This window comes from Tepidimonas taiwanensis (genome assembly GCF_020162115.1).
GTDB lineage: Bacteria > Pseudomonadota > Gammaproteobacteria > Burkholderiales > Burkholderiaceae_C > Tepidimonas > Tepidimonas taiwanensis.
Genome location: NZ_CP083911.1, coordinates 1,970,588 through 2,026,867, shown reverse-complemented (window position 1 = coordinate 2,026,867; position 56,280 = coordinate 1,970,588). Strand labels below are relative to the sequence as shown.

At 69.6% G+C, this 56,280-nt stretch carries 48 protein-coding genes, 2 tRNA genes and 1 pseudogene (2 of these 51 only partly in view); 10 read left to right on the top strand and 41 right to left on the bottom strand.

What is annotated here, in order from left to right:
- From LCC91_RS09550 to pilB, 7 genes are all read right to left on the bottom strand, one after another.
- A protein-coding gene (locus tag LCC91_RS09550) for a hypothetical protein (RefSeq protein WP_224440910.1) crosses the window boundary here: on the bottom strand, positions 1 to 549 show its 5' portion. 129 nt of this gene lie to the left of the window's left edge; 549 of the gene's 678 nt are visible here — the first part of the coding sequence; it begins with the start codon at positions 547 to 549; its stop codon lies beyond the left edge, outside the window.
- Between the two features lie 641 nt (positions 550 to 1,190).
- Positions 1,191 to 1,266, bottom strand: a tRNA-Lys gene (locus LCC91_RS09545).
- Positions 1,267 to 1,272: 6 nt separating this feature from the next.
- Positions 1,273 to 1,348 (bottom strand) — tRNA-Ala (locus tag LCC91_RS09540).
- Positions 1,349 to 1,417: 69 nt separating this feature from the next.
- Positions 1,418 to 3,055 carry a response regulator gene (locus LCC91_RS09535; RefSeq protein ID WP_058616336.1) on the bottom strand — a complete coding sequence of 546 codons (1,638 nt, stop codon included), beginning with the start codon at positions 3,053 to 3,055 and terminating at the stop codon, positions 1,418 to 1,420.
- Positions 3,056 to 3,061: 6 nt separating this feature from the next.
- A complete protein-coding gene (locus tag LCC91_RS09530; RefSeq protein WP_043703845.1) occupies positions 3,062 to 4,714 on the bottom strand; it encodes a tetratricopeptide repeat protein in 1,653 nt (550 codons plus the stop codon).
- A gap of 131 nt (positions 4,715 to 4,845) precedes the next feature.
- A complete protein-coding gene (locus tag LCC91_RS09525; protein WP_043703848.1) occupies positions 4,846 to 6,063 on the bottom strand; it encodes a type II secretion system F family protein in 1,218 nt (405 codons plus the stop codon).
- A gap of 44 nt (positions 6,064 to 6,107) precedes the next feature.
- On the bottom strand, positions 6,108 to 7,835 hold the full coding sequence (gene pilB / locus LCC91_RS09520; protein ID WP_043703851.1) for a type IV-A pilus assembly ATPase PilB: 1,728 nt from the start codon (positions 7,833 to 7,835) through the stop codon (positions 6,108 to 6,110).
- Between the two features lie 109 nt (positions 7,836 to 7,944).
- Here pilB and accB point away from each other — a divergent pair, with 109 nt between their 5' ends.
- From accB to LCC91_RS09500, 4 genes are read left to right on the top strand one after another with little or no spacing between them, the layout of a single operon-like run.
- The gene (gene accB / locus LCC91_RS09515) at positions 7,945 to 8,415 is read left to right on the top strand and encodes an acetyl-CoA carboxylase biotin carboxyl carrier protein (RefSeq protein ID WP_043703854.1); all 471 of its coding nucleotides are present in this window, start codon (positions 7,945 to 7,947) and stop codon (positions 8,413 to 8,415) included.
- Positions 8,416 to 8,425: 10 nt separating this feature from the next.
- Positions 8,426 to 9,778, top strand: coding sequence for an acetyl-CoA carboxylase biotin carboxylase subunit (gene accC / locus LCC91_RS09510; protein WP_043703856.1), 1,353 nt, complete (start codon positions 8,426 to 8,428; stop codon positions 9,776 to 9,778).
- On the top strand, positions 9,765 to 10,685 hold the full coding sequence (gene prmA, locus LCC91_RS09505; protein ID WP_052231818.1) for a 50S ribosomal protein L11 methyltransferase: 921 nt from the start codon (positions 9,765 to 9,767) through the stop codon (positions 10,683 to 10,685). Before accC ends, prmA begins: the two co-directional genes overlap by 14 nt.
- 22 nt (positions 10,686 to 10,707) lie before the next feature.
- Positions 10,708 to 11,868 (top strand): DUF3426 domain-containing protein, encoded by a 1,161-nt coding sequence (locus LCC91_RS09500; protein WP_082007754.1) that lies wholly within the window; start codon positions 10,708 to 10,710, stop codon positions 11,866 to 11,868.
- Here the strand turns inward: LCC91_RS09500 and LCC91_RS09495 are convergent.
- From LCC91_RS09495 to LCC91_RS09450, 10 genes are read right to left on the bottom strand one after another with little or no spacing between them, the layout of a single operon-like run.
- Entirely contained in the window at positions 11,859 to 13,091 is a 1,233-nt protein-coding gene (locus LCC91_RS09495; RefSeq protein ID WP_043703859.1) for a phosphopentomutase, read from the bottom strand. The two genes, LCC91_RS09500 and LCC91_RS09495, sit on opposite strands and share 10 nt — an antisense overlap.
- 21 nt (positions 13,092 to 13,112) lie before the next feature.
- Complete coding sequence (gene deoA / locus LCC91_RS09490; RefSeq protein ID WP_043703862.1) at positions 13,113 to 14,441, bottom strand: thymidine phosphorylase; 1,329 nt, start codon at positions 14,439 to 14,441, stop codon at positions 13,113 to 13,115.
- A 7-nt stretch (positions 14,442 to 14,448) separates the two neighbouring features.
- The gene (gene deoC, locus LCC91_RS09485) at positions 14,449 to 15,285 is read right to left on the bottom strand and encodes a deoxyribose-phosphate aldolase (protein ID WP_052231820.1); all 837 of its coding nucleotides are present in this window, start codon (positions 15,283 to 15,285) and stop codon (positions 14,449 to 14,451) included.
- Between the two features lie 13 nt (positions 15,286 to 15,298).
- On the bottom strand, positions 15,299 to 16,129 hold the full coding sequence (locus LCC91_RS09480) for a purine-nucleoside phosphorylase (RefSeq protein WP_082007755.1): 831 nt from the start codon (positions 16,127 to 16,129) through the stop codon (positions 15,299 to 15,301).
- A complete protein-coding gene (locus tag LCC91_RS09475; protein WP_224440909.1) occupies positions 16,126 to 16,578 on the bottom strand; it encodes a cytidine deaminase in 453 nt (150 codons plus the stop codon). The genes LCC91_RS09480 and LCC91_RS09475 overlap by 4 nt, the downstream gene beginning before the upstream one ends.
- Entirely contained in the window at positions 16,575 to 17,549 is a 975-nt protein-coding gene (locus LCC91_RS09470) for an ABC transporter permease (protein WP_082007756.1), read from the bottom strand. Before LCC91_RS09470 ends, LCC91_RS09475 begins: the two co-directional genes overlap by 4 nt.
- Positions 17,542 to 18,660, bottom strand: a complete 1,119-nt coding sequence (locus tag LCC91_RS09465; RefSeq protein WP_043703871.1) for an ABC transporter permease — start codon at positions 18,658 to 18,660, stop codon at positions 17,542 to 17,544. The genes LCC91_RS09470 and LCC91_RS09465 overlap by 8 nt, the downstream gene beginning before the upstream one ends.
- Entirely contained in the window at positions 18,657 to 20,237 is a 1,581-nt protein-coding gene (locus tag LCC91_RS09460) for an ABC transporter ATP-binding protein (RefSeq protein ID WP_052231821.1), read from the bottom strand. The genes LCC91_RS09465 and LCC91_RS09460 overlap by 4 nt, the downstream gene beginning before the upstream one ends.
- A gap of 14 nt (positions 20,238 to 20,251) precedes the next feature.
- Positions 20,252 to 21,271, bottom strand: coding sequence for a LacI family DNA-binding transcriptional regulator (locus LCC91_RS09455; protein WP_043703874.1), 1,020 nt, complete (start codon positions 21,269 to 21,271; stop codon positions 20,252 to 20,254).
- 40 nt (positions 21,272 to 21,311) lie between these two features.
- Positions 21,312 to 22,289 (bottom strand): BMP family lipoprotein, encoded by a 978-nt coding sequence (locus LCC91_RS09450; RefSeq protein WP_043703877.1) that lies wholly within the window; start codon positions 22,287 to 22,289, stop codon positions 21,312 to 21,314.
- Between the two features lie 185 nt (positions 22,290 to 22,474).
- Between LCC91_RS09450 and add the strand changes: the two genes are divergently transcribed.
- Positions 22,475 to 23,506 carry an adenosine deaminase gene (gene add, locus LCC91_RS09445; protein ID WP_224440908.1) on the top strand — a complete coding sequence of 344 codons (1,032 nt, stop codon included), beginning with the start codon at positions 22,475 to 22,477 and terminating at the stop codon, positions 23,504 to 23,506.
- A 42-nt stretch (positions 23,507 to 23,548) separates the two neighbouring features.
- Here the strand turns inward: add and LCC91_RS09440 are convergent, their stop codons facing one another.
- The 15 genes and pseudogenes from LCC91_RS09440 to gspG all read right to left on the bottom strand — a co-directional run bounded on the left by LCC91_RS09440 (position 23,549) and on the right by gspG (position 40,342).
- Positions 23,549 to 24,313 (bottom strand): hypothetical protein, encoded by a 765-nt coding sequence (locus LCC91_RS09440; protein WP_143898196.1) that lies wholly within the window; start codon positions 24,311 to 24,313, stop codon positions 23,549 to 23,551.
- Positions 24,314 to 24,523: 210 nt separating this feature from the next.
- A complete protein-coding gene (locus tag LCC91_RS09435; protein WP_390612141.1) occupies positions 24,524 to 25,783 on the bottom strand; it encodes a ribonucleotide-diphosphate reductase subunit beta in 1,260 nt (419 codons plus the stop codon).
- Between the two features lie 134 nt (positions 25,784 to 25,917).
- On the bottom strand, positions 25,918 to 28,803 hold the full coding sequence (locus tag LCC91_RS09430) for a ribonucleoside-diphosphate reductase subunit alpha (RefSeq protein WP_043703883.1): 2,886 nt from the start codon (positions 28,801 to 28,803) through the stop codon (positions 25,918 to 25,920).
- Between the two features lie 392 nt (positions 28,804 to 29,195).
- Positions 29,196 to 29,768: pseudogene (gene ampD, locus LCC91_RS09425) on the bottom strand (1,6-anhydro-N-acetylmuramyl-L-alanine amidase AmpD); the annotation flags it as partial.
- Between the two features lie 166 nt (positions 29,769 to 29,934).
- The gene (gene gspF, locus LCC91_RS09420) at positions 29,935 to 31,140 is read right to left on the bottom strand and encodes a type II secretion system inner membrane protein GspF (protein WP_143898200.1); all 1,206 of its coding nucleotides are present in this window, start codon (positions 31,138 to 31,140) and stop codon (positions 29,935 to 29,937) included.
- 18 nt (positions 31,141 to 31,158) lie between these two features.
- Complete coding sequence (locus tag LCC91_RS09415) at positions 31,159 to 32,574, bottom strand: GspE/PulE family protein (RefSeq protein ID WP_143898202.1); 1,416 nt, start codon at positions 32,572 to 32,574, stop codon at positions 31,159 to 31,161.
- 12 nt (positions 32,575 to 32,586) lie between these two features.
- On the bottom strand, positions 32,587 to 34,887 hold the full coding sequence (gene gspD / locus LCC91_RS09410; RefSeq protein ID WP_143898212.1) for a type II secretion system secretin GspD: 2,301 nt from the start codon (positions 34,885 to 34,887) through the stop codon (positions 32,587 to 32,589).
- Complete coding sequence (gene gspN, locus LCC91_RS09405; RefSeq protein WP_143898204.1) at positions 34,887 to 35,669, bottom strand: type II secretion system protein N; 783 nt, start codon at positions 35,667 to 35,669, stop codon at positions 34,887 to 34,889. Before gspN ends, gspD begins: the two co-directional genes overlap by 1 nt.
- Positions 35,662 to 36,189 (bottom strand): type II secretion system protein GspM, encoded by a 528-nt coding sequence (gspM, locus tag LCC91_RS09400; RefSeq protein WP_043703899.1) that lies wholly within the window; start codon positions 36,187 to 36,189, stop codon positions 35,662 to 35,664. The genes gspN and gspM overlap by 8 nt, the downstream gene beginning before the upstream one ends.
- The gene (gene gspL, locus LCC91_RS09395) at positions 36,186 to 37,430 is read right to left on the bottom strand and encodes a type II secretion system protein GspL (RefSeq protein ID WP_224440907.1); all 1,245 of its coding nucleotides are present in this window, start codon (positions 37,428 to 37,430) and stop codon (positions 36,186 to 36,188) included. The genes gspM and gspL overlap by 4 nt, the downstream gene beginning before the upstream one ends.
- A gap of 31 nt (positions 37,431 to 37,461) precedes the next feature.
- Positions 37,462 to 38,430 (bottom strand): type II secretion system minor pseudopilin GspK, encoded by a 969-nt coding sequence (gene gspK / locus LCC91_RS09390; protein WP_043703905.1) that lies wholly within the window; start codon positions 38,428 to 38,430, stop codon positions 37,462 to 37,464.
- Positions 38,427 to 39,062, bottom strand: a complete 636-nt coding sequence (locus LCC91_RS09385) for a prepilin-type N-terminal cleavage/methylation domain-containing protein (protein ID WP_052231823.1) — start codon at positions 39,060 to 39,062, stop codon at positions 38,427 to 38,429. The genes gspK and LCC91_RS09385 overlap by 4 nt, the downstream gene beginning before the upstream one ends.
- Entirely contained in the window at positions 39,062 to 39,466 is a 405-nt protein-coding gene (locus LCC91_RS09380; protein WP_224440906.1) for a type II secretion system protein GspI, read from the bottom strand. The genes LCC91_RS09385 and LCC91_RS09380 overlap by 1 nt, the downstream gene beginning before the upstream one ends.
- Positions 39,463 to 39,909: a GspH/FimT family pseudopilin gene (locus LCC91_RS09375; RefSeq protein WP_082007759.1), complete on the bottom strand. Its 447-nt coding sequence runs from the start codon at positions 39,907 to 39,909 to the stop codon at positions 39,463 to 39,465. The genes LCC91_RS09380 and LCC91_RS09375 overlap by 4 nt, the downstream gene beginning before the upstream one ends.
- Positions 39,884 to 40,342, bottom strand: coding sequence for a type II secretion system major pseudopilin GspG (gene gspG, locus LCC91_RS09370; RefSeq protein ID WP_224440905.1), 459 nt, complete (start codon positions 40,340 to 40,342; stop codon positions 39,884 to 39,886). Before gspG ends, LCC91_RS09375 begins: the two co-directional genes overlap by 26 nt.
- 177 nt (positions 40,343 to 40,519) lie before the next feature.
- Here gspG and LCC91_RS09365 point away from each other — a divergent pair, with 177 nt between their 5' ends.
- On the top strand, positions 40,520 to 42,706 hold the full coding sequence (locus tag LCC91_RS09365) for a PhoX family protein (protein ID WP_043703910.1): 2,187 nt from the start codon (positions 40,520 to 40,522) through the stop codon (positions 42,704 to 42,706).
- Between the two features lie 89 nt (positions 42,707 to 42,795).
- A complete protein-coding gene (locus LCC91_RS09360) occupies positions 42,796 to 43,251 on the top strand; it encodes a type II secretion system protein N (protein ID WP_224440904.1) in 456 nt (151 codons plus the stop codon).
- Between the two features lie 179 nt (positions 43,252 to 43,430).
- On the opposite strand, the gene ilvA is transcribed toward LCC91_RS09360, so the two are convergent.
- A complete protein-coding gene (gene ilvA / locus LCC91_RS09355) occupies positions 43,431 to 45,023 on the bottom strand; it encodes a threonine ammonia-lyase, biosynthetic (protein ID WP_224440903.1) in 1,593 nt (530 codons plus the stop codon).
- Between the two features lie 275 nt (positions 45,024 to 45,298).
- Here ilvA and LCC91_RS09350 point away from each other — a divergent pair, with 275 nt between their 5' ends.
- The gene (locus LCC91_RS09350) at positions 45,299 to 45,751 is read left to right on the top strand and encodes an OsmC family protein (RefSeq protein ID WP_143898615.1); all 453 of its coding nucleotides are present in this window, start codon (positions 45,299 to 45,301) and stop codon (positions 45,749 to 45,751) included.
- A 239-nt stretch (positions 45,752 to 45,990) separates the two neighbouring features.
- On the opposite strand, the gene coq7 is transcribed toward LCC91_RS09350, so the two are convergent.
- The 7 genes from coq7 to LCC91_RS09315 all read right to left on the bottom strand — a co-directional run bounded on the left by coq7 (position 45,991) and on the right by LCC91_RS09315 (position 52,738).
- A complete protein-coding gene (coq7, locus tag LCC91_RS09345; RefSeq protein WP_143898617.1) occupies positions 45,991 to 46,656 on the bottom strand; it encodes a 2-polyprenyl-3-methyl-6-methoxy-1,4-benzoquinone monooxygenase in 666 nt (221 codons plus the stop codon).
- 22 nt (positions 46,657 to 46,678) lie between these two features.
- Entirely contained in the window at positions 46,679 to 47,389 is a 711-nt protein-coding gene (locus tag LCC91_RS09340) for a copper-binding protein (RefSeq protein WP_185974942.1), read from the bottom strand.
- Positions 47,389 to 47,973: a cupredoxin domain-containing protein gene (locus tag LCC91_RS09335; protein WP_143898619.1), complete on the bottom strand. Its 585-nt coding sequence runs from the start codon at positions 47,971 to 47,973 to the stop codon at positions 47,389 to 47,391. Before LCC91_RS09335 ends, LCC91_RS09340 begins: the two co-directional genes overlap by 1 nt.
- The gene (locus LCC91_RS09330; RefSeq protein ID WP_143898621.1) at positions 47,957 to 49,423 is read right to left on the bottom strand and encodes a multicopper oxidase family protein; all 1,467 of its coding nucleotides are present in this window, start codon (positions 49,421 to 49,423) and stop codon (positions 47,957 to 47,959) included. The genes LCC91_RS09335 and LCC91_RS09330 overlap by 17 nt, the downstream gene beginning before the upstream one ends.
- Positions 49,424 to 49,425: 2 nt before the next feature.
- Positions 49,426 to 50,745, bottom strand: coding sequence for a TolC family protein (locus LCC91_RS09325; RefSeq protein WP_224440902.1), 1,320 nt, complete (start codon positions 50,743 to 50,745; stop codon positions 49,426 to 49,428).
- Between the two features lie 78 nt (positions 50,746 to 50,823).
- Positions 50,824 to 51,372, bottom strand: a complete 549-nt coding sequence (locus LCC91_RS09320; RefSeq protein ID WP_224440901.1) for a hypothetical protein — start codon at positions 51,370 to 51,372, stop codon at positions 50,824 to 50,826.
- A 127-nt stretch (positions 51,373 to 51,499) separates the two neighbouring features.
- Positions 51,500 to 52,738, bottom strand: coding sequence for an MFS transporter (locus tag LCC91_RS09315; RefSeq protein ID WP_224440900.1), 1,239 nt, complete (start codon positions 52,736 to 52,738; stop codon positions 51,500 to 51,502).
- A 202-nt stretch (positions 52,739 to 52,940) separates the two neighbouring features.
- Between LCC91_RS09315 and LCC91_RS09310 the strand changes: the two genes are divergently transcribed.
- Together LCC91_RS09310 and acuI are read left to right on the top strand one after the other, a co-directional pair.
- Positions 52,941 to 54,698 carry a long-chain fatty acid--CoA ligase gene (locus tag LCC91_RS09310; RefSeq protein WP_143898431.1) on the top strand — a complete coding sequence of 586 codons (1,758 nt, stop codon included), beginning with the start codon at positions 52,941 to 52,943 and terminating at the stop codon, positions 54,696 to 54,698.
- Between the two features lie 40 nt (positions 54,699 to 54,738).
- Positions 54,739 to 55,734: an acrylyl-CoA reductase (NADPH) gene (gene acuI / locus LCC91_RS09305; RefSeq protein ID WP_043703925.1), complete on the top strand. Its 996-nt coding sequence runs from the start codon at positions 54,739 to 54,741 to the stop codon at positions 55,732 to 55,734.
- Here the strand turns inward: acuI and LCC91_RS09300 are convergent.
- Positions 55,724 to 56,280, bottom strand: the 3' portion of a protein-coding gene (locus tag LCC91_RS09300) for a DUF2189 domain-containing protein (protein ID WP_143898429.1). 289 nt of this gene lie beyond the right edge of the window; the window shows 557 of its 846 coding nt (coding positions 290–846); its start codon lies beyond the right edge, outside the window; its stop codon occupies positions 55,724 to 55,726. The two genes, acuI and LCC91_RS09300, sit on opposite strands and share 11 nt — an antisense overlap.

Genomic DNA, 56,280 nt, shown 5'->3' with positions numbered 1-56,280 from the left:
CTCTGCGCGCGCCGCTGCCTTCCGGGGGCGGGCCGCAGGCGCCGGCAACCGGTCGAGCTGGCCTTCGGTCAGCGTGTCGAGCTGGAACGTGCCACTCTTGTCCCACAGCCACGTGTCGACGTAGCGCACCCCACCCAGCCGCTGCGGCGCCGGGTAGGGCGCGGCGGCGCGCACGAGGCGCTCGATTTCGGCCTTGACATGCGGGACGTGGTCCGGGGCGCGCATCCATTCGAAGTGCCGCAGCTCGCCACGCGGCCCGATGTCGAGGCGCATGACGCCCACCGCCTGCAGCAGCGGCGGCAGCTTGCCGCGGAAGATCCGCTCACCATAGCGCTCGTACAGGTGGCGCGCTCCGTCGAGTCGGTATTCGCGCTCGGTCGCTGCCGACGAGATTTTTTCCGGCGGGGGTGGCTCAGGGGTGGGGGCCGGTGTCGGGACACTAACGGCAGGGGCGGGGGGCTCGGTCTGGGCAGGCGGCGGCGGTGTTGTACATCCCGCCAACCACAGGGTGACAGCGGCGGCCGCAGCGCCAGCGCAGCCACGGCTCAACCAACCCCAGCGGGGAAAAGGGACGCGATTTGCGGTTGCGGACATAGGCATGGTCGAGGGGGGCCAGAAAAGGCGTCACGCATCGGTGCTGGCGTGGCGTCATTGTGCGCGATTGAGCTGCGACACACAAGGTGCCACAAGGTGCCGAGTTGCCGTGCGCAAATCCGCCGCTCTGGGATCGAGGGCTGGGCACGGTCTCTTGCGCGACTTCGGGGGTAGACGCCTGCGAGCCCGCGTCCGCGCAGGCCGCGAGGTGGTGTGTGCTCTCTTCGCCGGCGAGGAGAGCACTCCCGTCATCGGCGCATGTCGTCGGGCTCTTGTTTGGCAGTGCAGAGGGGCGCCCGGCCGCACGGGTTTGAGACGGAGTCGGTACGCTGCGCGCGTGAGGGCCAGCACCGGATAGCGCCAGGGCCGCGCCGGAACCTGCCGGTGCCCGTGACATTCGCAGCCGTACCCACCCCAGAGCGGGATATCGGCCCCTCGCCGCGCGCGGTCTGGCGGGTGGCCGGCGCCAAGCGGGGGCCGCGGTATCGAAAAGGGTCGGCGCGCGCAATCTCCGAGAAATGCCCACACAGGGCCTACACGTACACGGCCAGCCACGAAAAAGCCCGCACAGTGGCGGGCTAAGTCGTTGCTTTTTCTGGTGGGTCCTGTAGGATTCGAACCTACGACCTACGGATTAAGAGTCCGCTGCTCTACCAACTGAGCTAAGAACCCGAATGGTGGTGGACCGAAGGAGGATCGAACTCCCGACCTCTGCATTGCGAACGCAGCGCTCTCCCAGCTGAGCTATCGGCCCGAGAACACGCATTATAGCACCAATAGGCCCCGCGTTGCTGCGTCGACGCCGCCGACGCGGGGTGGGGTATCAGGTGTCGGCAGTGGCGACGTCCATCACCCGCAAGCTCACGCCGCCCGCCTGGCGCGCGGCCTTGTCGCCGATCACGGGCTTGTTGGTGTACGACTGGTAGCGCGTGCGCAGCGGCTGGATCAGCTCGGCCAGCGCGGCGGCGTCCTCGATGCGGCTCTCATAGCGCTTGAGCACGCCCCACGCGGATTCGATGATCTTGGCGTTGCACGTGGCCTCGCCTTGCGCGATGAGTTCGCGCACTGCGGCGCGCGGGTTGCCGGCCAGGCTCTGGCGCATCGCGTGCTCGACGATGCCGAGCACCTCGTTGTGCAGCGCCGCGAGCCGCTCGGCGTACGGCGGGTGGGCGCTCGCCGCCTGCGCCAGCAGTGCCGTGAGCGCCTTGGAGGTGCAAAAGCGCCGCCCGAGCACGGTCAGGCGCTCTTCCACCTCGTCGATCTGGATGGCGCGCTGGGCGACATAGGCCAGCAGCGTGGCGAGGTTGCACGCCGCCTCGAAGTCGAAGTCCTCGTCGTTGATGGTGGCCATCATCGCGCGCAGGCGCTCCAGCACGCGCGCGACCTGCGCATCGAGCAGCAGCAGCGCGATTTCCAGCACCTGTGCCAGCCGCCGCAGCCGCCACGATTTCGGGTGACGCTCCACCATGCGCAGCGCGTCGTCCCAGTAGCGCTGCAGGCCCTTGCGGTCGCCGGCCTCGAAGCGCATGAAGCCCAGCAGCACGAGCGTTTGCGCGTCGAACATCTTGGAGTCCAGCCCCAGCCGCACCGAGCGCGCCAGCAGCGCTTCGGCGGTGTCGCGCTGGCCGCAGTAGTGCGCCAGCATCCCGTGGCGCTGCAGGCGGCTGATCGACGCCGGCGTCAGGTCCGTGGCCATCTTGTATGCGGCCAGCGCCGCGTCGAAGTTGCCCAGCTCGATCTGCGCACGGCCCATCACGTCGTAGGCGTCGGCGTAGTCGGGTTCGCTGTCGATGAGGCTGTGCAGCGTCTGATTGGCTTTTTGAAGCTGCCCGGATTCGATCTGCGCGCGCGCCACGCCCAGCCGCGCCCACGGCAAGGCTTTGGCCTCCACGACGGCCTCGTAGAGCCGCTGCGCTTCGTCGTAACGCCCGAGCCGCAACAGCAGCTCCGCCCCGACCCGGGCCGCGTACAGCCAGTAGTCCTGCCGTTGCTCGAAGCGCTGCAGGCACAGTCGTGCCGCTTCTTCGTAGCGCTGGGCCTCGACGGCCTCGAAGATGTCGCGCAGCACGGTCTTGCGGTGGCGCGCCTGACCGATGCGTTGCGCGAGCTGGTTGGCGGTGAAGGGCTTGAGCAGGTAGGAGTCGAGCGCCGACTCCGCCGCTTCCGCGACCTTGGAGTAGGACGCCTCGGTGGTGACCATGATGAACACCGTCGCAAACGGCAGCAGCCCCGCGCGGCGCAGGTCGTCGAGCAGCGCCTGCCCCGTGCCGGTGTCGTTGGGGAAATTTTGTTCGCACACCACGACGTCGAAGGTGCGGAACTCGAGCTGGCGGCGCGCGTCGGCGATGCGCGGACTCTGGGCGACCATGCGCGCCCCCATGTCGCGCAGCTGCGACACCAGGATGGAGCGCGACGTGGGGTTGCCGTCGATGACCAGGGCGGTGGCGCCGTACAGATCCATGGGGTGTCAGGGGGCGGGCATAGCGGCCGGTTCCGATGCGGCGCGGTCCACCGCGCCGAGGTTGACACCGCCGGCGGGGCGCAGGCGCGGGTCGCCGAGCGCCGGCCGGTGGCGCGCCGTGCCGTAGGCCTGGCGCAGCGCCTGCACCCGCTCGCTCCAGCTCGACGCGTTGGGGATGTCCTGGGCGTAGCGCTGCAGGACCAGCCACGCCGTTTCCACGGCGCGGGCGTTGTGCGTCTCCTGCGCCAGCGCGTACAACTCGGCGAGCGCGAGCACGGCCTCGCCTTCGCTGGCGCGGCGCAACACCTGTTCGATGCGTTGCACCATCGTGGTCTCGCACTGGCGCAGCTGTTCGGCGTAGCGGGTGTGGTGGCTGGCCGCGCTCGCGAGCAGCTCCCCCATCGCCTTGGAGGTGGCAAATCGCAAACCCAGCCGCTGCACGAGGGGCGCCTGATCGGTGGCGATGCCCCGGTGGGCCAGCGCCGCCAGCACGGCCAGCAGGTTGCATGCGGCCTCCATGTCGAAGTCGGGGGCGTCCACGCCCTGGGCGATGGCGGTGAGCGCGGTCGCCAGCGGCGCGCCCGTTTCCCCCCGGACCGCCAGCGCCAGCAGCTCCACGCACTGTACGAAGCGCTGCAGCCGCGCGTCATCGGGCGCGGCGCGGGCGCGCTTGCGCAGCTCTCCGGCCTGGCGTTCGAACGCCTCGGCGTCCCCCCGTTCGTGGGCGGCGATCGCCAGCAGCACCAGGCTCTCCGCGTCGAACATCTTCGAGTCCAGCCCCAGCTCGGCCGCGCGCTGCAACAGCTCGACCGCCTTGTCGCGGTTGCCGAGGAAGAACGCGAGCATGCCCAGCCGTTGCTGGCGGCCGATGGCCAGCGGGGTCACGCGCAGCGCCTGTTCCAGGCTCTCGAGCGCGTTTTCGAACTGCCCCAGTTCCATCTGGGCGCGTCCGCGCACGTCGTAGGCATCGGCGTAGTCGGGGTTGGCGTCGATCAGCGGGCGCAGGGTGTCCAGCGCGGCCGCGGGCGAGCCGCTGTCGAGCTGACAGCGCGCCACCCCCAGCAGTGCCCACGGCTGCGGATCGGCGTCCCAGATCGACTGGAACAAGGCCTGGGCCTGGCCGAAGCGCCCGAGCCGCAACAGGATCTCGGCGCCCCAACGCGCCGCGGTCAGCCACTGCGGACCGCGCGCCGCAAAGCGCTGCAGACACAGCTCGACGGCGTCGTCGTAACGGCGTTCCTCCAGCGCGCGGTGGATGTCCCACAGCGCCGTCTTGCGCCGGCGCGCCTGCTCGATGCGGTCGTACAGCGTCGCGGCGGCGTACGGCCGTACGATATAGCTGTCGACGGACGATTCCGCCGCCTCCACGACCTTCAGGTAGGTGGCCTCGTCCGTGATGAGGATGAAGATGGTGCCGTAAGGCAGCAGCCCCGAGCGGCGCAGGTCGTCGAGCAGCGCCTGTCCGGAGCCGCCGCGTGGAAACGCGTCGCTGCAGACGACGAGGTCGAAGGGGTGGCGCTCGATTTCCCGCCGCGCATCGGCGATGCGGCTGGCCTGGCTGATCGAGACGAAGCCGTACGCGCGCAGCTGCCCCGCCAGCGTCATGCGCGTCGTGGGGTTGGCGTCGACGACCAGTGCAGTGGCTCCGAACAAGTCCATGGAACGCACTCCGAGGCACGATACCTTGCGTGGCGCGCTCACTGCGGCCCGTGGAGTGCTACCGCGCCGCGGGCCGGGTGGCGGCTTGGCTGCCCTGGTGCCGTCGGCGATGGCGCTGTCGATCGGCGCGTTTATGACACCACAGCCCCCAACTTGAAGATCGGCAGATACATCGCGACGACGATGCCGCCAATGATCGTGCCGAGCACCACGATGATGATGGGCTCCATCAGGCTCGACAAGCCCTTGACCATGTCGTCGACCTCCTGCTCGTAAAAGTCGGCCGCCTTGCCCAGCATATGGTCGAGCGCGCCCGACTCTTCGCCGATGGCACACATCTGCAGCACCATCGACGGAAAGACGCCGGTGTTGGTCATCGCCTGCGTCAGCGCCGTGCCGCTTGCGACCTCCTGCTGAATCTTGTCGGTGGCATCCGCGTAGACGGAGTTGCCGGCGGCACCACCGACCGTGTCGAGCGCGTCTACCAGCGGCACCCCAGCGGCGAACATCGTCGACAGTGTCCGGGTCCAACGCGCCACCGCTGATTTCTCGACCAGCGGCCCGAATACCGGGATGCGCAGCAGCAGCCGGTCCATGAAGCGCTGCACCTTCTCGTTGCGCCTCCACGCCTGGAGGAAAAAGTACACGCCTGCGCCCAAGCCGCCGAAGATCAGCCACCAGTAGGCGACGAAAAACTCGCTCATCGCGATGACGGCCAGCGTGGGTGCCGGCAGGTCGGCACCGAAGGAGGTGAAGACATCCTTGAACGCCGGCACGACGAAAATCATGATGAGTGACACCACGATGAACGCCACCACCAGCACCGCGGTGGGGTACATCAGCGCGGACTTGACCTTGCTCTTGATCGCCTCGGTCTTTTCCAGGTAGGTGGCCAGCCGGTCCAGGATGTCCTCGAGAATACCCGCTGCTTCCCCCGCGGCCACGAGGTTGCAGTAAAGGGAGTTGAAATACAGCGGATGCTTGCGAAACGCCGCGCTGAGCGACGTGCCGGTCTCGATGTCGGTGCGGATGTCGTAGAGCAGCCGCGTCACGCTCGGGTTGGGGTTGCCACGCCCGACGATGTCGAACGCTTGCAGCAGCGGCACCCCCGCTTTCATCATAGTGGCCAGCTGCCGCGTAAAGATCGCAATGTCTTTGGGCTTGATGCGCTTGGCGGAGGACAAGCGGCGCTTTTTCACCTTTTGTACGGTGATGCCCTGCCGACGCAGCTGGCTCTGTACCTGGGCTTCGCCCACTGCGCGCAATTCTCCCTTGACCGTCTTGCCGTTGCGGTCTTTCCCTTCCCACTCGAAAACGTATTCTTTGACGCTGGGTGTTGCCGTAGCCATGGATGACTTTCCGCTTTTTGCTTTGTGTGGACCTTGCTCTATCGTCAAAGGTTGGTGACAGCCAAGACCTCTTCCAGTGAGGTGATTCCCATCTTAACCTTGCGCAGGCCGCTTTCGCGCAGGGTGCGCACCCCTTCGCGGCGCGCTTGTTCGGCGATTTCGAGTGCGCTGGCCCCGCGCAAGATGAGCGCCTGCATCGCTTCGGAGACCGGCATGACCTGGTAAATGCCGACTCGCCCTTTGTAGCCTTCATTGCATGCGGGACACCCCACTGCGCGGTACGGCTGCCAGTCGCCCTCCAGATCCTCGGGTTTGAAGCCGGCATCGAGCAGCACTTGCCGCGGTATGTCGTGGTGGGGCACCTTGCATTGCGGGCACAGCCGACGCGCCAAGCGCTGGGCGGTGATCAGGTGTACGCTCGAGGCGATGTTGAACGGCGCCACGCCCATGTTGACCAGGCGCGTCAGCGTCGAGGGCGCGTCGTTGGTGTGCAGCGTCGACAGCACCAGGTGTCCGGTCTGCGCCGCCTTGATGGCGATGTCGGCAGTTTCCAGGTCGCGGATTTCCCCCACCATGATCACGTCCGGGTCCTGCCGCAAAAAGGCCCGCAGGGCGGCGGCAAAGGTCAGCCCCGCTTTTTCGTTGACGTTGACTTGATTGATGCCGGGGAGGTTGATTTCGGCCGGATCCTCCGCAGTGGAGATGTTGATGCCCGGCTGATTGAGGATGTTGAGGCAGGTGTAGAGCGACACCGTTTTGCCCGAGCCGGTGGGACCAGTGACCAGCACCATCCCATACGGACGGTGGATGGCTTCCAGCAAGCGGGCTTTTTCGTCTTCCTCGTAGCCCAGCGCGTCGATGCCCAGTTGTGCACTGCTCGGGTCGAGAATGCGGATGACGACTTTCTCGCCAAACAGTGTGGGCAGCGTGCTGACCCGAAAGTCGATGACCTTGTCGGTCCCGACCTTGAGTTTCATGCGGCCGTCTTGCGGCACACGCTTTTCCGAGATGTCGAGCTTGGAGATGACCTTGATGCGCGAGACGAGCCGATCTTTGATCGCCACCGGCGGCGACGCGATTTCGCGCAACACCCCATCGATGCGAAAACGCACGCGGAAACTGTGCTCGTACGGCTCGAAATGCAGGTCCGACGCCCGCATCGAGTAAGCGTCGAGCAGCATTTTTTGCAAAAACCGCACGACCGGCGTATCCTCGACCTCGGCGGCTGCCTTGTCCGATTGTTCCTCGGCTGGTGACTCGATCGCCAGGGAGTCGAAATCGAAGGTGTTGCCGACGATCTGGTCCAGCGACTCGTCGGCGCTGGCGGCGTAGGATTTGAGCAGTCGGTCGAGCTTGTCGACTTCGGCAATGACCCAGTCGACCGGCAACTGAGTCTCGAATTTCACTTTTTCGGCCGCCTGCAGGTCCGATGGGTCGGCCGTGGCCACCGAGACCCGGTTGTTGCGGCGTTTGAGCGGCAGGATGCGAAAGCGCTGGCATGTTTTGGGGTCCAGCAGCCCCTTGGGCAGCCGATCCACGTCGATCGCGTCCAGGTCGATCAGCGGGGTTGCGAACGCGGCCGACATCGTGTAGGCCAAGTCCCGCGGGGAAATCACGGCGCTGTCGATCAGCTCCGTGATGAAGCTGGTGCGTTTGCGCTGCGCTTGTCCATACAGTCCTTCGGCCTGCTGTTGGGTCAAGGTGCCGGACGCGATCAGCGCGCGCGCCAGCCCGGGCAACGCCATCGTCGCCATTACCTCATCGGTCGCCATCCGGGTCTCCTGTTGCGTGGTCGGGTATGGGGTCGTGTATATTTCGCGCTCTTTTCCGCGCCGTTCGCGGCAAGATCAACGCACGTTGGGTGCATCAGACGGAGTCGCCATGGATCTACGCAAGCTCAAGACACTCATCGATCTGGTCTCCGAGTCGAATATCTCCGAGCTCGAAATCACGGAAGCCGAAGGCAAGGTCCGCATCGTCAAGGCCGCTCCCGCCGCACCCGCGGCGGCCCTCACCGCGGCACCCGTGGTCGCCGCCCCCGCGGCACCGATCACGATCAGTGCGCAGCCACCCGCTCCTGCCGCGACGCCGGCCGAGGTGCCTGCTGCCACCCCTGCCGGGCATGTAATCAAATCTCCCATGGTCGGTACCTTTTACCGCGCGCCCAGCCCGGGTGCCAAGCCGTTCGTCGAGGTCGGCCAGGCGGTCAAGGAGGGCGAGCCTGTCTGTATTATCGAAGCGATGAAGATTCTCAACGAAATCGAGGCCGATCGTGCGGGGGTCATCCAGGAAATTTTGGTCGAGAACGGTCAGGCCGTCGAATACGGACAACCCCTCTTCGTCCTCGCGTGAGGGCGCGGCGATGTTCAAAAAGATATTGATCGCCAACCGTGGCGAGATCGCACTGCGCGTGCAGCGCGCCTGCCGGGAGCTGGGTATCCAGGCCGTCGTCGTCTATTCCGAGGCGGACCGCGATGCCAAATACGTCAAGCTCGCCGACGAGGCGGTGTGCATCGGCCCGGCCCCATCCGCGCAGAGCTACCTGAACATGCCGGCCATCATCTCGGCGGCCGAAGTGACGGACGCCGAGGCGATCCACCCGGGCTACGGCTTCCTGTCGGAAAACGCCGACTTCGCCGAACGCGTCGAAAAGAGTGGTTTCGTCTTCATCGGCCCGACGCCGGAGTCGATTCGCCTGATGGGCGACAAGGTGTCCGCCAAACAGGCGATGAAGGCGGCGGGCGTGCCGACGGTGCCGGGGTCCGACGGGGCGCTGCCGGATGATCCGGCCGAGATCAAGCGCATCGCGCGCACCATCGGCTACCCGGTCATCATCAAGGCCGCCGGGGGTGGCGGCGGGCGCGGCATGCGCGTCGTGCACACCGAAGCGGCGCTGCTGCACGCCGTGCAGACCACCAAGCGCGAGGCCGGGGCTGCGTTTGGCAACCCCGAGGTGTACATGGAGAAATTTCTCCAGAACCCTCGGCACATCGAGATCCAGGTGCTGGCCGACCAGCATCGCAACGCGGTCTACCTGTTCGAGCGCGACTGCTCGATGCAGCGCCGCCATCAGAAGGTCATCGAGGAAGCGCCGGCCCCCGGCATCCCACGCCGGCTCGTCGAGCGCATCGGCGAGCGCTGCGCCGCGGCGTGCAAGAAGATCGGCTACCGCGGCGCAGGCACGTTCGAGTTTCTCTACGAGAACGGTGAGTTCTACTTCATCGAGATGAACACGCGCGTGCAGGTGGAGCACCCGGTGACCGAGATGGTCACGGGGGTTGACATCGTGCGCCAGCAGATTCTGATCGCCGCCGGCGAAAAGCTGCCCTTCACCCAACGGCAGCTGCAGCTGCGCGGGCACGCGATCGAGTGCCGCATCAACGCCGAGGATCCGTACAAGTTCACGCCGTCGCCCGGGCGCATCACCGCCTGGCACGCGCCGGGCGGGCCGGGCGTGCGGGTGGACTCGCACATATACACCGGCTACACCGTGCCGCCGAACTACGACTCGATGATCGGCAAGATCATCGTGCACGGCGACACGCGCGAGCAGGCGCTGGCGCGCATGCGCGGGGCGCTGGCGGAGGTGGTGGTCGAGGGCATCAAGACCAACGTGCCGCTGCACCGCGAGCTGATGGTGGACGCCAACTTCGAGGCCGGCGGCACCAACATCCATTACCTCGAGAACTGGCTGGCGCAGCGTGAGCGCGGTTGATTCCCCCTCCAGCGCGGCGCGCTGGTACGAGCTGGTGCTGCACGTGCCCGAGGCGCGGGTGGACGACGTCAGTGACGCGCTGGAGGCGCTGGAGGCGCTCAGCGTCTCGGTCGAGGACGCCGACGCGCACACGCCGGCCGAGCAGGCGCTGTTCGGCGAACCGGGGCTGCCCGCGCCCGCGGCGGGCTGGCAGCGCTCGCGGGTGGTCGCGCTGTTCGATACCGAGGCACAGGCGCGCGAGGCCGCCGCGCTGCTCGCGCCGCAGGATTTTTTTGCGGATTGCGAGGTCGTGGGCGTGCGACCGGTGGCGGATACGGACTGGGTGCGCCTGACGCAGTCGCAGTTCGATCCGGTGCCGATCACGCCGGACTTCTGGATCGTGCCGAGCTGGCACGAACCGCCCGCGGCGGCGCGCACCGTCATCCGGCTCGATCCGGGGCTGGCGTTCGGCACCGGCACACACCCGACCACGCGCATGTGTCTGCGCTGGATCGCCACGCATGATGTGGCGCAGCGGCGCGTGCTCGACTACGGGTGCGGTTCGGGCATCCTCGCGATCGCCGCGGCCAAGTTCGGTGCCACGCCGGTCGACGCGGTGGACATCGACCCCGCCGCCGTCGAATCGACGCGGCTCAACGCCGCGGCCAACGGCGTCGCGCTGGCGGCGGGCTTGCCCGAGCACGCGCGAGGGGCCTACGACGTCGTGCTGGCCAACATTCTGGCGACGCCGCTGAAGGTGCTGGCCCCGCTGCTGTGCGCGCACGTCGCGCCGGGCGGGCATCTGGTCTTGGCCGGCATCCTGGAGCGCCAGGCCGACGAACTGCGCGAGGCTTATGCCCCGTGGCTCGCGCTGCAGGTGCACGACGCCGAGGACGGCTGGATTCTGATGACGGCGTGGCGCGCTTGATCGTGCCCGCATAATCGCGGGCATGAGTTTCATCACCCGCTGTTCGGCTTGTGGCACGGCCTTCAAGGTCGTGGCGGATCAGCTCAAGATTGCCGATGGCTGGGTGCGCTGCGGCCACTGCCAGCAGGTATTCGACGCGACGCAGGATTTGCAGCCCATGCCTGCGCGCGTGCCGGCGGCCGCGATGGCGGTTGCATCGGCCCCCGAGAGCCTTGAGCCAACGCCGGCTGTGCCGGTGCCGTCCATACCCCCGATCAGCGACCCGTGGCCCGTCGCCCCTCCTGAGCCGCCAGCGGCGTCGATGACCGCGGCGGTGCCGCAGACGGAAGCAGCCCTGCCACCGTTTCCGGCATTGATCCGGGATGACACCGCGGCGGGCAGTGGAGGGCTGTCGGCCGCACCGGTGGAGGCGGCTTCGCTGTCGCCGGTTGCGGCGGATGTCGCCTCGTCGACGGAGAAGGTCTCGCCGCCAGGCATCGGGCGCGGCGCGGACGTCTCGACACCCCGAGAAACCGAGTCTGGCGCACCAAGGCCCGGAGGGGAGCCAGAGAGCCCAGTGTCTGCCGAGTGCCATCCGCCAGCGACGGGTTCGCTGGCGGATGGCGAGCCTCGTTCAGCCGATGCGGAATCCCCATCCAACGCGGCACGGCCAGCCCCGGCCGTGGAGCCGTCCTTTGTTCGACAGGCGCGCCGCCGCGCGTTCTGGCGGCGCCCGCTGGTACGGGCGGCGCTGGCGCTGGTGGCGCTGGGGTTGACGGTGTTGCTGGCCGCGCAGGCGGCGTGGCATTGGCGCGACACCTGGGCCGCGCAATATCCGTGGTCGCGGCCGTGGTTGCAGGCGTTTTGTGTCCGAACAGGGTGTACCGTGGCCTTGCCCCGTCGGCCAGCGGACGTCGTCATCGAGGGGTCGGTGTTGCTGCGCCGCGCGCCCGATCGCTACAGCTTTCACCTCGTCGTGCGCAACCGCACCGATGTCGAGGTGGCGGCCCCCGCCTTGGAGCTGACCCTGACCGATGCCAACGGTGCCGTGTTGGCTCGGCGTGTTTGGATGCCGGATGCGTGGCCGCAACCCACTGATCGGCTGACACCCGGCGCGGAATGGCCGCTGCAGTTCGAGCTGGCGTTTGACCACCCGCACGCAGCCCGCATGACGGGCTATCAAGCGGAATTGTTTTATCCCTGAGCTCGGGGCAGTAACGACTGCCCGTACGGCAAAGCGGGGAGCTGCAGGTGGCTGGCCAAGGTTTGGCCCAGGTCCGCAAAGCTCGTGCGCACCCCGGCACCGTGGCTGCCCCAGGCAGCCCAGCTGGGGCAGTGGAGCAGGGCAGGAACGTACTCTCGCGTGTGGTCGCTGCCGGCAGCGGTCGGATCGCAGCCGTGGTCGGCGCTGATGGCCAACAGATCGTCTGGGCGCAGGTGCGCCAGCAAGCGCGGCAGCCACGCGTCAAATCGCTCTAGTGCCCGTGCGTAACCGGCCACGTCGCGCCGGTGGCCGTAGAGCATGTCGAAGTCGACGAGGTTGGCCATCACCAGCCCACCGTCCGGACAGCGGTGCAGCGCCTCCAGTGTGGCGTCGCACAGCGCCTCATTGCCGTCGGCTTTGATCTCTTCGCCCGTGTGGCGGTGCGCAAAAATGTCGCCGATTTTGCCCACCGAGAGGGTGGCGCGGCCTGCTTGGTGTAGGCGATCCAACAGGGTGTCACCCGGTGGGGGGGTGGTGAAATCCTTGCGGTTGCCGGTGCGTCGGTAAGTTCCGCCGCTGCCAGTAAAGGGCCGCGCGATCACGCGGGCGATGTTGATTTCGTCAAAAATTGGTTTGGCCAGTGCGCAAATGTCCCACAAGCGCTGCAGCCCGAAATGCTCCTCGTGCGCAGCCACTTGGAAGACGCTGTCGGCGCTGGTGTAGCAAATGGGCCAGCCGCTGCGGACATGTTCGTCGCCGAGGCGCTGGATGATTTCCGTTCCGCTGGCGTGGCAGTTGCCCAGCGTGCCGGCCAAGCCGGCCGCTTCGCACCAGCGCCGCATCAACGCCTCCGGAAAGACGCTTTGTCCGTCGGGCACAGGCGCAAAGTAGCCCCAGTCGAAGGGGACGGGGCAGCCCAACATCTCCCAGTGACCACTGGGGGTATCCTTGCCGGCGCTGCGTTCGGCGCAGGCGGCCCACAGCGTGCCCGGGCGCAGCGCCGGGGGGGACTGTATGCCTGCGGGCCAGCGGCCGGTGGCGGCGTGGGCGGCGTGTGCCAGTCCCAGCTCCAAGAGGTGGGGAATGACCAGAGGAGCTCCCTGTGCGGCGGCGCAAGCGGCGATGTGACCGAAGGTGTCGGCGTCTGCGTCGCCAAAACGCGCGGCGTCAGGCGCGGCACCGATGCCGAAGGAGTCGAGGACGAGGACGATGGCGCGTGGCATGGATGCCTGCTCCTTGGTGGCTCAGAGGGTTGCCTCGATGTGGTGCTCGATCAGCACAGGGCTGTCCACCGGGGGGTGGTCCCCGATCGTGATCAAGTTTTGCAAACGGGTCACCGCACGTGCGGCGGTGTCGGCATCGGCCGCGTGTACCCAGGCCAGCGGCTCTCCAGCGGTCACGGCCGTACCGGGGGGGGCGATGTCGGTCAACCCGACGCGGTGGTCGATGGGGTCGCTGGCGCGACGCCGCCCACCGCCGAGTTCAATGACGACGACCCCGATTTCGCGTGTGGCGTGTCGCTGTACCCAACCCGCGCGCGCCGCAGGCACCGGCGCGCGCACGGGCGCGGCGGCCAAGTGGCGCTCGGGAGCTTCGAGCAAGTCCTTGGGACCGCCCAGAGCATGCACCATCCGGGCAAAACGCTCCACCGCCGCGCCGCTGTCGAGCGTCTGTTGCAGCCGCGTGCGCGCGTGCGCCTCGTCACTGGCCAAGCCACCAAGGACCAGCATGTCGGCACCCAGCGCCAGAGTGACCTCCAACAGGCGGGGGTCGCGCCGCCGGCCGGCGAGAAAGTCGATGGCTTCGCGCATTTCCACCGCGTTGCCCGCGCTGTGGCCTAACACGCGGTTCATGTCGGTGATCCATGCCCTTGTCGGCAAGCCCGCGCCTTGTGCCACCGCCACCAGCGAGGCGGCCAATTCGCGCGCGCTGCTCAGATCCGGGCAAAAGGCCCCGTTGCCCACCTTCACGTCCATCGACAGGCCCTGCAGCCCCGCAGCCAGCTTCTTCGACAGGATGCTGGCCGTGATCAGCGGCACGGACTCGACCGTTGCGGTGACGTCGCGGATAGCGTAGAGCCGACGGTCGGCGGGGGCCAGATCGGCCGTCTGCCCGATGATTGCGCAACCCACCGATGCCACCACGCGCCGCAAGGTGTCCAGGTCCGGGGCGGTGCGATAGCCCGGGATGCTGTCGAATTTGTCGAGTGTTCCCCCCGTGTGTCCCAGGCCGCGGCCGGAGATCATGGGCACGAACCCACCGCAAGCCGCCACCATCGGGGCCAGCATCAGGCTGACCTTGTCGCCCACGCCACCGCTGGAGTGTTTGTCCAGTACCGGCCCCCCCAGCGCCTGCGCGTCCCACTGCAAGACCGTGCCGCTGTCGCGCATGGCCTGGGTCAACACGATCCGCTCTTCCATGGTCATGCCACGGAAGAAGATCGCCATGGCCAGGGCAGCTGCCTGCCCCTCGCTCCAGTCCCCGCTGACAAGGCCGCGGACAAAGTGGCGGATCTCTTCGGCAGCGAGTGTGTTGCCGTCGCGTTTGCGACGAATGATTTCTTGAGCCAGCATGTTGGGATCAGTAAGCGGGATCGACAGAGGAGGGTGGTGTGTTCGGGGCAGTGTCCACAAGCTGCGCGACGGCGTCTTGCCACAGCGCCGAGGCACCGATGCGCCAGCGCTGCGGCGTGAGTGCCGAGGGGCCCAGCAGTTCGTGCGCGGCTTGCACGTAGGGTCGCACATCGGCTACGCGTCGCAGCCCCCCCGACGGTTTGCAGCCTGCCCGATTGCGCATCGTGGGGTGGTGGGCGATGCTGCGCAGCAACACGCGTGCCGCTTCGAGCGTGGCCCCGCGGGCGATCTTGCCCGTGCTCGTCTTGAGCCAATCGACTCCCTCATCCAGCGCCAGGTGGCACGCGGTTTGAAGCGCGTGCATCCCGTCGGGGACGTCGGGAAAGGCACCGGACTCCAGGATGAGCTTGAGGCCCAACCCCTCGCTGGCGCGCCGCACCGCGCGCAGCCAATCGCGCATGTGGCCCCTGTCGCCTGCGAGCCAGGCTCGATAGGGCAGCACCACGTCCACTTCCTGACCACCGTCGTCAGCGATGCTGGCGATGGTGTGCAACACCTGCGCCAGCGGCTCTTGTCCGCTGGGAAAGTTTGCCACCGCCGCTACCCGCACCGCGGGCGGCAGCTGACGCCGCGCTTCGGCGACAAAACGCGGCCACACACACACCGCTGCAGCCGCCGGCACCCGCACATCGGGCCTGTGGGGAACCTCACCCTGCGCCCGGCGGCACAGGCTCACCACATCATCGGCGCTGCAGGACTCGCCCAACTCGGTCAAGTCCAAGCAGCGCAGCACCAATGCCGCCAACTCGCGGTCGTCGTTTTGCCAAGCCAAGCTGTGATTCATCAAAGGGGTTCCTTCAGAGCAATAGATGGCGCACGATGTGGCACAACACCTCGCAGGCCCGTTGGCTGGCCGCCTGCGCTTGCGCGAGCGTGTGGTCGTGGCTGAGGTTTTCGTCCGACAGCCCCGCCCCCATGTTGGTGATGAGCGACAGGGCCAACACCCGCATGCCCGCGTGCCGCGCGATCAGCGTTTCGGGCACGGTGCTCATGCCCACTGCGTCGCCGCCCAGCCGTTGCGCGAGGCGGATTTCGGCAGGTGTTTCAAACTGCGGGCCCACGAACCACACGTACACCCCCTCGTGCAGTGTGTGCCCGGCTGCCTGCGCCAGCTGCCGCGCCTGGGTACGCAGGTCGGCGTCATAGGCATTGACCATACTGACGAACCGCTCGTTGCCGGCCTCACCGATGAGCGGTGAGCGCTGTGGCAGGTTGATGTGATCACTCAACGCCATCAAGCTGCCGGGCGGCAAGTCGGCGCGCAAGCTGCCCGCGGCGTTGGTTTGTACCAACACCTCGCAACCCCAGGCGCGCAGCACCCGCAGGGGCAATTTCATGGCCGAGGGGTCGCCCGTTTCGTACGTGTGTTTGCGCCCGGTCAGAACGGCGACCTCGTGGGGGCCCAGCCGCCCCACCAGCACATCCGCTGCGTGACCGGCCACACTGGGTTGCGGAAAGCCCGGCAGCTGCGCGTAGGGGATGCGGTGCGGCTGCTCGATATGCGCCGTCACACCCCCCCATCCGGAGCCCAGCAGCATGGCCACGCGCGGGCGCGCGGTGGGCAGATGGTGACGCAGCGTGTGCAGTGCGGATTGCAGTTCGGGGTCGGAAAGCCACTGAGGATTCATGATGAAGATGAAGCGGCGGTTTGGAGGTGATCGGGGCCAAAGCTCAGGGGCAGCAATTGCCCCAATGTGCGCACAACCTGCACGCCGTGCTCGGGGTGTGCGATCAAAATGGGCGTGTCGTCTGCCGCAAACTCGCGCAACCGTTGTCGGCATCCCCCACAGGGCGTGACCCATTGGGGCGCGGCCCCCAGCACGAGGGCGGCCCGAATGCGGCGTGCGCCCGTGGCCACCAACGCGGCAATGGCGTTGGCCTCAGCGCACTGCCCCTGGGGGTAGGCGGCGTTTTCCACGTTGCAGCCCACGTGAATGACCCCGCGCTCGTCCAGCAACGCCGCACCCACGGCAAAGCCGGAGTAGGGCGCGTATGCGTGTTGACGCACGCGCCGCGCGGCCTGCCACAGCGCCTGTTCGGTGGCGGCATCGAGGCCGGGCATAGACGTCGGGTTCATGCGCGTTCCTTCGTATAAGGGATGCCCAGAGCACGTGGGGCGACAGCGCGGCCCATGAAGCCGGCCAGCAGCAAAACGGTCAGCAAATAGGGCAACGCTTGGATGGCCTGCACGGGCATTTCGCCGATGCCGGGCAAGGGATGGCCTTGCAGGCGGATGGCCACCGCGTCCAAAAAGCCAAACAGCAAACACGCCGCGAGTGCGGGCCAGGGGCGCCACTGACCGAAAATGAGCGCCGCCAATGCCATGAAGCCTCGGCCTGCGCTCATATGGGGCACGAACGAGGCGCTTTGGTCGAGTACCAAATAGGCACCGGCCAAGCCGCACAACACGCCTCCCAGCGCCAGCGCGGTGTAGCGCAGCCGCTGTACCGAAATGCCCGCGGCCTCCACCATGGCGGGGTTTTCCCCCACCGCGCGCAACCGCAGGCCAAAGCGGGTGCGCCACACGAGCCAGCTGACCACGGGAACCCACACGAGCGCCGCGTACACCAGGACGCTGTGGTCCAGTAGCCCCAGGGACAACACAGGGCCCACCAGCGGCCAAGCCCGGACGGTCTCCAGCGCCGACGACGGCAGCCACGCGCCCAGGCGCACCGCATCCGGCACCGGCGGGGTTTGGCCTCCCTGCGCAAACCAGGCGGCACCGAGCACCGCCGTCAAGCCTGCCGCGATGATGTTGAGCGCCACGCCCGATACCACTTGATTGCCCGGGTGCGTCACGCAGGCGTAGCCGTGGATGCTCGCCAGTATCACCGCGACGCCGATGGCCGCCAGCAGCGCCAGTGGCAGCGAGGCCGTCAGGACCGCCGTGGTGGCGGCGGCAAATGCCGCAGCCAACATCTTGCCCTCCAGCCCGATGTCGACGACACCGCTGCGCTCGGACAGCAGCCCCGCCATCGCGCACAAGATCAAAGGGGTCGACACGCGCAGGGTCGACCCCAGCACCGAGCCCCAAAACACCTCATCCATGGCCATGCTCCTTCGGCTGGGCGGGCCGCCATGCCAGCGCACGGGCCAGCGGCTTGGCCAGCACCACACTCATGGCACCTGAGAACAGCACAATAAAGCCTTGCAGCGCCACCACCATATCGCGTGTGAAGCCGGGGATTTCGAACGCGACCTCGGCACCGCCCTGGAACAGCGCGCCGAAGAGCAAACTCGCCAGCACCACCCCCAGCGGGTGATTGCGCCCCATCAACGCCACGGCAATCCCGGTGAAGCCGGCCCCTGCGACGAAGTCCAGCATCAGCCGTCCGCTGACGCCGGCGATCTCGTTCATCCCCACCATGCCGGCCAGTGCGCCCGCCATCCCCATCGCCAGCAGAATGTAGCGCGCAGGGGTGACACCGGCATACGCGGCGGCACCGGGGCTGGCTCCCACCACCCGCAGGCGGTATCCTGCGCGGGTGTGCCACAAAAACACGTAAACACCGACCGCCGCCAGCGCCGCGAGCAACACACTCAAGTTCAGGGGCGAGGAAGCCCACTCGATCCCCATCGCCTGCAACACTTCGTGCACGCGCGGCAACCGCGCCGAGTCCGCAAAGTCGGCGCTTTCCACTGCCATCGAACCCGGCACCTTGAGCCAGTTCACCAGCAAGTACACGAGCAGGGTGGAGGCCAGAAAATTGAACATGATCGTGGTGATGACGATGTGGCTGCCCCGGTAGGCCTGCAGCCATGCGGGCACCAATGCCCACGCCATGCCAAAGAGCATCGCGGCCAATCCCATCAGCGGCAACATCACCCAGGCGGGCAGGCTCGGAGCCAGCCACAGCGCCACAAGGCCCGCGCCCAATCCCCCCAGAATCGCCTGGCCTTCACCGCCGATGTTGAACAGACCCGCGTGAAAGGCCACCGCCACCGCCAGTCCCGTAAAGACGAACGTGGTGGCGTAGTAAAGGGTGTAGCTGATACCGCGCTGACTGCCAAACGCGCCGTGCAGCAGCACGCGAATGACATCTGCCGGATTCTGGCCAATGAGCCACACCACCAATCCCGCGACGCCCAGCGCCAATGCCAAATTGGCCAACGGCAGCAGCGTCCACTCCGCCCAGCGCGGCAGCGTCGGCGCGCTCATGCGGCACCTCCGCCGACCGCCACGGTCTGTCCGGCCATGAGCAGGCCCAGCCGCGTTTCATCGCACGCCTCGATGGGCAACTCGCCGACGATGCTTCCGTGGTTCATGACCAACACCCGATCCGCCAAGGCCAGGATTTCGTCCAACTCGCTCGAGACCAGCAAAATGGCGCAGCCCGCATCGCGCAACGCACGGATTTGCCCGTGGATGAATTCGATGGCACCGATGTCGACGCCGCGTGTGGGTTGACCGATGAGCAAAATGGCGGGCTGCTGGGCCAGCTCACGCGCCAGGACTTGTTTTTGTTGATTGCCGCCGGAAAAGAGCCCGCAGCGCAGGTGGATGTTGCGCGGCCGCACGTCAAAGCGCTCCATCCGCTGCGCCGTGTCGTGTTGCAGCGCGCGGCGCCGCAACCACCCCCAACGGCTGTAGCGTGGCCAAGCCTCGTAGCCCAGTGCCATCGATTCCCACGCGGCAAACGGCATGACCATGCCCCGGGCGTAGCGATCCTCGGGTACGTGGGCCACGCCCAGTTGCCGCGCGGTGGTTGGGTCGAGCCAGCGCTGCGGCGAAAAAGTACGCGCCCCTATCGTGAGCGAGCCGTTTTGGGGTTTGAGCAGCCCGCTGAGCACGTCCAGCAACTCGCTTTGCCCGTTGCCGGCCACCCCTGCGACACCGACGATTTCGCCCGCATGCAAGCGCAGGCTTACTTGGCGCAGCCGCGGCACTCCCAGGCTGTCGGTCACGTGCAGGTCTTGTGCCACCAGCCGAACCTGGGCCGCGTCAGCTTGCGGGGGTGAGGCCTCGACGCGACCGAGATGAACGCTGCGCCCGACCATGGCCTGTGCCAGGCGCTGCATGTCCACTTCGGCGATGCGGGCGTGCAGCACAACTTGCCCGGCGCGCATGACGGTGACGTCATCGCACAGCGCCAGCACCTCCTTGAGCTTGTGCGTGATGATGAGGATCGTGGTGCCCTGGGCCCGCAGACGCCGCAACACCGCAAAGAGCTGCTCGGTCTCTTGTGGGGTGAGCACGGCAGTCGGTTCGTCCAGCACCAGAATGCGCGCCCCTCGGTAGAGTGCTTTGAGAATCTCCAGCCGCTGGCGGTCGCCAACACTGAGGTCGCCCACCGCCGCGTCGAGCGGCACGTGCAGGCCACTGTCGCGCATGAGCATTTGCAGCCGCTGCCGCGCGTTGTGGCGTGCTGTGCGCAAATCAAAATGCCCCTCGCTGCCCAACAGCACGTTGTCCAGCGCGCTGAGCGTGTCCACCAGCATGAAATGCTGGTGCACCATGCCCACGCCGGCGGCGATGGCATCGTGCGTGCTGCCGATGGGGACTTCGCGCCCGTGCAGCCGGATGCAGCCGACGTCGGCATGGTAAAACCCGTACAGAATGGACATCAGCGTGCTTTTGCCCGCGCCGTTTTCGCCAACCAAGCCATGGATGGTGCCGCGGCGCACGCGCAGCGTCACCCCCTGATTGGCCATGACGGAGCCGAAGCGCTTGTGGATGTCGATCATCTCCACCGCCCACTCGGGGGGCGGGGCGGCCGGGGCGTCAAGAACATGCATGGCGGGTGCAGGGGTCAAGCGGTTGGGGCGGGGGCGGTGGAGGCACGCACGATCAACCGGGGCGTGCGCGTCCATCGGGCATTGGGAGCGTCGGGGTGCGACAGGCGGTGCAGCAGGCGTTGAACCGCCCACTCGCCTACCTGTGGCAGCGATTCTCCCACCGTGGTCAGCGGAGGGTGCGTAAACGCACCCCATTCGATACCGTCGATGCCGACGACCGAACAATCTTGCGGCACGCGCAGACCGGCTTCGGCCAGGGCCCGCATGGCCCCGATTGCCATGGCGTCGTTGCAGGCCAGCACCGCTGTGGGATGCCAGCGCTGCAGCAGCGCCTGGGTGGCCCGGTAGCCACCGGCGACACTGAAGTCGCTCTCCTCCACGGCGGCCGCTTCGGCTGTGAGGCCCGCCGCCTGCAAGGCTTGCCGCCAGCCGACGACCCGCTGCTGCGCCACCGGCATGATCAGCGGGCCGCTCAAACACGCGATGCGGCGATGACCCAGGGCCAGCAGGTGCGAGGTGGCTTCCTGCGCGCAGGCAACGGCGTCGGCGCACAACGCCTCACTGGCCAGCGGGCCGGGCTCGTCGTCGATGAAGACCACCGGCAGCTGACGCCGCCCCAGCGCGGCGCGCAGCCGCTGCAGCAGTCGCTGGTGCTCGAACAAGCCGGCCACCACCAGCAGCCCATCCAGATGGCGGCCCAACAGGCTCTCGATCGCGGGGGCGTCGGGCAAGCGCCGCGGATGGGTGTTGGCCAGCACCACACTGTAGCCGGCGGCGGCAGCGGCCCGCTCGGCCCCCAACGTCAGCTCCGCGCAGAACGGGTCGCTCACGTCGGGCACGAGCATCCCAATGACGCGGCTGGGCGCGCCGCGCAGCGCCCGCGCTGCGGCACTGGGCACATAACCACAAGCCTCGACGGCGCGCAACACGCGCTCCCGCGTGGCCGGGTGCACCTTGCGCGTGCCATTGAGCACGTGCGAAACCGTGGTGAACGACACCCCTGCCAGCGTCGCTACGTCCTTGATCGATGGCATTGCGATCCTGCGCGCCACGCCCCAAACACGCCGTGCCGCCTCAACGGCAGGCGTTGTTGGCCATGTAGTCGATGACTTTGATCTTGCCCGACAGGATGGCAGCGCGCGCCTCCTCGACCGCCTTGCGCATGTCGGGTGTCACCAATTTCTGGTTGTGCTCATCGATGGCCACGTCCACGCCGCCCTCGGCCAGCCCGAGCACGGTGGTGCCGGGGCTGTGGTTTTTGGCGACGTTGTAGACCGCCACGTCCACGCGTTTGACCATCGAGGTCAGCATCGTGCCCGGGTGCAGGTGGTTTTGGTTGCTGTCGACGCCGATGGCGAGTTTGCCCGCGTCCTTGGCCGCTTGATAAACGCCCAGACCCGTGGCACCGGCGGCGGCGAACACCACGTCCACACCGCGCGCGAACTGCGCCTTGGCCAGCTCACCGCCGCGCACCGGGTCGTTCCAGGCCGCCCCGGTCGTGCCGGTCATGTTGGCGATCACTTCCGCCTTCGGGTTGACGTATTTGACGCCCTGTTCGTAGCCGCAAAGGAATTTGCGAATGAGCGGGATGTCCATGCCGCCGATGAAGCCGACCTTGCCGCTGCGGCTGGCTTTGGCGGCCATCACGCCTGCGAGAAAACTGCCCTCGTGCTCCTTGAACACCACGGACTGCACGTTGGGCAGGTTGACCACCGAGTCAATGATGGCGAATTTCTGCTTGGGGAACTCCTTGGCCACTTTCTCGATGCCCGAGGCTTGGCCAAAGCCGATGCCAATCACGGGGCTGGCACCGCGCTCGGCCATGCGGCGAATGGCCTGTTCGCGCTGCGTTTCGTTGGCGATTTCGAACTCCAGGTAGTTCTTGCCGGTTTCCTTCTTCCAACGCTCCAGGCCCACATAGGCGGCTTGGTTGAACGAGCGGTCGAATTTGCCACCCATGTCGAACACGACGGCAGGTTGCGCCCAAGCGGTCAGTGTGGCGGTGGTGAGCAGCGCAGCCAAGGTGGTGCGGGCTTGGCGAACGAGGTTCATGTTGCGTTTCTCCGGTTGGGGGGTGCAGGGCCAAGCAAGCGCGCGCGGTCGACAGGGATGGACAGCTGTGGCCAGTCGCGGCAAAATGCCGCGCCGACGACCGGACGCAAACGTTTGCTAGGGCGCGATGGTATCCAATACCCGTGCCGCTGACGAGGCCGGGTAAACCCTTAGGAGTCAACGGATTGACAACTGCAGCGACCCCAGTGTGGGACTGGCGCGCCTTGCCCAAAGCCAGTCTGCACGAGCATTTGGACGGCGGCTTGCGCCCCTCGACGCTCATCGAGTTGGCCCGCGCACGCGGTATGCGTTTGCCACATGAGGAGCCGCGCGCCCTGGCGCAATGGATGGCGGACAACGCCAACTCCGGCAGCCTGGTACGCTATCTGGAGGGCTTTGCACTGACTGTGCAAGCGATGGCGACGGCGTCGGCGTGTGAGCGCGTCGCGCGTGAGCTGGTGCAGGATATGCGCGCGGACGGCTGTGTGTTGGGCGAGGTGCGGTTTGCGCCGCAGTTGTTCGAGCCGTGGGGGCTGGCAGCCGAGGCTGCGGTAGAAGCGGTGCTCGAGGGACTGCGCGGTGGTGGCTTGCCGTGCGGCCTCATCGTGTGCGCCATGCGCCAAGATCCCCCCGAGCGAACCCTGCGTGCGGCGCAAGTGGCCGCGCGGTATCGAGACCAAGGGGTGGTGGGATTCGACTTGGCCGGGCCCGAGTTGGGCTATCCGCCGAGCTTGCACGCCGAGGCACTGCGCTGCGCGCAAGCGGCTGGCTTGGCACTGACGTTGCACGCGGGCGAAGCCGACGCTGGCTGGCGGGTATTGCAAGCCGCTGCCTACGGCGCACAGCGGGTGGGGCACGGCGTGCGCATCACCGATGACGCGGCTTGGATGGAGGAGGCCAAGCGGCTTGGCGTGCACTTCGAGGTGTGTCCATCGAGCAACGTCCACACCGGGGCAGCGCCCAGCGTCGCCGAGCACCCTGTTCGCGCCATGTGGGCGGCGGGGCTGCACGTTTCGATCTCACCGGACAACCGCCTGATGTCGGCGACGACGCTCAGCGACGAACTGCGTTTGTTGCACGAACAGGCGGGTCTGTCGGTGCGCGACTTGGCCCACATGCAGCGCTGTGCGATCGAGGCTTCGTTCCTGCCCGAGTCCAGCCGCCGGACGGCGCTGGAGCAGTGGCAGGTTTGGGCGCAGGCACACGGGCTGCTGTGACCAAGGGTTCGCCCAAGGGTTGGCGAATGGCGTGCGCCGCCCTCAGGGACGCGGGCCGGTGGGGAAGGGCCACGCGGCCTTCGGGGTCAGGCGCGTCTCGGCGCTGGGCGCGGCGGCGGCCTTTTCCTGCTTGGTTTTGGCGGGTTTGGCGCTCTTCGCTTTGGTGCCTTTTTCTTTTTCCGCCTTGGCGGGCTTGGCGGCTTTGTCAGCCTTCGCCGGCGCGCCCGCCTTTTTCACTTTCTCGGCCTTCTCCACTTTGACCGATTTTTCCGCTTGGGCCGCCTTCTCGGCTTTCGCGGGCTTGTCGGCTTTTCCACTCTTGTCGGCCTTGGCCGCCGGCTTGGCTTTGGCCGGTTTGGCCTTGTCGGCAGGCTTGTCCGCCCCCGCGCTCGAGGTGGCTTTCGCGGCTTTCGCCGGCTTATCGGCTGCGGCGGCGGTGCCCTTGGCCGGCTTTGCCGCCGCCGACGCGGCAGGCTTGGCCTTGGCCTTCGCTGCGGGCGCGGCCGGGGTGGCCTTCGCGGCGGTGTCAGCCGCAGCCGGTTTGGCCTTGGTCACGGCGGCGGTGGCTTTGGCCGTCTTGGGGGCCTTGGTCGCGGTGGTGGAGGCGGGCGCCGGTGCAGCGGTCTTCTTCGCCGCGGCCTTGGCCGGGGCGGCGGGCGCGGGAGCGGCAGCCGGGGCGGCTGCCGTCTTCGCTGCGGTGCTGCGACGCTTGGCCGCTGCGGTGGCCGGGGCTGCCGCGGTGGCCGCAGCGCTGGCCGGCTTCGCCGTCGTCTTGGTTGCCGCAGCCTTCGCCGGGGCCTTCTTCACCGAGGCGGGTGCGGCCGCGTCTGTTTTCGGGGTGGCCGGCTTGGCTGCCGCCTTTGCAGCGGTGGCGGCCTTCTTGGGCTTGGCGGCGGTGGCGGCCGCGGCGGTGGCCTTCTTTCCAGTTGCCATGGGGGGTCTCCTGCTCTTGGGGGTTGGCGGGGTTGGAAAACGGCGAAACCGCGCGGGGCGCACCCGCGGCCCGGCGTCCGGGGATCAGTCCCAGGACAGCGCGCCGCCCGACTGGTACTCGATCACGCGGGTTTCGAAGAAATTGCGCTCCTTCTTGAGGTCGATCATTTCGCTCATCCACGGGAAGGGGTTTTCCTCGTTCGGGAAGAGTGGATCCAGCCCGATCTGCGTCGCGCGCCGGTTGGCGATGTAGCGCAGGTAACCCTTGAACATGCTGGCGTTCAAGCCCAGCACGCCGCGCGGCATCGTGTCTTCGGCGTAGCGGTACTCCAGATCGACGGCCTTGAGGAACAGCTCCTTGATCTCGGCCTTGAACTGCGGCGTCCACAGGTGCGGGTTTTCCAGCTTGAGCTGGTTGATCATGTCGATGCCGAAATTGCAGTGCATCGACTCGTCGCGCAGGATGTACTGGTACTGCTCCGCGGCGCCGGTCATCTTGTTCTGGCGGCCCAGCGCCAGAATCTGTGTGAAGCCGACGTAGAAGAACAGCCCCTCCATCAGGCAGGCGAAGACGATCAGCGACTTCAGCAGCGTCTGGTCCGCCTCCGGCGTGCCGGTGCGGAAATCCGGGTCCATGATCGCGTCGATGAACGGGATCAGGAACTCGTCCTTGTCGCGGATCGACGGGATTTCGTGGTAGGCGTTGAAGATCTCGCCTTCATCGAGCCCCAGCGATTCGACGATGTATTGATAAGCGTGTGTGTGGATGGCTTCCTCGAACGCCTGGCGCAGCAGGAATTGGCGGCACTCGGGCGCCGTGATATGGCGGTAAGTGCCCAACACGATGTTGTTGGCCGCGAGCGAGTCGGCCGTGACGAAGAAGCCCAGGTTGCGCTTGATGATGCGGCGCTCGTCCTCGGTCAGGCCGTTGGGGTCCTTCCACAGCGCGATGTCGCGCGACATGTTGATTTCCTGCGGCATCCAGTGGTTGGCGCAGGTGGCGAGGTATTTTTCCCACGCCCATTTGTATTTGAACGGCACCAGCTGGTTGACGTCGGTCTGGCCGTTGATGATGCGCTTGTCGGCGACGTTGACGCGGCGAAAACTCGCGGCCTGCGCGCGCACCGACTGGGTGGCGGCACCGGCCGTAGCGGCGGCGCTGGCGGGAGGGGTGCCAGAAGGGGCGTTGTGAGCGGCGCCGAGGGAGGGCGCATCACCCAGCCCCGCCGTCGGGGGCATCACACCGGCCAGTGGCGACACCGGCTGCAGCGCCGGCTCGGGTCGGGCCGCGGGGCGTGCCGGTTGCGGGGCGACGGTGGGGGTTTGGTCTTCCCAAATCAACATGGTGTGATCCGATCGATGAAATTATTGAAATATGACGACGAATTGACAAGGGCCGGCGGTCGCGGCGGGGGCGATGGGGCGCGGGCTGTTGCGCGCCGGCATCACCCCGCGGATCCGGGTGCCGCCGGCGCGGGTCACTGACAGGCCTCGCAGCCGGGGTCGTCGATCGCGCAGAATTTGATGTCGGTGGCGGGCTCGGCCGCGGCCACCGCCCCCAGGCCGGCCGTGCCCCCGGCGGTGGGCACGGCGTTGAGCGCGCCGCTGCGCACGGTGGCCTTCTCGGCGTGCGTGGCGCCGGTGGTGCGCAGGTAGTAGGTGGTCTTGAGGCCGCGGATCCACGCCAGCTTGTAGGTTTCGTCGAGCTTCTTGCCCGACGCGCCGGCCATGTAGATGTTGAGGCTTTGCGCCTGGTCGATCCACTTCTGGCGGCGCGCGGCGGCCTCGACCAGCCAGCGCGGCTCGATTTCGAACGCCGTGCGGTACAGCTCCTTGAGCTCCAGCGGCACGCGGTCGATCGGCCACAGCGACCCGTCGAAGTGCTTGAGGTCCATGATCATCACCTCGTCCCACAGGCCCAGGCGCTTGAGGTCCTTGACCAGGTAGTGGTTGATCACGGTGAACTCACCGGAGAGGTTGGACTTGACCGACAGGTTGCCGAAGCACGGCTCGATCGACGCGTCCACACCGATGATGTTGGAGATGGTGGCGGTGGGCGCAATGGCGATGCAGTTGGAGTTGCGCATGCCGTCGCGCGCGATCTTCGCGCGCAGCGCGTCCCAGTCCAGCGTGCGCGAGCGGTCCACCTCGACGTAGCCGCCGCGCTCCTGCGCCAGCAGGTCGATGCTGTCGGGCGGCAGGATGCCGCGATCCCACAGCGACCCCTTGTAGCTGGAGTAGCGCCCGCGCTCCACCGCGAGGTCGCTGCTGGCCCAGTACGCGTAGTAACACACCGCCTCCATCGAGCGGTCGGCGAACTCGACCGCCGCCTCCGACGCGTAGGGGATGCGCAGCTCGTACAGCGCGTCCTGGAAGCCCATGATGCCCAGCCCCACCGGCCGGTGGCGCAGGTTGGCGTCGCGCGCCTTCTTGACCGCGTAGTAGTTGATGTCGATCACGTTGTCGAGCATGCGCATCGCGGTGGCGATGGTGCGCTTGAGCTTGTCGTGGTCGAGCTCCTTGCCGTTGGGCCCGTCCTTGAGGTGCTGCACCAGGTTGACCGAGCCGAGGTTACACACCGCGGTTTCGGTGTCGCTGGTGTTGAGCGTGATCTCGGTGCACAGGTTGGACGAGTGCACGACGCCGACGTGCTGCTGCGGGCTGCGGATGTTGCACGGGTCCTTGAACGTGATCCACGGGTGCCCGGTCTCGAACAGCATGGTCAGCATCTTGCGCCACAGGTCGACGGCGCGCACCTGCTTGCACGGCTGGATTTCGCCACGGGCGGCTTTTTCTTCATAGGCCACGTACGCCTCTTCGAAATCGCGGCCGAACTTGTCGTGCAGGTCCGGCACGCTCGACGGCGAAAACAGCGTCCACATGCCGTCTTCCATCACGCGCTTCATGAACAGGTCCGGAATCCAGTTGGCCGTGTTCATGTCGTGCGTGCGGCGGCGGTCGTCGCCGGTGTTCTTGCGCAGCTCCAGGAACTCCTCGATGTCCAGGTGCCACGTCTCCAGATAGCAGCACACGGCGCCCTTGCGCTTGCCGCCCTGGTTGACGGCCACCGCGGTGTCGTTAACGACCTTCAGGAACGGCACGACGCCCTGCGACTCGCCGTTGGTGCCCTTGATGTGGCTGCCCAGCGCGCGCACGCGCGTCCAGTCATTGCCCAGGCCGCCGGCGAACTTGGACAGCAGGGCGTTTTCCTTGATCGCGTCGTAGATGCCCTCCAGGTCGTCCGGCACGGTGGTGAGGTAGCAGCTCGAGAGCTGCGAGCGCAGCGTGCCGCTGTTGAACAGGGTGGGCGTGGACGACATGAAGTCGAACGAGGACAGGACCTCGTAGAACTCGATGGCGCGCGCCTCACGGTCGATCTCGTTGAGGGCCAGGCCCATCGCCACGCGCATGAAGAAAGCCTGCGGCAGCTCGATGCGGCGCTTGCGCACGTGCAGGAAATAGCGGTCGTACAGGGTTTGCAGCCCGAGGTAGTCGAACTGCAGGTCGCGCTCGGGCTTGAGCGCCGCGGCCAACTGCGCCAGGTCGAAGGTCAGCAGCTCGGGGTTGAGCAGTTCGGCCTCGACCCCCTTCTTGATGAAGGCGGGGAAGTATTCGGCGTAGCGCGTGTGCATCTGCGCGTGCGTGACCTCCTCGCCCAGCACCTCCTTGTAGATGGTGTGCAGCAGCAGCCGCGCGGTGGCGTAGGTGTAGTCGGGGTCGGTCTCGATCTTGGTGCGCGCGGCCAGGATCGCCGCCTTGTGCACTTCCTCCATCGGCACGCCGTCGTAGAGGTTACGCAGCGTCTCGGCCACGATCGGCTCGGCTTTGACGTCCGGCCCCAGCCCCTCGACGGCGGAGTGGATCAGCGCCTGCAGGCGTTCCAGATCGAGCGGGCGGCGCTCGCCGCCGTCGACGACGTGCAGCACCGGCTGCGCGGGCTGCGCCTGTTCCTGCGCCGCCCGGGCGGCGCGCTCCTGCGCGCGGCGCTCGCGGTAGAGCACGTAGGCGCGCGCGACCTCGTGGTGGCCGCCGCGCATCAGGCCCAGCTCGACCTGGTCCTGCACGTCCTCGATGTGGAAGGTCCCGCCGCCCGGGCGCGAGCGCATCAGCGCCCGCACGACCGCCTGGGTCAGCTGCTCGACCGTCTCGCGCACGCTGGCCGACGCCGCCCCCTGCGGCCCGTGCACGGCCAGGAAGGCTTTCATCATCGCCACGGCGATTTTGTTGGGCTCGAACGGCACGACGGCGCCGTTGCGGCGGATGATCTGGTAGTGGGGCAGCGTGGTGCTGCTGGCCGCGCGCGCGACGTCGGCCGCGGGGGTGCCGTGGGCAGGCGACGAGGGGGAAGTGAGCGTGGTCTGCATGGGTCCTCGCGTAAATGGACGAGAAAAGGATGACCCGACTTAGGACACTAGATATAGTGTCCAACGGGTTCGAAAAACGCTAGCGGTAGTGTAGCGCGAGCCGGTGGCCGTGTGCGTCACCGCGCCACAAAAATTCTTTCTATGCCGTGGGCGCGCCGCGATTGCCTCGGGTTTTCCCGCGGGGTGGCGGCGTTGTTGGGCGTTGTCGCTCCGGCACGGGCTTGTCTTGAGCCTCCTGCTTCGCTTTTGTCAGAGGCCCAGAACACTGCGGGGGGCACGGAACTTCTTCGTGCCGGATCGATAGGGGGCCGGGACGGGGCCCGACGGCCGCGACGCGGACGCGGGCACGCGCGGCTGACCCGTGTCAGAACGGGCGGGTCCGGGTGCGGTCTTCAGGTCGCGCGGGTGTCGGTCGCCGCCGCGGTGCTGGCGAGCCCTTCGGCGGGCCAGCCGGTCAGTGCCGCCAGCCGCGCCCAGTCGAAGCCGGGGCCGGGGTCGCGCTTGCGCCCCGGGGCGATGTGTTCGTGGCCGGCGATGTCGGTGAGCGTCGGGAAGCGCGCGCGCAGCTCGCCGCACAGCCGTGCCAGCGTCGCGTACTGAACGTCCTCGAAGCGGTCGCCTTCGAGTCCTTCGAGTTCGATCCCGATCGAAAAGTCGTTGCAATTCGGGCGGTCCCGCCACGCGGAGACACCCGCGTGCCACGCCCGCCGCTCGCAGGCGACGAACTGCACCAGCGCCCCGTCGCGCCGGATGAGGAAGTGTGCCGAGACCTCGAGGCCGCGGATCTGCTGGAAATACGGATGGGTGTCCCAGTCCAGCGTGTGGGTGAAGAGCTGCTCGATGTACGGGCCGCCGTACTCGCCGGGCGGCAGGCTGATCGAGTGCACGACGATCAGGTCCAGCGTCGCCCCCTCCGGCCGGGGGCCGTGGTGGGGTGAGGGCACCCGGCGCGCCCACGGGAGCCAAGTGCCGGCAGGCTGGGCGCTGTGTTCGGGGGATGTGCCGGGGACAGGGCCGGCGTCGCGGGGGGCGTCAGTACGTGGCGCAGCGCCGGGGTCGCAGGCCGTGCCACCGGTAGCGGATAGGGTACCGGGGTGGGCGTGCGGCGCGGGTGAGGCGTGGGGCATGGCGTCAGCGCACCAGCTGATTGAGCTGGATGATCGGCAGCATCACCGACAGCACGATCAGCAGCACGATTGCCCCCATCGCGACGATGAGGGCGGGTTCCAGCAGCGTGGCCAGCCGCAGCGTGCGGCGTTGTACGTCGGCGGCGAGCTGTTGCGCCGCCCGCTGCAGCATCACGCTGAGCTGGCCGGTTTGTTCGCCCAGCCGGGCAAAGGCGATCAGTGGCCCGGCAAACGCGCGGCGTGTGGCCAGCGCCGCCGCCAGGGGTGCCCCTTCGCGCACGAGGGCGAGCACCTCCAGCGCGTCGGCGCGCAGCGCGTGGTTGCGCAACGTCCCCGCGGCCGTCTGCAGCGCCCGCAGCAGCGGTACACCCGCGCCGGTCAGCAGCGCGAGCGTGCCCGCGAAGCGCGCCACGTCGTACTGGCGGCTGAGCCGCCCCACGACGGGCACGCCCAGCCACGCGCGATCCAGCCGCTGCCGCAGCGCCGGCGTGCGCCGGGCACCGGCGATGGCACCCGCGCCCAGCGCCGCGAGCACCGGCAGTGTCCAGCCCCAGTCGCGCAGCCACTGGCTGACGCGCAGCATGACGACGGTCAACAGCGGCAGCGCACGCCGTCCGCTGCTGAACGCCTGCGCCACCTGCGGCACGACGCTGGTCATCAGGAACACCACGATGGCGAGCGCAAACACGGTGACGATGGCCGGATACAGCACCGCCGAGAGGACCCGCTGGCGCAGCGCATCGCTGGCCTCGAGTTCGTCGGCGAGCCGCTCGAGTACGGCACCCAGCCGGCCACTGGCTTCCCCCGCCGCGACCACCGCGCGGTAGCTGTCGTCGAAGGTGCGCGGGTGCGCCGCCAGCGCCGTGGCCAGCGCACTCCCCGCGTTGACCTCGGCGCGCAGTTGGGTGAGCAGTTCGCGCTCGCGCGGGGTCTCGGCCTCGTCCGCCAGCGTGGCCAGCGCCCGCTCCAGCGGCAGCCCGCCCGCGACCAGCGACGCGAGCTGGCGCGTCCACGACGCGAGCCGCGTGCGGTTCAGGGCGCGGCGCTCCCCAGCCGCCGCGCCATCGGCCGCGCCCGCCTCGGTGACGCCGATCGGTGCCAGCCCCTGCGCGCGCAGCCGGGCGCGCGCGGCACGGGCCGAGTCGGCGTCGATCTGGCCGCGCCGGCGGTTGCCGCGTTCGTCGAGCGCCTCGTAACGGTAGACGGCCACGCCTTGACATCCCCGGGATCAATCGCGCGTGACGCGCCACACTTCCTCGGCGGTCGTGACGCCCTGCGCGACCAGCGCGTCGCCCGCCTGGCGCAGCGGCACCATGCCGAGCGCCTGGGCGCGTTCGCGCAGCGCCGCTTCCGCCGCGCCGGCGTGGATGAGCGCGCGCACCGCATCGTCCACCGGCATCAGCTCGAAGAGGCCCGTGCGGCCCTGGTAGCCGCTCGCGCCACACGCCTCGCAGCCGGCGCCGCGGCACGCCGGACAGATCTTGCGCACCAGGCGCTGTGCGAGCACGCCGAGCAGCGAACTCGACAGCAGAAACGGCTCCACCCCCATGTCCACGAGGCGCGTGACGGCGCTCGGGGCGTCGTTGGTGTGCAGCGTCGCCAGCACCAGGTGGCCGGTCAGCGACGCCTGGATCGCGATCTGCGCGGTTTCGCGGTCGCGGATCTCGCCGATCATGATGACGTCCGGGTCCTGGCGCAGGATCGCGCGCAGCGCCTTCGCAAACGTCAGGTCGATCTTGGGGTTGACCTGCGTCTGGCCGATGCCCGGCAGTTCGTACTCGATCGGGTCTTCGACCGTCATGATGTTGAGCCGCTGCGCGTCCAGGCGCGACAGCGCCGCGTAGAGCGTCGTGGTCTTGCCCGAGCCGGTGGGCCCTGTGACGAGCACGATGCCGTGGGGCTGGTGGATCAGCTGCTCGAAGCGCTGCAGCGTCTCGCCCTGCATGCCGACGGCTTCGAGGCTGAGCACCCCCTCGGACTTGTCCAGCAGCCGCAGCACCGCCCGCTCGCCGTGGGCGCTGGGCAGCGTCGAGACACGCACGTCCACCGCGCGTCCGCCCAGCCGCAGGCCGATGCGGCCGTCCTGCGGCAGGCGCTTCTCGGCGATATCGAGTTCGGCCATGATCTTCAGGCGCGAGATGAGCGCCGCGTGCAGCGCGCGGTTGGGCTGCACGACCTCGCGCAGCGTGCCGTCGATGCGAAAGCGCACGCTCGAGTGGCGCTCGTACGGCTCGATGTGGATGTCGCTGGCGCGCTCGCGCACCGCCTGCGTCAGCAGCGCGTTGAGCATGCGGATGATGGGGGCGTCGTCGGCGGACTCGAGCAGGTCCTCGATCTGCGGCAGCTCCTGCATCAGACGGGAGAGGTCGGCGACGTTTTCCACCTCGCTGACGATGGCGGCAGCGGTCGCATCGCCCCCGGACGCGTAGGCGGCCTGCAGGCGCTGCTCGAACTCGTCCGCGCTGACCCAGACCAGCGCGCACAGGCCGTGGCGTCGCTGGACTTCCCCTATGGCACTGTAGCGCCCGGTGCGCTCGTCCCCCTGCGCGGCGCGGGCGTAGAGCCACGCCTCGCCCCGGTCGACGTGCAGCAGCACGCCGTGCTGGCGCGCGTAAGCATAGGGCAGGGGATGGGGGCCGCTCATCGGTGGTGCCTGTCAACGCGTGGTCGTGGCGGGTTGGTCTGTGTTCGGCCCCGCGGGGGAGGCGGGCGACGCACCGGGTACCGTCGTCGGCGGTGGCGCGATGTGCGCGGGTATTTCCGCTGGCGCGTTCGGCGTGGGGGTGGCGGGTGATGGGGCCGATCCTGTACCGCCTGCGGGTGACGACAACGGCGGCAACACAGGTGCGGTGTTGACCGGATGCACGCTGCTCGGGGCCGGTTGCGCGTCGCGCTGCACCGCGCGCATCCACTCGTAGCGGTCGACGGCCAGGGCATCGGTTTGCCGCGCGTCGCGCACGACGACGGGGCGCAGGAAGACCATCAGGTTGGTTTTTTTTCGACTGCGCTTTTCGCTGCGAAAGAGCTGACCGAGGACGGGGACGTCGCCGAGGCCCGGCACCTTGTCCTCGTTGCCGCCGAACTCATCCTGCAGCAGGCCACCGAGCACGACGATGCCGCCGTCCTCGACCAGCACCGTCGATTCGATCGAGCGCTTGTTGGTGATGAGGCCGGTGGGGGAGTTGATGGAGCTGGGCAGCACCGAGCTCACTTCCTGGAAGATTTGCAGCTTGACGGTGCCCTGCTCGTTGATCTGGGGCTTGACGCGCAGCGTCAGGCCCACGTCCTTGCGCTCGATGGTCTGGAACGGGTTGACCGCGCCCTGGTTGGTATTGTTGGCGGTGTACTGGCCGGTGACGAAAGGCACGTTCTGGCCGATGACGATCTTCGCTTCCTCGTTGTCGAGCGTCAGCAGATTGGGGGTCGAGAGGATGTTGGCGTTGCCCGTGCTCTGCAGAAAATGGGCCAGCGCGCCGAGGTAGTAGCGACCGTTGAAGCGCGGTGCCAGGGCGACATTGAGGCCGCCGCCGAGCGAGCCCAGGGCTTGGGCGGCTTGCGTACCACCGGCGGCGAGCCCCGCCGTGACACCGAGGATGTTGGCACCCGCCACGCTGGAGTTGGTGCCGATGACGCCCAGCGTGCCACTGCCCTGCTGGCCCAGCACCCCCTGCCACTGGATGCCGATTTCGGACACTTTGTCCGCGTTGACCTCGGCGATGAGGCTCTCGACGTAGACTTGGGCGCGGCGGACGTCGAGCTGGTCGATGACCTGGCGCAACTGGCGGTATAGCGGCTCCGGGGCGGTGATGATGAGCGCGTTGCTGGCCGGATCGGCCTGCACGATCCCGCCGGTGCTGATGGCGTCCCCACCGGCGGAAGCAGCACCAGTGGGGGGGGTGGCGGCGGTGTTCGTGGCGGGGGTGCTGGTGCCCAATCGCGCAGGGGGGCTGCCGGCCCCCGCGGCCGTCGTCGGTCCCGCGGCGGGGCCCGCGTCGGCCGCGAGCGCCGCGCGCAGCGTCGCCGCCAGCCGCACCGCATCGGCGTTGCGCAGGTACACCACCCGCACATTCGCGGCGGCGCTGCCGGCCGTGGGCCGGTCCAGTTTCTCGACCAGGGCACGCACGAGCGCGAGCCGGGCTGGGTTGGCGGCGCGCACCAGGATCGCGTTGCTGCGCGGCTCGGCCAACACGGTGGTGCGCGGTCCGCCAACCGCGGCCGGCGCGGGTGCGGTGCCGGCGTTGACGGGTCGTGCCACCACGCTCGCCTCGCCGTCGAGGAGCTGCTGCAACAGCGGCACGATGTCGCTGGCCACGGCGTGCCGCAGCGGCAGGATCTCCAGGTCGGTGCCGCCCACGGTGTCCAGCGCCGCGATGATGCGCGCCAGTCGGCGCAGGTTGTCGGCGTAGTCGGTGATGACGAGCGCGTTGTTGCCGGGGTTGACGGTGATCGGGTTGTTGGGGCTGATCAGCGGGCGCAGCACCGGCAGCAGCGTGTTGGCGTTTTCATGCTGGAGCCGGAAAATCTGCGTGACCAGTTGCCCATCGCGCGGGGTCTGCTCCTCGGTCAACACGGGACCGCCCAGCAGCTTGGCTTCGGCTTCGGGCACGATCTTGTAGATGCCCTGCGACTCCACGAGTGCAAAACCGCGCAACCGCAGCTCGGCCCCGAACTGCGACAGCGCGGCCTGCGGGCCGACCGGGTTTTCGGTGACCAGCGTCATCGTGCCTTTGACCCGCGGGTCGACGACGATGTGGCGGCCGCTGGCCAGCGCGATCGCCCGCGCCACCGATTCAATTTCCGCCTCCTGAAAGTTCAGCGTGACCGGTTGCCCGGGACGCACCGCGGGCGCAGGGGGCTGCGCGGCAGCGGGTGGCACGACAGCGGCGAGCCCGGCCGCGAGCGTCAGCGCGGCCAGCGGCCGCAGGGTCAAACGAGGGTATCGCGCGTGCATCGGCATCATCCGATTTTGAGGTGGGCGCGGTCGCCGTCGCGCCGGCCCAGCAGGTTCAACAGATTCGACAGCGCTTCCAGCCGCTGCGGTGTGGCCTGCGCCAACCCCTGGAAGCGAAACCGCCCTCGCTCCCAGCCGCCGCTGCCTTCGAGTCGCAGATCGCCCGACAGTGTCGAGAGCGTCAGCGTGGGGCCGCCGGCGGGCGTCCACGCGCCTTCGAGCCGGTAGCTGCCCAGCGGCCGCACGGTGGCCACGGTCGACGACAGGTCGGTGACCCGCGCTGTCCAGCGGAGCCCGTCGTTTGCCGGATCGGCGGTTGCGGTGCCGAGCGGCCAGCGCACCGGCGCGACCTCCACCGCCACCGTGCCCTGCAGGCCGAGCGTGTTCCACGGCGACCCCAGCGCCGACAGCCAGGCGAGATCTGCGGTCAGCCGCTGGGCATCCGTCGTGACCATCCACCCCGTGTCGGAGCGTGTCAGCCGCCACACCCACGGCGAGGTGGCGCAGCACGGCAGCGTCAGCGTGACGGTCACCGCGGGCCGGGGGGTGGCCGTCCAACCCCAATCCCACGCCAGCCCGCCGGGCAGCCGCAACACGCCCCCGTCGCCGGTCAGGATCACGTCGGCTCGGCCCCGCCAGACCGTACCCTGGGTGTACTGGAGTTGTACGCGCCCCTGGGTGGTGTGGTCGACCACGACGGCCCACCAGCGTGCGGGCGCGAACACGACGCTGCCCACGCCCGCGCCCAGCGCGGCCGCGACCAGCGGAACGCGCCAGCCCTTAGCCATCGCGCGCGGCTCCCGACGAGGCGGTCACCGACCCCTGCCACCGGCCGCTGGCCGGATCCCGCGTCCACTGCGCGCGCACGACCGACAGGCCCAGCGTGGTGCGCAGCTCGACCAGCCACACCGCCAGGTCCTCGGCGCGCGCCCCTTCGAACACGATGTCCCAGCCGCCTTCGGCCGCCGCGACCCGGACCTGCGGACCCAGCCAGCGGCGGCTGGTGGTCAGCAAGGCCTCGCGCGCCTGCTCGGGCGTCGCCGGCAGCAGGGCGGCATCCGGCGCCTGACGCCAGCGGGCGAGGGCCGCCGCGTCGCGCTGCAGGGCCGCGACCGCCTCGCGCTGCTGCGCCAGGCGCGCAGGACCGTCGCGCCACTGACGCCACGCCGGTCCCCACACCCCGTACCAGCCGGCCAGCGCGATGCCACCCGCCAAGGCGACGACGACAGCGCGGCGCCACGCCGCTGGCCACGCGCGCCAGCGGGCTTGCCAGTCGGCGCCGAGGCGGGCGAGCGGTGACGCCGTCATCGCCCCCCCTCCCGCGCGGGCGTGAGGGTCCACTGACCGGGCAGGCCGGGGCGGGCGACCAGCCCGTGGGGGGCGATCGCGGCGGCCAGGCGATCGGCGCCGAGCCCGGGGTCGGTGTCGATGCGGACGCCGGCATCGTCTGCCTGCAGGGCGCGCAGCGGCGGCAGCCCGTCCGCGCTGCCCCAGGCGTGCAGCACGCGCTCCAGCAGCGCGGGTGGCACGTCACCGGCACGGGCCCGCTCGCGTGCGAGCGCCTGTTGCACCTGCCGCACCGGGTCCAGCAAGACCGGCGTGTCCGGCAGCGCCTGCCGCGCGGTGTGCAGCAGGGCTGCGCGCAACGCCTGTTCCTGCTGGCGTTGCTGCCACGCCAGCGCGGGCAGCGCCACCAGCGGCAGCGCGACCGAAGCCGCGAGGCCCCAGCGCGCCGCGCGCCACTCCGGCCGGTACCAGACGGCGCGCACGGCCGACTGCAGCCGGTGCCACCCCACGCCGCCGACACGCGCGGCGAGGTCGAATTGCGCCAGGTTCCAGCCCTGTGCCAGCGTGTGCAGCCAGACGTGCCCCGCCGGCACCACCTGCCACGGCCAATCCGGCAGGTGACGTTGCGCCTCCTGGATCGTCGTGGCGTCCGCCCAGGCCGACGGGGGCGAATCGTCCCCCGCCAACGCGTCCGCCATCCCACCCGGCATCCCCCCCGGCATCAAGCGCTGGGTGAGGACGCCGTGCGGGCCGGCGAGCGTCAGGTGCGGGATCTCGTCGATCGCATGCGCCCACGCCAGTTCCTGCGGTTGCGGGGCCACCTCGGGCACGATGGCCTGCACCGCCCAGCCCTGCTGCAGCAGCGGCGCGAGCGCGGATTCGAGCGCCTCACGGTGACAGACGGCGACCCAGACCTCGCCGGCCTCGCGACGGCGGCGGGCCGCGGGTTCCAGCGCCACGTGCAGCGCCGCGGGGTCGTCGAGCACCGCGTCTTCCAGCAGCCCCGCGATGACGGCCGCGCTGCGGGCGGCACGGCCGGCGGGCAGCCGCACGCGGTGCCACGACACAGCCTGCAGCGGCCACACGAGCACGCACCCTTCGGCGGGGGAGAGGGCGTCCAGCTCGGTCCGCCCGACGATACCGCTGGCGTCGATGGTCTGTCCGTCGGTGCTGCGCGCCCAGCGCCAGTGCGAGAGGTCGGCGCCGCGAGCGCCATGGCTCGCATCGCTGGCGACGGCAAACTGGGGGCAAAGCAGCAGCATCGGTGGGGCCGTGAACGCGACGGGCGGCATCTTACCCGTTCCCTGCCGGGGGACGGTCGGCGGAAACAGGACGCTGCTGGCGCCACAGCACGTTCACGCGCGTGCCGTCGCGGGCCAGCAGCGCGCGCTGCTCCACCGTCAGGGCATCCAACCGCACCCGGCCGGTCACGAGAAAGTAATGGCTGCTCACGTCCAGCCGCGTGACGTCCACCGCGAGGTCGGGGCGTGCCAGCGCGGCGACGAACGCCTGTGGCGTGGCGTAGTGGCGTTGCGCGCGCTGCTCCACCACCCGTTGCGCCGTCGCGGCGTCCAGTCCGGGGATGGCCGCCTGCAGTACGACGGCGGGTGCCGTGTTGACGTTGAGCGGGGTGGCGGTTGGCAGCCATACCGTCCATGGCTCCAGGGCCGCGAGGGTCGGCTCCGACAGACCCAGCGCGCGCAGGTCCCCTAACCGTTGCGGCGGCAGCGGCCGCGCCGTGCCCGGCTCGGCGGCTTTCGACCACGCCTGCACCAGCGCCTCGGCGACGCGCTGCAGCTCCTGCGGGGGCAAGCCGAGCTGTTGAAAGAGCCGCTCGAAGCGGGCGAACTCCGCCGGGACGATCCGGGGCCGCTCCCCCACGACCTCGATCAGGTTGCGCCAGTTGAGCCGCCCCTGGGCGTCCTCGATGCGGCCGGACAACCACGCCGACGGGGTGTCGTCTTCCTCTGCGGTGCGCTCCAGAAAGGCGGCGAGCCGCGTGGGTTGCAGCGGCACGGCCCACGGTTCGCCCAAGTGGTCGACGCTGCTGGCGCGGCCGTCCTCGCGCACGATGAGCCGCGCCCAGTCCAGCGCGCCGGTCAGCAGCCAGCCCGCCTGCGCGCGTTCGCGCTCCGTGCGCTCGATGGCCCACGCCTGCCACTGCCGCCAGTAGGCGGTGGCCGCCAACGTCGTGACCAGGCCGACGGTCAGCAGCGCCACCAGCAGCGCCGCGCCGCGCTGGCGATGGGCGGCGGCCCTCATCGCTTGCCCCCCGCGATCCGGGGCGCTACCCAGTCCACCTGGACGGGGCCGCCCAGTGCCGTGCCCGCCGCGGGTTGCAACACCAGCCGCACCGCCGGCGGCGGGGGGCCGTCGTCGGGGGGGCGCCAGCCCCCGTCGCGCCATACTTGCAGCGTCCAGCCCTCGATCGGCACCGTGCGCACCCCGTCGCTGCCCAGGCGTGACAGGGCCGTGGCCCAAGCGATCCCCAGCGCCGCGTGGTCGCGCACGGGCGCCGAGACCCACCGCGTCCAGCGGCGCTGCCCGCTGGCGTCCACCGCGGGTCCCCAGGCCACCACCTGCCACCCCGGGGGCGCATCGCCACCGTCCGGCGTGCGCCGCACCCAGCGCACCCCCACGTCGCTGGCCGACCAGCGGGGAAGGTCGCCCTCCCCGCCGGGCGTGTCCCCGGTGACGCTCGCGTCCCAGTCGGCTTGCCACTGGGCCAACGCCGTTTGCCAGCCCAGCAGCGCCTGCGACGTGCGCTCCACCCCCTCGCGGGTGCTCAGCAGGGCTTCGGTGCCGCGCCAGCCCATGGCCGCCAGCAGGGCCAGCACGGCCAGCGCCACCAGCAGCTCGACCAGCGTGAAACCGTGGCCAACGTGTCGACGCATCAGTGCCGCCCCACGATCGTCGTGGTGCGCAGCAGCGTCTCATCCGGCCGATCGGCCAGCGCCACGCGCACCTGCAGGCGTCGAAAGCTCGGGTTGGGCGTGGTGCCGGTGTCGAGCACGACCGTGAAGCGCTGTCCGCCCTGCGCACACGCCTCGGTCCGGATACCCGGCGCCGGATAGACCGGATCCAGCCGCACCGCCACCAGGGCGTTCTCGGCACAACGTTGCGCCAACCACTGCAGCGTCTGGCGCTCCGCGAGCCGCGTCAGCGCCGCGCTGGCCTGGCTCCCGGCGGCCAGCGCCACCGCCATGACCGCGAGCGCCGCCAGCACTTCGACCAGCGTGAAGCCCGCCGATCGCCGTCGCGCCCACCGCCCGCGCGTGTCCATGCCCCGGTCTTTCATTCGATCGTCACCGGCGACCACCCGTCGGAATGCAGCACCCGCCGGGCCTGGCCCAAGGTGAGCTCCAGCCGCAGCGGTGTCCCCAGCGCTTCCGGCCCCAGGGTGATGGGCGCGTCGCTGCGCGCCTGGATGTGGGGAGCGAGCCACGCGTGTTCGCGGGCCAGTCCCGTGTCGTCGTCCGGCAGACCCTCGAACGCGTATCCGTTGGGGCGCAACCGCAGCCGCACGGGTGTGGCCGTCGCGCGGGCCAGCGTGCGTGCGACCTCGATCTGTGTCTGCAGCCGCTGCGCCTGCTCGTCCAGCCGATCCGCGTCGGTGTCGCGCAACGACCACGCGACGCCCACGCTCGCCACGCCGATGATGGTGATCACCACCAGCAGCTCCAACAGCGTGAAGCCGCGTGCCGCAGGCGGGCGGCTACTGCCAGCTGCCGATGTCGGCATCGTTGCCTTCGCCGCCGGGCTGGCCGTCGGCCCCCAGCGAAAAGACGTCGACGGCGCCGTAGGTGCCGGGATTGAGGTACTGGTACGGGCGGCCCCACGGGTCGTTGGGCAGTTTTTCGAGGTACGGCCGCCAGTTCGGTGGTACCGGCTCCTGCGTCGGGCGCTGCACCAGCGCCTGCAGGCCCTGTTGCTGCGTGGGGAAACGCTGGTTGTCGAGCCGGTAGAGCTTCAGCGCCTGCATCAGGTTGGCCACATCGGACCGCGCGGCCGTCACGCGCGACTCGTCCGCCCGGTCGATGACGTTGGGGACGATCAGCGCGGCCAGCACGCCGATGATGACCAGGATCACCATCAGCTCGATCAGCGTGAAGGCGCGCTGCGCGCGGAAGCGCGGGGCGGCCGAAGCGTTGAACCGCGATGGGAGGGCGGCCACGGCAGCGGAAGAGGGAGGTGGGGCAGGCATGGCGCGTTGCATGCACCAATGATACGCAAGCAGGGGCGTCACCCGTCCAGGGGCGAACGGGTGCAGGGGTGTCACGATTTTTTCATCGATCGGGCCTAACGTGTCGCGGCGTTTACTCCGTCATTTCCTCACGGCATAGGAGTCGCCATGTCTGCCATCGACCGCATCCCCTTACACCATCACGACGAGACGTCCGACAACACGTCAGACAACACCACGTTCGAGTCCATCCTCGCGGCGCGCCTGAGTCGGCGTTCGCTGTTGCGCGGCGGTGTCGGTACCGCGGCGACGGCCGTGCTTGGCGGCTTGACGCTCACCGCGTGCGGTGGCGGCGACGACGATGTGCCACTGCTGGGTTTTCAGGCCGTTCCCAAATCGCTGGCCGACCGGTTCACCGTTCCCGGCGGCTATAGCGCGCAGGTGCTCATCGCGATGGGGGACCCGCTCTTCAGCGGGGTTCCGGCGTTCCGCAACGACGGCACCGACACCGACTTCGATCGCCGCTGCGGCGAGTGGCACGACGGGATGGAATATTTCGGCCTTTCCGCCAGTGGCCAGCGCGACGACCGCAGCACGACCCGCGCGCTGCTGGGGATCAACCACGAGTGGGTCACCCAGACGTTCCTGCATCCCAACGGTCCCAGTCCGGCACCCCGGCCCGACGCCGAGGTGCTCAAGGAGATGCATGCCATGGGCGTGACCATCGTCGAGATCGCCAAGGGCACGAACGGGCGTTTTGCCTACGTCCAGGGTTCGCCGTTCAACCGCCGCATCACTACCGAAACGCCGATCGAAATCGCTGGGCCCGCGCGGGGTCATGCGTTGCTGCGCACGAAGTATTCCCCGGACGGCACGCGCACGCGGGGTACCGTCAACAACTGCGGCACCGGCAAGACGCCGTGGGGCACGCTGCTGACCGGTGAGGAGAACTGGGCAGCTTTCTTCGCCCGGGATGCCGGCGACAACGAGCGCCGCAGCGCCAACGAGAACGTGGCGTTTGCCCGCTATGGCAAGGGCGTGACCGCGGAGCGGGGTTCGCCCCACGTGTACCAATGGGATACCGCCCAGAGCGGCGATGAGCGCTTTACCCGCTGGAACACCAGCGTGCGCGGGGCCACGGCCACGGACGACTACCGCAACGAGTTTTTCGGCCAGGGCTACGTCACCGAAATCGACCCCTACAACGCGACGGCGGTGATCAAAAAACGCACGACCCTGGGTCGCATGGCGCACGAGGGCGCTGCCGTACGCGCGGAAGCCGGTAAGAAGGTCGCCGTCTACATGGGCGACGACGCGCGAAACGAGTACATCTACAAGTTCGTGTCCACGCAAACGTGGGATCCGGCAGATGCCAACCGCTCCGATCGCATCGCCGTCGGGGACAAATACCTGGACAGCGGTAAGCTCTACGCGGCCAAGTTCCACGCCGACGGAACCGGGACGTGGGTGGAGCTGAGCCTCGCCAACCCGGCCGTGGCCAACTACACCACGTACCGCTTTGCCGATGATGGCGATGTGTTGATCCACGCGCGCATCGCCGCCGATGCCGCGGGCGCGACCAAGATGGACCGCCCGGAGTGGGGCAACGTGAACCCGAAAACTGGCGAGCTCTACATCACGCTGACCAACAACAGCAACCGCCGCGTCAACCCGACCAGCTCGTCCCACGTGGCGGTCGACCCGGCCAACCCGCGTGCGTACGCCGATCTGCGCGGCGGCACGACCACGCTTCAGGGCAACGTCAACGGCCACATCCTGCGCATCCGGGACGCAGACCCCGCGGCGACGGCCTTTACGTGGGACGTGTTCCTGTTCGGTGCAGAGTCCGATGCGTCGCCGACGCTGGTCAATCTCTCGGGTTTGACCGACGATCAGGACTTTTCGAGCCCAGACGGTCTGGTGTTTTCGCAGGTGACGGGCCTGTGCTGGATTCAGACCGACGACGGGGCAATGGTCGACGAGAGCAACTGCATGATGCTCGCGGCCGTTCCAGGACGCGTGGGCGACGGCGGGCCGGTGACGCTGGACTACGGCACGACGCGGGTGACGACCTACATGGGCCGCAAGCCCAGTGCCAATACGCTCAAGCGCTTCCTCGTCGGTCCGAAGGATCAGGAAATCACGGGCTTGTGCGAAACACCCGATGGCAAAGTGATTTTCGTCAACGTCCAGCACCCGGGCGAGGAGACCGATCCTGCCGCGATCGGCGATCCGACCCGCTATACCAGCCATTGGCCCGGCAATGAGGGCTACGGCGCGGGCGGCGCCTTGGCACGGCCCCGCTCGGCCACGGTGATGATCACCAAAAACGACGGCAGTGTCATCGGCACCTGACGCCGGATCGGGCGCGGGAATCGGTGATACTTGCGTTCATGCGTGAATGGCGCCGTTCTCCCACTACCCCGACGTCCGCCCGTGCGCCGTTGGCACGCGCCGCCCGGTGGGCGGGCGTGATCGTGTGGATGCTCGCCGGCTTGCAGGCAGCGTACTGGGGCTGGCAAGGCTGGGGAAGGGCCGCCCCGTCCCAGCCGCAGCCGCTGCCGCCCGCGTCCGCGCCGGTGATCGACGCGCAGCGCGTGGCGCGCGCGCTCGGGGGGGGCGAACCGGCGGGTACGGTCGCGGAACCGTCCTCCCCCGCGCCGGGAGCGGGTCCGTGGCGGTTGGTGGGTGTGGTGGCCGGCCGCGACGGGGCCGGGTCTGCCGTGCTCGCGCGCGACGGGCAGCCGCCGCGCGTCGTCCGGCAAGGGACCGCCTTGCCCGATGGCTGGCGCGTGGCGCGCGTGGAGCGCGATGCGGTAATGCTGGTGCCCGCCGGGGGCGGCGAGGCCGTGACCTTGCGCCTGCCAGCGAAGGCGGACGCAGCATTAGCGCAGCGGTGAGTGTCCGCTTGGGGCCGACGTTGCGCGGTAGCGGGTTTTCCCTCGCGCTGTCTCATTCGCGAGATGGACGCGGTTTATGAGCGGGCCACACCGTTAGATGCACCACTGGATGCAATCCTCGCTGCCAGCGAGGGCGGGTGCCGCCCAACCGATATACCGTTCTCGGCGGCGCTCGACACTCAGCGCAAAAATAACCGACACACCGGGTTGTCGGTCTCGTCCACGTAGGGGTAGCCGAGTTCCTGCAGGAAGTGCTGGAACGCGCGCTCGTCCTTGGGCGGGACTTGTAGACCGACGAGGATGCGGCCGTAGTCGGCGCCCTGGTTGCGGTAGTGGAACAGGCTGATGTTCCAGCTGGGCCGCATGAGGGTGAGGAATTTCAGCAGCGCCCCGGGCCGTTCGGGGAAGATGAAGCGCAGCAGCCGCTCGTCCTGCGCCAGCGGCGAGTGGCCGCCGACCATGTGGCGGATGTGCTCCTGCGCCAGGTCGTCGTGCGTCAGGTCCAGCGTCGGAAAGCCGTGTTTTTCGAAAGCAGCGGCGATCTTGCCGCTCTCGCCACGGCCGTGGGTGGTCAAGCCGACGAAGACGTGCGCCTGTTTCGGGTCGTGGATGCGGTAGTTGAATTCGGTGACGTTGCGCGGACCGCCCGGCAGCGTTCCGATCGCCTGCAGGAAGCGCAGGAAGCTGCCGCGCTCCTCGGGGATGGTGACGGCAAACAGCGCCTCGCGCTCCTCGCCGACCTCGGCGCGCTCGGCGACGAAGCGCAGCCGGTCGAAATTCATGTTGGCCCCGCACAGGATGGCGGCGTAGGTCTCGCCGCGCGTCTTGTGCTCGGCGACGTATTTCTTGATCGCGGCCACCGCCATCGCGCCGGCCGGCTCGACGATGCTGCGCGTGTCGACGAACACGTCCTTGATGGCGGCGCAGACTTCGTCGGTGTCGACGGTGACGAAGCCATCGACCAGCTCGCGCGTGACGCGAAAGGTCTCCTCGCCGACGAGCTTGACCGCGGTGCCGTCGGAAAACAACCCCACGTCGGCGAGCTGCACGCGCTCGCCCGCCTGCACAGAGCGCAACATCGCGTCGGAGTCGCGCATCTGCACGCCGATGATGCGCACCTCCGGCCGCACGGCCTTGAAGTAGTTGGCGATGCCGGCGATCAGCCCGCCGCCGCCGATGGCGACGAACACCGCGTCGAGCCGCTGCGAGCCCAGGCCCTGGAGCTGGCGCAGCATCTCCATCGCGATCGTCCCTTGGCCGGCGATGACGTCCGGGTCGTCGAAGGGGTGCACGAAGGTCAGGCCCTGTTGCTGCGCCAACGCCTGCGCGTGCTGGGCCGCGTCGGAGTAGCTGTCGCCGTGCAACACGACCTCGCCACCGAGCGCGCGCACGGCGTCGACCTTGACCTGCGGCGTGGTCGTGGGCATGACGATGACCGCACGGGCCCCCAGCTTGTGCGCACCCAGCGCCACGCCCTGCGCGTGGTTGCCGGCCGAGGCGCAGATGACCCCGCGCTGCAGCTGCTCGGGCGCCAGGTGGGCGAGCTTGTTGTACGCCCCGCGCAGCTTGAAGCTGAACACGGGCTGCTGGTCCTCGCGCTTGAGCAGCACCTTGTTGTGCAGGCGGCGGCTGAGGTTGCGCGCCGGCTCCAGCGCCGTCTCGCGCGCGACGTCGTACACGCGGGCAGTGAGAATTTTTTTCAGGTAGTCGGCCGGGGTGAGGGCGGCGGCCGGGGGCGACGCGGGCGGTTGGGCGGGGCGGGTGGGGCTCATGGATGACCAGTCAAAATCCTTTGAATGATACGACCCGCGGCACCCGCCCCGCGTCGGCCGCGCGGGCGAGCCAAAAAAAAGCCCAGGCGCGATGCCTGGGCTTGGAACCACCCATAGAGGGCAGAGGAGACAACCGGTCGACGCTGCCATGATGCCCCGGTGACTGGGCCCAGTGACCAGAGGCGATGGCCGCGTACAATGGTTCGTATTATACAGCGCTTATATTGCAGTGCAACATGCGGCGTGGGGCCGCGTGTCGTTTGGGAGACGATTCGATGGAATGCACGGTGACGTGGACCGGCCCGGTCGGGGCCGGGTCCAACATGGGGTTCGTGGCGGCGACCGGCAGCGGCCACGTGGTGGCGATGGACGGTGCGGTCGACCCGGCCAAGCCCGAGACGAGCGGTGCGAACCTGGCGCCCCGGCCGATGGAGCTGGTGCTCGCGGGCACGGGGGGGTGCACGTCGTTCGACGTGGTGATGATCCTCAAGCGCGGCCGGCACGACATCCGCGGCTGCCAGGTCAAGCTCAGCGCCACGCGCGCCGAGACCGAACCGAAGGTGTTTACGTCCATCCACATGCACTTCGTCGTGCACGGCAAGGGCATTCCGGCCGCGGCGGTCGAGCGCGCCATTCAGCTCAGCCACGAGAAATACTGCTCGGCCAGCATCATGCTGGGCAAGACGGCGCAGATCACGACCAGCTATGAGCTGGTCGAGGTCGATTGAGTGACACCGGGACGGTGGTACGGTACCGGCGTTGCTGCCAAATCGATATCGACCCGCGTTGTGCCGGAGGATGACGATACGGTGGTGGGGTTGGCATTGCGCGGCGACAGAAGGGATCGTCCGCGATGGCTTTCCGCTCGCGGCGTGCCCAGTGACCGGACGCTGCCCAGTGCCCGGTGTACGTGGCGGACTGCCGCCGCGCGCGCCCGGCGGCGCGGTTCTGCCGGGGGACGCGCTGCTCAAATGCGGTGCGCCACGGTCGTCATCACCTTGGCGGCAGCGCGCATCGCCCACTTGACGGGGGTGGGCAGTTCCACCCCGCCTGCGTGCTGCGCGTCGCGCGCGTGGCGGATTTCGTCTTCCTTCATTTGCGCGACGATGGCGCGCGAGGGGTGGTCGCGCGTCGGCAGGCGCTCCAGATGGCCGTCGAGGTGCGCTTCGACCTGGCGTTCGGTTTCGACGACGAAGCCCAGACTCACCCCGCGCCCGGCGAGCCCGGCGGCGAGCCCGATGCCCAGCGCCCCCGCGTACCACAGCGGGCACAGCAGGGAGCGGCGGTCGCCCAGCTCGTCGAGCCGCTGCTGGCACCATGCCAGGTGGTCGGTCTCGTCCTGCGCGGCGGCTTCCAGGTGGCGCGCGGTGCGCTCGCGCTCCGCCGCGCTGCCGGGCCCGAGGCGCGCGGCCAGCGCCTGACCGGTGTAGAGCGCCTGCGCGCAGATCTCCCCGACGTGGTTGACGCGCATCAGCGCGCCGGCGAGCCGCCGCTCGCCCTCGGTCATCTGGGCGGCTTCTGCCTGCCGCTCGGGTGGCACGGTGGGGGTGGGGCGGGCTGCCCGGTGCGGGGCGAACAGCGTGCGCAGCGCGTTGTCGGCGGTGATCAGCAGGGCATCGACGGCGGTGGTCATGGCGCGCATGGTAGTGGGGGGATCACGGGGCGGGTTTGATCTCGGTCACGAAGTAGGTGCCGCCCGCCTTTTCGGCGCGGAAGCGCACGCGCGCGCCGGGCTGCAGGCCCTGCAGCAGGGCGGCGTCGCGCACCTGGAAGACCATGGTCATCGGCGGCATGTCCAGGTCCGGAATGTCGCCGTGGCGCAGCGTGATCTTGCGTGCGGCGGCGTCGATGCGGCGCACCTCGCCTTCGGCCCAGCGGTCGGCGCTGGGCGCGGCGGCCGGCGCTTGTGTGCGGTGGTAGCTCGCCCACACGCGCGTGCTGCCGTCGCGCTGCACGAGCAGCACGTCGTACGGGTCGCGCCGCCCGCCGTATTCGGGGCCGTCCATGCCGGGGCTGCCCACCGGCATGCGCGGCACCGAAAGACCCAGCGCCACCGGGCGCTCACGCAGCAGGCGCTGAATGTCGGTGGCGGGAACGTGCCCTTCGATGACGTAGCCGCCCACGCGCGCCGTGTGGCACGAGCCCAGCGCCAGCGGCATGCCCAAGCGCTGCCGCATGCCGGTGTTGCCGGTGTCGAAGGCCTGCACGCGAAAGCCGTGGCTTTCCAGGTGCCGGATCCAGTCGTTGCAGCAACCGCAGTTCGGGTCCTTCCACACTTCCACGAGGGGAGCCGCCTGTGCCCACGCGGGGGTCGCCGCCAGCGTGGCGGCCCCCGCAGCGCCCCACAACCATGCGCGTCGGTTCATCATCGCGTCCTCTCCTTGTCCGTCCCGGCCGCGGGTTCCACCCGGATGTGGCCCACCATGCCGGCCTCGAAGTGCCCGGGGATCAGGCAGGCGAACTGGAAGTCCCCCGCCCGGTTGAAGTGCCACACGATCTCGCCGCGCTGGCCCGGCGGGACGTGCGCCATATAGGGCTCGTCATGTTCCATGTCCGGGTGCCTTTTCATGAGTTCGGCGTGGGCGGCGAGTTCCTCCGGGGTGCCGATGACGATTTCGTGCATGACCCGCCCGCGGTTGACGGCGCGCAGGCGCACGGTCTCGCCCTCGCGCACGGTCAGGCGGTCGGGCGTGAAGCGCATGTCGTCCGTCATGCGGATTTCGATGGTGCGGCGCACGCGTCGTGGGTCGCCAGCGATGCCCCAGGGCTTTTGCTCCGGCGGCAGCGCGGCGGCAGCGTGCCCGCCGTGCCCGCTGCCGTGTCCCGCGCCGTGGTGGGCGCTGCCGTGGGCGCGCGCGCTCAGCGGCCAAGCCCCCAATGAGGTCAGCGGGGCCAGTGGGGCCAGCGCGACGAGCCACGCCAGGCGGCGGCGTTCAGTGGTGATGGCCATGGTGTCCTCCGTGGGGTTTGCGCGCGTCGAACGGCGCGCGGGGGGCGGCGTGCGTGCCATGCGCGGGCGCCGGGGATGCGGGGGCCGTGTGCGCACCGTGGGCTGACGCGGGCGGTGTGGGGGCGGATGGGGCGGCCGGGGCCTGATCGGCCGCAACGGGGTACGCCTGCGTCCCCGGCGGCTGGCGGTACCAGCCCGGGTCGCGGTAGTCGCCCGGGGGCTGGTCGTGGCGCACCTTGAGCGTCGTGAACATACCGCCCATCTCGATCGGGCCGTAGGGGCCGGTGCCGGTCATCATCGGGAAGGTATTGTCCGGCAGCGGCATTTCCATCTCGCCCATGTCGGCCATGCCGCGCTCGCCCATCACCATGTAGTCCGGCACGACGCGCTGGATGCGCTGCACCAGGCCACGGTGGTCCACGCCGATCATCGTCGGCACGCCGTGCCCCATCGCACCCATCGTGTGGTGGCTCTTGTGGCAGTGCATCGCCCAGTCGCCTTCCTCGTCGGCGATAAATTCGAGCTGCCGCATCTGCCCCACCGCGATATCGGCGGTGACTTCCATCCAGCGCGACTCGGGGCGCGTCGGGCCGCCGTCGGTGCCGGTGACCTCGAACTCGATGCCGTGGATGTGGATGGGGTGGTTGGTCATCGTCAGGTTGCCGATGCGCACGCGCACCCGCTCACCGAGGCGTGCCACCAGCGGGTCGATGCCGGGGAAGACGCGGCTGTTCCACGCCCAGATGTTGAAGTCGAGCATGGTGTTGACGTTGGGTGTGCGCGCCCCGGGCGTGACGTCGAAGGCGTTGAGCAGGAAGCAGTAGTCGCGGTCCACGTCGGCGATCCACGGGTGGCGGTCCTTGGGGTGCGTGACCCAGAAGCCCATCATGCCCATGGCCATCTGCACCATCTCGTCGGCGTGCGGGTGGTACATGAAGGTGCCGGGGCGGCGCGCGACGAATTCGTAGACGAAGGTCTTGCCCGGCGGGATCTGCGGCTGGTTGAGACCCCCCACCCCGTCCATGCCGTTGGGCAGGCGCTGGCCGTGCCAGTGGATGGTGGTGTGCTCCGGCAGCCGGTTGGTGACGTAGATGCGTACACGGTCGCCCTCGACCACCTCGAGGGTGGGGCCGGGGCTGCTGCCGTTGTAGCCCCAGAGGTTGACGGCAAAGCCGGGCGCAAACTCGCGCACCACCGGTTCGGCCACGAGGTGGAATTCCTTGACGCCGTCCTTGAGGCGGAACGGCAGCGTCCAGCCGTTGAGCGTGACGACCGGGCGGTACGGCCGCCCCGCGCCGGTGACACCGGGCGGCGTCCAGGGGCCGGCGGTGTCCGGGGTGGTGCGGATGACCGGTTCGGGCAGGCCGGCGAGCGCGTGGCGCCCGACGGCGGCGCTGGCCACCGCGGCGGTGCCCGCCAGGGCCTGGGCAAAGAAGCGTCGGCGTTGCATGGTCAGTGTCCTTTCGCGGCTGTGTCGGGGGCATCGGGGGTGGCGCTGGCGGTGCGGCCGCGGTACGGCAGGCCCGCGAGCACGGTCTGCAGGTCCAGCCAGGCCAGCCACGCGTCGCGCTCGGCGGCGACGGTGGCTTCCTGCGCGGCCAGGCGCTCCCGCGCGGCGGCGAGCAGCTCCCACGTGCCCACCAGCATGCCGTTGTAGCGCAGCAGGGTTTCCTCCTCCAGCCGTTGCGCGGCGGGCAGGCGAACGGTGCGCTGCAGCTGTGCCTGCTGTGCGGCGTGACGGGCGGCGGCCAAGGCGAGCGTCAGGTCGCCGTCGAGCTGGCGCTGCAGGCGCTCGAACGCCTGCTGGGCGTGCAGCGCGGCTTCCCACCCGTGTGGCCAGCGCGGCTGCGTCGGATCGAGTCGCGGGGCGAGCGGTGCGCCGCGCGCGACGGCGGCGTCGACGGCGCGCTGCAGCGCCTCCCATGCACCGGGGGGCAGCGCCGCGCGCGCGCGTTCCGCCTCGGCCTGAACCGCTGGCCACTGCGGGTGGTGGGCCCGCTGCTGGGCCGCGAGCGTCGGCCGTGCCTCGTCACCGGGTAACGGGGGCAGCGCGGGCAAGGCCCGTGGCAGGTGGTCCGAGACGGCCTCGGGTGCCGCGGCACCGCCGACGGTCTGCCACAGCCGCACCAGGGCCTGCCGTTCGGCGAGCCGCGCCTGTTCCAGCGCCGCGGCGGTGGCGTGCGCGACGGTGGCTTCGCGCAACGCGCGCTCGGCGCTGAAGTTGCCCACGCGCTGCATGCGCGCGGCCAGTTCCGCGCCGCTTTCGGCAGCGTGGTGGCCCTCTTCGCGCAGACGGCGCTGCGCGCGGGCGGCGATGGCCTCGATCCATGCAGCCTGCGCCTGCAGCACCGCCTCGGCGGCGGCCTGTTCGCGTTGCAGGCGTTCGACCACCCCTAGTCCCGGGGGGATCAGCAGGTCCGCGCGCTGGCGCAGCGCCAGCCGGCGGATGTCGTCCAGCGTCCACTGGGAAGCGGTCGCCGTCGCAGGAGTAGATGACGCGTCCGGCGCGGACGGCGGCAGGTGGGCGCGTTCCCAGCGCACGATGTCGGCGTGACCGCGCGGGAAGGCACCGACCGCCTCGTTGGCGGCGCGCCACGCAGCGGCCGCGTCAGCGGCAGCGTCGGGGTGGGTCGATGGCACCGACGCAGGGGCCGGGGGGGCGGCGGGTGCCGCAGGGGGGTGGTCGTGGGTGGCTTGCGCCAGCGCGGCGGTGGCGAGCGCACCCAGCGCCCACGGCACGGCGCCGCGCCAGCGAAGGGAAACGAAGGGCATGGCGATCTCCGGAAAGACGGGGAGGATCGACGCGCGCGGCGGGTGCCGCCGGTGCGCGTCACCGGATACGGGGGGCTTTCAGGCGATCGGGGGTTTGAGCAGGGGGCGCGGGGCGGGGTCGGCCGGTGCGCGCCATTGCGTGACATCCCATGCGTACGGCACGGGGTGCGGTGGCAGCACCCAAGTGGTGGTTTGCAACGGCGGGTTGTGGTACAGGTCGCACACCGTGCAGGCGGCATGGCCCGTGAAGCCCCCGGGGGTGGCGTCGTGGCGCGGTGCGCCCGCGGCGGTATCGACGGGCAACGGTGTCACCGCGAGCCCGCTGCCGTGATCGGTGGGGGCAGGGTGAGAAGCGGAGTGGACCGGCGGCAACGCTGCCGCGACACCATCGACGGGGGACACGGGATGCGCGCCATGCGATCCGTGCGACGCGACCGACCCGTGCGCGCACGCTCCGGTGGCGTCGTGCGCCGCGTGGGGGTGCCCCGGATGCCCGGGGCCCGTCGGCCCGCCATGCGCCGCCGCGGCCAGCGCCGGCGTGACCGCCATGCGCCAGGCCATGGCGTCCGCGGCCCACAGCCGCCAGGGCAGCAGGGCGAGCAGGCACCAGACGAGCACGCGACGCATGGAGGGATGATAGCGGGGCGGTGCCGTCCCTGCAGCGGCCCGGGGTGGAAGCGGCCGGATCCTGACGTGACCGCCGAGGCGGACAACGCCCTGCACGGGACCGCCGCCACGGGACCGCCGCCACCGTTCAGGCGGGCGCCAGTCCACGCGGGCGCCGTGGCGTGGGCCGCAGCGCCAGCGTCGCGAGCGCCCCGGCCACGAACACCGCGCCGAGCCACGGCAGGTGCGCCAACCCGATCACCGGGATGGCGGCACCGCCGATCGCCGAGCCCAGCGCCGTGCCGATGTACACCATCGAGGCATTGAGGCTCAGCAGCAGCGGCGCCTGCGCAAACGCCAGTTCCGCCAACCGCGACTGTTGCGGGGTCATCAGGCCGAAGCCGCATGTCGTCCAGATCGCGAACACGGCGGTGGTGACCAGGGGGTGCCCCGCCGTGAGGGGTGCCGACACCATCGCCACCAGCAGGCAGCCGAGGAACAGTACCAGCGTGCGGCGGGGGCCGAGCCGATCGGCCGCCCACCCGCCGGCCAGCGTGCCCACGACGCCCGCGGCGCCGGTGGTGGCCAGCAGCGCACTCAGCTGCGGTGGCGTGAGCGGATTGAGCGCCAGCTGTACCGGCCCCATGTACGCCGTGACGACGAAGATCCCGGTGAAGTACAGAAGCGTCAGCGCCAGCGCGACCACGACATCGCGCCGCCGCAGCAGCGCGCCGATGCCGCCGAGGGGTGTGCCGCCCGGCTCCATCCCCGCGCGCAGCCGGCGGTGCAGCAGCCAGCCGATCAGCAGCGCGGCCACGCCGACGCTCAGCAGCGGCCAGCGCCATCCCCACTGCAGCCCGACCCACGCGCCGTAGGGCATCCCGAGCACGTAGCTCAGGCTCATGCCGAGAAACGTGCGCGACAGCGCCCGACCGCGCTGCTCGGGGGTGGCGAGCTGCACCGCGAGGCCCGCCGCCACGGGCGTGAACACCGCCCCGGCGCCCATCAGCACCCGGCCGGCCATCAGCACCGCGAGGGAGGGGGCCGCGGCGCTGAGCAGCGTGCCGCCGGCGAACAGCCCCAGCGCCAGCCGCATCACCGCGGCCCGGCGCCAGCGCGCCGTCAGCGCCAGCAGCAGCGGCGCCAGCACCGCGTTGGCCAGCGCGTACACGGTCATCGTCTGGCCGGCTGCGCTGACGCTCACCCCCAGTCCCTCGGCCACCGGACCGAGGTAGCCGGTCATCCCGAACGCGCCGGTGCCGATGACGAAATTGCACGCGGCAAACAGCCACAGCCACCCGGGCAGCGGGGCGGCGGCAGCCGCGTCGGGGCCGGTGGGGCTGGACCCACCGGGCGCGGGCGGCGTGGGGGAAGCCGGGGCGGACATGGGGCGCCATGGTACGGGGTTGCGGGGATGAACGCGGACGCGTGGGCGACGCCGTGGCCGTGGGGCCTGGTCTCGTGGGGGACAGGTCCCCGCTTGGCGGGGGAGCCGCGCGCTGTCTATGCTGTGGCGTGAAGCAGGGCCCCGCCAGACCCGTCAGGACACGCGAGGGCCCGCGAACATCGACAGCAGAGGAGACGACCCGATGAGCCACGTCCCGTCCGAACCCCGCGCGCGCACCGCCGGGGACGACCGGCCCCACGCCCGCGTCTGGCCCGCGCGCGTGCCCCGCGCGATCCACCCGCCGCAGACCTCGCTGTGGTTCAACCTGGAGGTCAGCGCGCGCCGCTACCCGCACAAGCCTGCGACCGTCTTCTTCGACCGCGTCACGACGTACCCGGAGCTGCTGCACCAGGCGGAGCGCATCGCCGCCTGGCTCGCCGCGTGTGGCGTACAGCGCGGCGACCGCGTCATCCTCTTCCTGCAGAACTGCCCGCAGTTCATCGCGGCGTACTACGGCATCCTGCGCGCCAACGCGGTCGTGGTGCCGGTCAACCCGATGAACAAGGCCGACGAGCTGGGCCACTACATCACCGACCCGCAGGCGCGTGTGGCCATCGCCGCCGCGGACCTGGCGCCGGCTTTGTGCGCCGCCGACGCCGCGCTGCCGTCCGGACAGCGGCTGCACCACCTGCTGGTGCTGCACTACCGCGATGCGATGCCGGACGACGCCTTCGACGGCGACGCGGTGCCGGTGGCGTGGCGCGATTGGCTGGGCACGCGCCATCCGCTGCCGACCCTGACCGAGGGGCGGGTGGCGGACTGGGCGGAGGCGATGGCCTGCACCGCACCGCTGCCGCCGCACGTCGTGGGGCCGGACGACCTGGCCGTGCTGCCCTACACCAGCGGCACGACGGGGCTGCCCAAGGGCTGCATGCACCCGCACCGCACGCTGATGCACAACGCGGTGGCCGCTGCGGTGTGGACCAACGGCACCGCGGAAAACGTCGGGCTGCTGGTGGTGCCGATGTTCCACATCACCGGCATGGTGGCCGGCATGCACACCAGCGTTTATCTGGGGGCGACGTCGGTGATCATGCCGCGCTGGGATCGCGATCTGGCGGGGCGGCTGATCTCGCGCTGGAAGGTGACGCACTGGACCAACATCCCGACGATGGTGATCGACCTGCTGGCGAGCCCGCACTTCGACCGCTACGACCTCTCCAGCCTGATCTTCATCGGCGGCGGCGGCGCGGCGATGCCCGCGGCGGTGGCGCAGCGTCTGTACGACCAGTTCGGCCTGCGCTATGTCGAGGGTTATGGCCTGACCGAGACCGCGGCGCCGTCACACCACAACCCCCCCGACGCGCCGAAGGCCCAGTGCCTGGGCGTGCCCTTCATCGGCTGCGACGCGCGTATCGTCGACCCCGAGACGCTGCAGGAGCTGCCGGTGGGCGAGGCGGGCGAAATCGTGGTCAGCGGCCCGATGGTGTTCGACGGCTACTGGCAGCGGCCGGAGGCGACGGCGGCGGTGTTTTTCGAGCGTGACGGGCGGCGGTACTTCCGCACCGGCGACCTGGGCCGCAGGGACGAGGAGGGCTATTTCTTCATCACCGATCGCCTCAAGCGCATGATCAACGCCAGCGGCTTCAAAGTCTGGCCGGCGGAGGTGGAGGCGCTGATGTTCCGCCACCCGGCGATCGCCGAGGCGTGCGTCATCGGTGTGCCCGACGCCTACCGCGGCGAGACGGTCAAGGCCGTCGTCGTGCTGCGGCAGCAAGCGCGCGGCACCGTCAGCGAAGCGGACATCATCGCCTGGTGCCACGAGCACATGGCGGCGTACAAGGCCCCGCGCATCGTCGAGTTTGTCGATGCGCTGCCCAAGAGCGGCAGCGGCAAGGTGATGTGGCGGCTGCTGCAGGAACAGGCGCGCGCCGCCGCCTCCGCGCCGGTGGGCGCGTGACGTGCCAGAATCGCCGCCATCGCCACGGAGGAGACGAGCGATGTTTCGCGCCCTGCTGATCGACAAGACCGAAGCCGGCTATGGCTGCACGCTGGCCGAACTGCCCGACGAGCGCCTGCCCGCGGGCGAGGTGACCGTGCGCGTCTCGCACTCGACGCTGAACTACAAGGACGCGCTGGCCATCACCGGCCGCTCGCCGGTGGTGCGGCAGTTTCCGATGGTGCCCGGCATCGACCTCGCGGGCACGGTGGAGGCGAGCGACGACCCGCGCTTTGCCCCCGGCGACGCGGTGCTGCTCAACGGCTGGGGGGTGGGCGAGGTGCACTGGGGCGGTCTGGCGCAGCGCGCGCGCCTGAAGGCCGACTGGCTGCTGCCGCTGCCGGCCGGCCTGTCGGCGGCGGAGGCGATGGCCATCGGTACCGCCGGCTATACCGCGATGCTGTGCGTGGTGGCGCTGGAGGCGCACTGGCAGGCGCAGGGGGTGACGCCCGGCGCGGGCGACGTGCTCGTCACCGGCGCCGCGGGGGGCGTGGGCAGCGTGGCCGTGGCGCTGCTGGCACGCGCCGGACACCGGGTGGTGGCGTCGACCGGTCGCCCACACGAGGCCGACTACCTGCGCGCGCTGGGCGCGGCCGAGGTGATCGACCGCACGACCCTGTCGGCGCCGGGCAAGCCGCTGCAGAAGGAACGCTGGATCGGCGCCGTCGACGCGGTGGGCAGCCACACGCTCGCCAACGCCTGTGCCAGCACGCGCTACGGCGGGGCCGTGGCGGCGTGCGGGCTGGCGCAGGGGATGGACTTTCCGGCGACGGTGGCGCCGTTCATCCTGCGCGGGGTGACGCTGTACGGCATCGACAGCGTGATGGCACCGATGGCGCGCCGGCGCGTCGCGTGGCAGCGGCTGGCCGCCGAGCTGGATCGCGGGCTGCTCGCGCGCATGACGCGCACGATCGGGCTGGCCGAGGCGATCGCCGCCGCGGACGACGTGCTGGCCGGCCGCGTGCGCGGGCGGCTGGTGGTGGACGTCAACGCGTGACGCTGTCGTCGCCCGGCCGGGCGCGCTCGGGCGCGGGCACGATGTTCCGGTAGGCGTGCCACGTGGCGTGGCCGAGCACCGGCCCGACCACGAGCAGCCCGAGGAACGCCGGCAGCATCGCCAGCACGCACAGCCCGGTGATCAGCGCCCCCCACAGCAACATCACGCCCGGGTTTTGCAGGCAGGCGCGAAAGCTCGTCAGCGCCGCCGAGACGGCATCGGTCTGCCGGTCCAGGATCATCGGGATCGAAATCGCGCTGCTGACGAAGATCAGCCCGGCGAAGATCGCGCCGACGACGACATAGGTGATCAGGAACTCGACGTTGTCCAGGCTGATCAGCGCGGCGAGCATGTTTTCGCTGGAGGGCATGGTGTTCATCGTCACCGCGAACACCACGAGCGACGCGCGCCCCCACAGCATTTCCAGGATCAGCAGCACACCGGCGAAGATCGCCATCGTGGACAGCGTCGGCCGCCAGCTCGTCAGCGACGCGCGCAGCGAGGGCGTGCGGCCCTCCTCCAGCGCGCGGCTGGCGTCGTACAGCC

What these genes read in the sequence shown, in the direction of transcription:
- LCC91_RS09315 (WP_224440900.1), bottom strand. Translation starts at nt 52,738, where the DNA reads ATGTCCGCCCCGGCTTCCCCCACGCCGCCCGCGCCCGGTGGGTCCAGC.
- LCC91_RS09430 (WP_043703883.1), bottom strand. Translation starts at nt 28,803, where the DNA reads ATGCAGACCACGCTCACTTCCCCCTCGTCGCCTGCCCACGGCACCCCC.
- ilvA (WP_224440903.1), bottom strand. Translation starts at nt 45,023, where the DNA reads ATGAGCCCCACCCGCCCCGCCCAACCGCCCGCGTCGCCCCCGGCCGCC.
- pilB (WP_043703851.1), bottom strand. Translation starts at nt 7,835, where the DNA reads ATGGCGACCGATGAGGTAATGGCGACGATGGCGTTGCCCGGGCTGGCG.
- LCC91_RS09340 (WP_185974942.1), bottom strand. Translation starts at nt 47,389, where the DNA reads ATGAACCGACGCGCATGGTTGTGGGGCGCTGCGGGGGCCGCCACGCTG.
- LCC91_RS09455 (WP_043703874.1), bottom strand. Translation starts at nt 21,271, where the DNA reads ATGCCATCGATCAAGGACGTAGCGACGCTGGCAGGGGTGTCGTTCACC.
- LCC91_RS09330 (WP_143898621.1), bottom strand. Translation starts at nt 49,423, where the DNA reads ATGCAACGCCGACGCTTCTTTGCCCAGGCCCTGGCGGGCACCGCCGCG.
- LCC91_RS09325 (WP_224440902.1), bottom strand. Translation starts at nt 50,745, where the DNA reads ATGCCCTTCGTTTCCCTTCGCTGGCGCGGCGCCGTGCCGTGGGCGCTG.
- LCC91_RS09415 (WP_143898202.1), bottom strand. Translation starts at nt 32,574, where the DNA reads ATGAGCGGCCCCCATCCCCTGCCCTATGCTTACGCGCGCCAGCACGGC.
- gspL (WP_224440907.1), bottom strand. Translation starts at nt 37,430, where the DNA reads ATGCTGCTGCTTTGCCCCCAGTTTGCCGTCGCCAGCGATGCGAGCCAT.
- acuI (WP_043703925.1), top strand. Translation starts at nt 54,739, where the DNA reads ATGTTTCGCGCCCTGCTGATCGACAAGACCGAAGCCGGCTATGGCTGC.
- LCC91_RS09465 (WP_043703871.1), bottom strand. Translation starts at nt 18,660, where the DNA reads ATGAGCGCGCCGACGCTGCCGCGCTGGGCGGAGTGGACGCTGCTGCCG.
- accC (WP_043703856.1), top strand. Translation starts at nt 8,426, where the DNA reads ATGTTCAAAAAGATATTGATCGCCAACCGTGGCGAGATCGCACTGCGC.
- LCC91_RS09350 (WP_143898615.1), top strand. Translation starts at nt 45,299, where the DNA reads ATGGAATGCACGGTGACGTGGACCGGCCCGGTCGGGGCCGGGTCCAAC.
- LCC91_RS09535 (WP_058616336.1), bottom strand. Translation starts at nt 3,055, where the DNA reads ATGGATCTGTACGGCGCCACCGCCCTGGTCATCGACGGCAACCCCACG.
- gspK (WP_043703905.1), bottom strand. Translation starts at nt 38,430, where the DNA reads ATGAGGGCCGCCGCCCATCGCCAGCGCGGCGCGGCGCTGCTGGTGGCG.
- deoC (WP_052231820.1), bottom strand. Translation starts at nt 15,285, where the DNA reads ATGAATCACAGCTTGGCTTGGCAAAACGACGACCGCGAGTTGGCGGCA.
- LCC91_RS09380 (WP_224440906.1), bottom strand. Translation starts at nt 39,466, where the DNA reads ATGAAAGACCGGGGCATGGACACGCGCGGGCGGTGGGCGCGACGGCGA.
- LCC91_RS09435 (WP_390612141.1), bottom strand. Translation starts at nt 25,783, where the DNA reads ATGTTGATTTGGGAAGACCAAACCCCCACCGTCGCCCCGCAACCGGCA.
- coq7 (WP_143898617.1), bottom strand. Translation starts at nt 46,656, where the DNA reads ATGACCACCGCCGTCGATGCCCTGCTGATCACCGCCGACAACGCGCTG.
- gspD (WP_143898212.1), bottom strand. Translation starts at nt 34,887, where the DNA reads ATGCCGATGCACGCGCGATACCCTCGTTTGACCCTGCGGCCGCTGGCC.
- LCC91_RS09385 (WP_052231823.1), bottom strand. Translation starts at nt 39,062, where the DNA reads ATGCGTCGACACGTTGGCCACGGTTTCACGCTGGTCGAGCTGCTGGTG.
- LCC91_RS09460 (WP_052231821.1), bottom strand. Translation starts at nt 20,237, where the DNA reads ATGCATGTTCTTGACGCCCCGGCCGCCCCGCCCCCCGAGTGGGCGGTG.
- LCC91_RS09500 (WP_082007754.1), top strand. Translation starts at nt 10,708, where the DNA reads ATGAGTTTCATCACCCGCTGTTCGGCTTGTGGCACGGCCTTCAAGGTC.
- LCC91_RS09480 (WP_082007755.1), bottom strand. Translation starts at nt 16,129, where the DNA reads ATGAATCCTCAGTGGCTTTCCGACCCCGAACTGCAATCCGCACTGCAC.
- LCC91_RS09470 (WP_082007756.1), bottom strand. Translation starts at nt 17,549, where the DNA reads ATGGATGAGGTGTTTTGGGGCTCGGTGCTGGGGTCGACCCTGCGCGTG.
- gspM (WP_043703899.1), bottom strand. Translation starts at nt 36,189, where the DNA reads ATGACGGCGTCACCGCTCGCCCGCCTCGGCGCCGACTGGCAAGCCCGC.
- LCC91_RS09525 (WP_043703848.1), bottom strand. Translation starts at nt 6,063, where the DNA reads ATGGCTACGGCAACACCCAGCGTCAAAGAATACGTTTTCGAGTGGGAA.
- accB (WP_043703854.1), top strand. Translation starts at nt 7,945, where the DNA reads ATGGATCTACGCAAGCTCAAGACACTCATCGATCTGGTCTCCGAGTCG.
- deoA (WP_043703862.1), bottom strand. Translation starts at nt 14,441, where the DNA reads ATGCTGGCTCAAGAAATCATTCGTCGCAAACGCGACGGCAACACACTC.
- LCC91_RS09335 (WP_143898619.1), bottom strand. Translation starts at nt 47,973, where the DNA reads ATGGCCATCACCACTGAACGCCGCCGCCTGGCGTGGCTCGTCGCGCTG.
- LCC91_RS09450 (WP_043703877.1), bottom strand. Translation starts at nt 22,289, where the DNA reads ATGAACCTCGTTCGCCAAGCCCGCACCACCTTGGCTGCGCTGCTCACC.
- LCC91_RS09375 (WP_082007759.1), bottom strand. Translation starts at nt 39,909, where the DNA reads ATGCCGACATCGGCAGCTGGCAGTAGCCGCCCGCCTGCGGCACGCGGC.
- gspN (WP_143898204.1), bottom strand. Translation starts at nt 35,669, where the DNA reads ATGGCTAAGGGCTGGCGCGTTCCGCTGGTCGCGGCCGCGCTGGGCGCG.
- LCC91_RS09530 (WP_043703845.1), bottom strand. Translation starts at nt 4,714, where the DNA reads ATGGACTTGTTCGGAGCCACTGCACTGGTCGTCGACGCCAACCCCACG.
- LCC91_RS09310 (WP_143898431.1), top strand. Translation starts at nt 52,941, where the DNA reads ATGAGCCACGTCCCGTCCGAACCCCGCGCGCGCACCGCCGGGGACGAC.
- LCC91_RS09475 (WP_224440909.1), bottom strand. Translation starts at nt 16,578, where the DNA reads ATGAACCCGACGTCTATGCCCGGCCTCGATGCCGCCACCGAACAGGCG.
- LCC91_RS09365 (WP_043703910.1), top strand. Translation starts at nt 40,520, where the DNA reads ATGTCTGCCATCGACCGCATCCCCTTACACCATCACGACGAGACGTCC.
- LCC91_RS09320 (WP_224440901.1), bottom strand. Translation starts at nt 51,372, where the DNA reads ATGCGTCGCGTGCTCGTCTGGTGCCTGCTCGCCCTGCTGCCCTGGCGG.
- LCC91_RS09495 (WP_043703859.1), bottom strand. Translation starts at nt 13,091, where the DNA reads ATGCCACGCGCCATCGTCCTCGTCCTCGACTCCTTCGGCATCGGTGCC.